A 57,671-nucleotide genomic window follows, 5' to 3' on the forward strand; every position below is an offset into this window, starting at 1 on the left:
GTCGGCTACGCGACCGGCCTGCCCTTCGTCGTCTTCCTGGTGGCCGAGAGATTGAGGAAGCTCGGCCGCTACACGGTGGCCGACGTCCTCGCGACGCGCCTGTCGGAAACGCCGATCCGCATCTTTACTGCCATCGCCACCCTCGTCATCGTGATGTTTTACCTCATCGCCCAGATGGTCGGGGCGGGACAGTTGATCCGGCTGCTTTTCGGGCTGGACTATCTCTACGCGCAGATCCTCGTGGGCGCGCTGATGATCTGCTACGTGATGTTCGGCGGCATGGTGGCGACGACTTGGGTGCAGATCGTCAAGGCGACGCTGCTGCTCGCCGCCGGCGTCGCGATCGCGCTGCTCATCCTGGCGCGCTTCGGATTCGACTACGACAGCCTCATCGCCCAGGCCATTGCGGTGCATCCGAAGCACGCGGCGATGATGATGCCCCAGGTCTATTCAGGCAGCGTGTGGCAGTCGATCTCCCTTGGCATGACCCTGATGCTCGGGGCGGCAGGCCTGCCGCATGTCCTGATGCGCTTCTTCACCGTCCCGGATACCCGTGCCGCCCGCGTGTCGGTGTTCTGGGCGGTGATGTGCCAGAGCGGCTTCTTCGCCCTCATCTTCGTCATCGGCTTCGGAGCGCTGGCCATCATAGGCGGGGACCCGGCCTATCTCGACGCCAAGGGCGCCATCCGCGGCGGCGGCAACATGGCCACCGTCCATCTGTCGCACGCCTTGGGTGGCGACACGCTCATGGGCCTCGTCTCCGCCGTGGCGTTCGCCACGATCCTGGCGGTGGTCGCAGGACTGACGCTGACGGGAGCCTCGGCGGTTTCGCACGATCTCTACGCCCGCATCATCGGCCGGGGCCGGGCAACGGAGCGCAGCGAGATCCGCGCCTCGCGGCTCGCCACGGTCGGCCTCGGCATCATCTCGGTACTGCTCGGCATCGCCTTCCAGACCCAGAACGTCGCCTACATGATCAGCCTCGCCTACGCGGTCAGCTGCAGTTCGACCCTGCCGCTGCTGATCCTGGCGCTGTACTGGAGCGGCCTGACGACCCGGGGCGCCATCGCGGGAGGGGTGACCGGGCTCGTCGGCGCGACCGTCCTGACGGTTCTCGGCCCGCCGGTCTGGGTGAAGGTGCTCGGAAACGCCGCACCGATCTTCCCGATCGATCCGCCCACGATCGTGACGATGCCATTGGCATTCCTCACGGCGTTCGTGGTCTCGGCGATGGACCGCAAGTCCGCGCCCGCGGCGGCGATGTCGCCCGCGACCTAGCGCTACTCCTGCGGGGCCTCGCGATCTCGACCGTTGCGAGCCCCCCCTTGACGGTTCCGCCATGGGCACGCGCCGGTCAGGCATGGAAGCAATCCATCGCGGAACGATGAAAGGTCCGCGTCCCAAGTATAAGGTTCACAAAGCGGGGATTCTGCTTCCGGCCATGACCGCCGGATCGGGGGCGCTTCAGAATGACTGGGTTGGGTGCTTTCCTGCCCATCGGCTTTCGGCGGCCGAATCCGTAAGTTCGCCCGTTCGCCCGGATCGTGTCGGTCGACGGATGCGCGCCCATTTGGGTCGTCCAAGTCCCCCAAGGCAGTGCCCGAAAGCGGCACGCGACATGACGGCGTGCGCCGGCTTGCGCGCATGACAACGGCAGCCAACCGAGACCAGCCAATATGCCCCACGGATCGTTGCGGGCGGGCACCTCTGCGCAACGCGAACCTGCCCCATGGTGACGCTTGTCGCCCCAGGGCAGGACGGCAGCGTCGAAGATCGAGCAGAATGGCTTTGAGCCGCGCGGTCACACGACGATGGCGTGCACGGTCCGGTCCGTCGGGGCCAAGGTCGAGACTGGTCACGCTTGCTGCCAGGGCCAAAATCCAAGTGCCGGCTCTTCGGCAGCAGCCTCAAGGTGCTTCTGGACCAGCCGAACAGAACTGCACTGGAGACGGGCGAATATTTAGGGATCTCGAAACCAGGAAACATGGACATCGTTCCAGGTCGAGGGTCGTGCGCTTCACCGGCCGGACCGGTAGCGCGCTGAACGCGCCGCGATCGAAAAATGGCGGCTCAAGCGAGGATCTGCGCCCCCGACGCAACGCCGCTCGCCGACGAAGCAAGTCACACGAATAACATTCCAACCGGCCGACCCTCGCCCCCAGTGCGTCCGGTGCGCAGATCCGAGGCGCTGCAGGCCAATCGAAGAGTCCTTCCACCCGCCCTCGACGAAGCGGAATCTTAGCCTCGTCGCCTCAAGTAAAATGGTATTCTGTTTTCTTGAACGACGATATCGTTTGCGCATAAGTTATTTGCCTGAGGGAACACAAGCGATCGTTTCCCGAAAAATATAAACAATATGATTCTTTACTGGGGCATCACTTCGGATGTCCTTGCTATACCGAGACGACTCGCCGATGCAGTTTGCACCTTCCGCCATCTCTCGCAGAGTCTCATCCCGGCTCGGGGTTCGGCGAGGCTGTCTCGCACTTCTTGCCCCTCTCTCCGCCGAGGCCCTGTCGCCGAGCGCCGTCGAGACCGTCACGGGCGAGGCGGGCCCGCAGACGGATGCCGGCGCGATCGGCGGCGCCCCCCATGGCGGCGTCAAATGGCATGGGCCGCGGGCGCCCGACACGGCCTCGCTGGCTGCGGCGGGGTTGTCAGGCCAACCTGATCTCAGGAGGCACCGGCAGCGCCTGTTCTCGCGACAAGCTCGTCTTCGAGGTCCACGCTCATCTTGCCGTAGGGAACGGTATCTTCTTCGAGCCGGTGGTCCAGTACGTCGTGAACGGTGATCCGTACTGGAATCCGCACACGGATAATCGCTCGAAAGACGGCGTTGACGTTGACGCCACGCGGATCGTCCCGCTGGCGGCGATCTTCGGCCTCGCTCCGGGCTGAACCGCCCGACCTTCCCGCCCTCACCACACCGACTGCGACGCGCTGCCATGCCCGGCCAGACCATTCGCTTCAACGCCTTCGACATGAATTGCGTCGGCCATCAATCGCCCGGCCTCTGGGCCCACCCGCGAGACCGTTCGTGGCGATACAAGGACTTGGAATACTGGCAGGATCTCGCTCGGACTTTGGAGCGCGGCATCTTCGACGGTATCTTCATCGCGGATGTCGTCGGATACTACGATGTCTACAAGGGCTCCAACTGGCACGCCCTCGAGCAGGCGGCCCAGATCCCCGTGAACGATCCGCTGCAGCTGGCCGCGCCGATCGCCCTCGCCACGGACCATCTCGGGATCGGCATCACTGCATCCACGTCCTTCGAGCACCCCTACACCTTTGCAAGGCGCCTCTCGACGGCGGATCACCACACCAAGGGCAGGATCGGATGGAACATCGTCACGTCCTACCTGGAGAGCGGAGCCAGGAATGTCGGCCAGAGCGGCCTGCAGCGCCATGACAACCGCTACGAGGTCGCGTCGGAATACGTCGAAGTTCTCTACAAGCTCTTCGAGGGGAGTTGGGAGGATGGGGCGGTCCTGCGGGACCGGGATAGGCGGATCTTCACGGACCCGTCGAAGGTCCATGAGATCGGCCACCGCGGGCGGCACTTCACGGTCCCCGGCTATCATCTCAGCGAGCCCTCACCGCAGCGCACACCCGTGCTCTACCAAGCCGGCGCGTCGGGCCCCGGCAAGGCCTTCGCGGCAACGCATGCCGAATGCGTCTTCGTGGCCGCGCCCCTCAAGGCGATGCTCAGGGCCTATGTCTCCGATGTCCGCGCCAAGGCCGTCGCCGCGGGGCGGTCGGCCGAGGACATCCTGATCTACAACCTCACGACCGTGATCGTCGCCGAGACCGACGAAGCCGCGCAGAGGACGTTCGAGGACTATCAAAACTACGCATCCTACGACGGCGCGCTCGTCTTCATGTCGGGCTGGAGCGGGATCGACTTCGGGCAATACGCACCGACCGATCTCGTGAAGAAGGTCGAGACCAACGCCATTGTCTCGATGGTCGAGACCTTCACGGCGGACGAGAAACCCTGGTCGATCGCCGAGTTGGCCCGGTGGGGCGGCATCGGCGGAATCGGGCCGGTCTTCGTCGGCTCGCCGACGACCGTCGCCGACATTCTGCAGGAATGGGTCGAGGAGACCGGGGTCGACGGCTTCAACCTCGCCTATGCGGTCACGCCCGAGACCTTCGAGGATACGGTCAACCTGCTGGTGCCGGAACTGCAGCGTCGCGGTGTCTATCCGAAGGCGTACAGGCCCGGGACCCTGCGCGAGAAACTGTTCGGACGCGGCGCCTACTTGCCCGAGTCCCATCCGGCTCACGGCTACCGGGACATCGAAGCCGTGAAGGCGCGCGAGACCGCGGGCCTTGCGGCGGCCGAGTGAGGGCGGCGATGCCCGAACCTCTTCTCGACGTCTTGGACGTCTCACTCTCCTTCAGAGGCCTGAAGGCGCTCGACGCGTTGAGCTTCTCGGTGACGCGCGGCGAGATCTGCGCCCTGATCGGTCCGAACGGCGCGGGAAAGAGTTCGGTCCTCAACATCCTCAACGGCGTCTATCGCGCCGATGGCGGGGCGATCGTGTTCGACGGCGGCCGCCTGGGACAGATCCGTCCGGTCACGGCCGCGCGGCGGGGCATCGGGCGGACCTTCCAGCACGCGGCCCTGTTCGGCGGCCTGAGCGTGCGCGACAACGTTCTCGCCGGCCTGTCGCGCAAGAGCCGGACGACGCTCCTCGACGATGCCCTGGGCCTGCCGCGCGCGCGCGCGGAGACGCGCGGATGTCTCGCTGCAGCCGACGAGATCCTCGGCTTCCTCGATCTCGCTCCCCACCGCGACCGCCTCGTCTCGACCCTTCCCTACGGCCTTCAGAAGCGCGTCGATCTCGGGCGGGCGCTGATCGCGAAACCCAAGCTCCTGCTTCTCGACGAGCCCATGGCCGGGATGAACGGCGAGGAGAAGCGGGCCATGGCGCGTTTCATCAGGTCCGCGCGCGACACCCTCGGGACGACGATCGTCCTGATCGAGCACGATATCGGCGTGGTCCTCGGTCTCTCCGACCACGTCGTCGTCCTCGATTACGGGCGCAAGGTCGGGGACGGCCCACCGTCCCAGGTCCGCAGCGATCCGGCCGTCATCGCCGCCTATCTCGGCAAGCCGCAGTGAGGACCGCGCGATGAGCTTCTTCCTGGAGACGCTCGTGGGCGGAGTGCTCGCGGGCGTGATGTATGCCCTCGTCGCGATCGGCTTCGTGCTGATCTACAAGGCGTCCGGCGTGTTCAACTTCGCGCAGGGCTCGATGGTGCTCTGCGCTGCGCTGACCTTCGTGACCCTGACGGAGAAGGGACTTCCGTTCTGGCTCGCCGGTCTCGTCACCTTGGCGATCATGGTGACGCTCGCGGTGGCGGTCGAGCGGGTGGTGCTGCGCCCGCTGGTCAACCGCTCGCAGGTCACCCTGTTCATGGCGACGCTCGGCCTGTCCTACATCATCGAGGGCGGCTCGCAGTTTCTCATGGACGCGCGCGTCCACGAACTCGACCTCGGGATCGCCGACCTTCCGGTCGCGCTCGGACCGATCCAGGTCAGCTCGTTCGATCTGGTGGCCGCCGCCAGTGCCGGCGCGCTGGTCCTGGGTCTCGCCCTGTTCTTCGAACGCACCCGGGTCGGCAAATCCCTGCGCGCCGTCGCGGACGACCCGCAGGCCGCGCTGTCCGTGGGAATCCGGCTTCCGGCACTCTGGGCGGCCGTCTGGGCCGTGGCCGGGTTCGTCGCGCTGGTGGCGGGACTGCTCTGGGGCGCACGGCAGGGCGTCCAGTTCTCTCTGACCTTCGTGGTGCTGAAGGCGCTGCCGGTGCTCATCATCGGCGGATTCACCTCGATCACCGGCGCCATCGCCGGCGGCCTCATCGTCGGGGCGGGCGACGCCCTGGCCGAGATCTATCTCGGGCCGCTCCTCGGCGGATCCGTCTCCACGTGGTTCGCCTACGGGCTTGCGGTCGCCTTCCTGCTGGTACGGCCGGCCGGATTGTTCGGCGAGCGGCCGATCGAAAGGGTCTGACGCGATGCCTCCCGCTGCCGCGGCCCTCGACGGCCGCGCCCTCGCCGCGACGTCCACGCCGGCCGGTTCACCGATCCGGGCAGCGGGCATTCTCGCCGCCCTCGCCATCGCCGCCGTGGCGGTGCCGGTCGTCGCGGACGACTACTGGTACAACGCGATCCTGATTCCGTTCCTGATCATGGCGCTGGCGGGCCTCGGCCTGAACCTGACCATGGGCTTCGCGGGCCAAGCGTCCCTCGGCACGGGCGCCTTCATGGCGGTCGGCGCGTACGCAACCTACAACCTCCTGCTCAGGGTGCCGGTGCTCCCGCTGCCCTTCAGCCTGCTCGGTGGAGGGCTGATCGCCGGCCTCGTCGGCCTCGTCGTCGGCCTGCCGAGCCTGCGGATCAGGGGGTTCTACCTCGTGGCGCCGACTTTGGCGGCGCAGTTCCTGATCGCGTGGACCTTCAATCAGGTCGGCTGGTTCTCGAACTACGCCACGTCGAGCGCGATCTCGGCCCCCCATCTGGCCTTGCTCGGCCGCGATCTGTCGAGCCCGGCCGGGCGTTACGCCTTGACGCTCGCGAGCGTCGTCGTCGTCACGGCCGTGGCGTGGCGGCTCGTGCGGAGTCGGACCGGCCGCGACTGGCGCGCCGTACGCGACGGCGAGACGGCTGCCGCGATCATCGGCGTCCCGGTGTCCCGAGCGAAGCTGTCGGCCTTCTTCGTCGGGGCTGCCGTGAGCGGCGTGGCCGGCGCACTCTGGGCCTTCGCCTATCTCGGCACGGTCGATGCCCGAAGCTTCGATCTCGATCGCTCGTTCCAGGCGATGTTCATCATCATCGTCGGCGGTCTGGGCAGCCTGTCGGGAAGCTTCCTCGGCGCAGCGTTCATCGTGCTCACGCCGATCCTGCTCTCGCACCTGTCCGGCACGATCCTGGGAACGGGCCTCGACGGCGGGCAGATCGCCAATCTCCAGCGCGTCGTCTTCGGCGCCCTCATCATCGGCTTCCTGATCAAGGAGCCGAACGGCCTCGCCGCGCTCCTCGGGAGCCTCGTCGACCGCCTGCGCCGTCTGGCCCACCGACCTGACCCTCTCGGAGAAGACTGATGACCCGCCTCGCACGGACCATGCGCATCGTTGCGCTGGCCGCCCTTCTCGGAACCGGCACGGTCGCCACGGCCCCGGCCGGAGACGCGGCCCGGCAATACTTCCCGCTCCCAACATTCCGCGTGGGCGCCTACGCCTCGTCCGGCATTCCCGTCTGGGCCGGGACCATCGATTACCTTCGCTACATCAACGAGGTCGAAGGCGGCATCAACGGCGTCAAGCTGTTCTGGGACGAGTGCGAGACCGAATGGGCGGTCGAGAAGGGCGTGGAGTGCTACGAGCGGGTGAAAGGCGGCCGTGACGGCTCGCCCGTGCCCCTCTTCCTGCCCCACGGCGATCCGGTCTCGAAGGCGCTTACCGAGAAGTCGGTGGCCGACAAGATCCCCCTCGTGACCACCGGCTACGGCCGAACGGAGGCCATCGACGGCCGCGTGTTTCCCTACAGCTTCACGGTTCTGTTCAGCTTCTGGAGCGAGGCCTCCTCGGCAATCAACTATATCGCCGAGCAAGTGGGCGGGAAGGACAGGCTCAAGGGCCTGAAGATCGCCACCGTCTACCACGACAGCCCGTATGGGAAGGAGACGCAGATCCCCCTCGACCTTCTGGCCAAGACCTACGGCTTCGAGAATATCCAGATCGCGGTGCCGCATCCCGGCAACGACCAGTCCGCGCAATGGGCGCGGATCCGGCAGATCAAGCCGGATTGGGTGTTCCTGCGGGGATGGGGCGTGATGACGCCGGTGGCGATCAAGACCGCCGCCAAGACGGGTTTCCCCGTCGATCACATCATCGGCGGGATCTGGTCGGGCTCCGAGGAAGACGTGCGCCCGGCCGGCAGCGTCGGGAAGGGATATCGCGCCATCACACCGTTCCCGGCGGGGCAGGACTTCGAGATCCTCAAGAAGATCAAGGCCGCCATCGTCGACAAGGGCCTGAGCGACCTGAAGGACCCGAAGAGCTTCGGATCGGTCTACTACAATTCCGGCGTGATCGAAGCGATCATCGCCGTCGAGGCCATCCGGACGGCGCAGGGGCGCTTTGGCCGCAAGCCGATCGACGGCGCACAAGGGCAATGGGGCCTGGAGCACCTCGTCCTCGACGAGCCCCGCCTGAAGGCGCTGGGCGCGGAAGGGCTGGTGCAGCCCCTCCGTCTCTCGGTGAAGGACCATGAGGGAGGCGGCGCCGGCAAGGTGCTGCAGTGGGACGGCACGCAATGGGCGGCGGTCAGCCACGGCTGGGTGAAGTCCGACCGGGACCTGCTCCTTCCGCGCATCTACGAGCGCGCCGCGGCCTATGCCCGGGAGAAGGGCATCACGCCCCGCGGCGAGGAGACCGCCGAGGCGATCGCGCGATGACGGCGCCGGCTGCCTTTCTCGAGGTGGACGGCATCGAGGCCGTCTACGGGAACGCCATCCTGGCGCTGAGGGACGTCTCCCTTTCCCTCGGTGCGGGAGAGATCGTGGCGTTGCTCGGCGCGAACGGCGCCGGGAAGACCACGACGCTCAGGGCGATCTCGAGCCTGCTCGGTGCGCAGCGCGGCTCACTTCGCCGCGGCCACGTCCGCTGGCAGGGGGAAGCGACCGCGCGGCTCGATCCGGCCAGCCTCGTCCGAAGGGGCTTGGTGCAGGTGCTCGAAGGCCGGCACGTCTTCGGCCAGCTCACGGTCGAGACGAACCTGGAGATCGGCGGCTATCTCCGCCGACCGAGCCGAGCGCAACTCGCCCGCGATCTGGAGCGGATCTACGCGTGGTTCCCACGCCTCAGGGAGCGCCGGCATACGCGGGCGGGACTGACCTCGGGAGGCGAGCAGCAGATGGTGGCCATCGGCCGCGCCCTGATGACGCGTCCGAAGCTGCTCCTGCTGGACGAGCCCTCCATGGGCCTCGCCCCCCGCGTCGTCGCCGAGATCTTCGAGAGCCTCGCTCGCCTGAACCGCGAAGAGGGGCTGAGCCTCCTCATCGCCGAGCAGAGCGCTCACCTCGTCCTGGAGCACGCCCACCGCGCGGTCGTGCTCGAGAACGGGCGCGTCGTCGCGACCGGGAATGGCCGCGATCTCTCGGCCAGCGGCCGGCTCGACGCTCTCTACCTCGGTGAGCCGGGCGCCACGCCGACACGCCACTGACCCGCGCCCGGCTTCCATCGCATCCGGAGGACACGAGACCGCCATGACTGCTTCGGAACGACAGGGATCTGCCCATTGGGGGGTCGCGCCGAGCCCGCGCTACGAGGCCCTCGCGGGGCGATTTCGGCCGCTCTTTGCCCAAATCCGCGAGGGCGCCATCGAACGGGAACGGAACCGAGACCTTCCCTATCCGGCCTTCGCCGCGTTGCGGGACGCGAAATTCGGTGCCCTTCGGGTCCCCGAGGCCGAGGGGGGGGTCGGGGCGAGCCTGCCGGACCTGTTCGCGCTCCTCGCCGAGTTGGCCGAGGCCGATTCCAACCTGCCTCAGGCGTTGCGAAATCATTTCGGCTTCGCGGAGGACACCGTCGGCAGCCCGAAAGACGAGCGCCGCGCGCGGTGGATCCAGCGTCTGACGGCGGGCGACCTGTTCGGGGGAGCGTGGTCCGAGACCGGCCCGGCCAAAGTCGGCGTGTTCGAAACCCGCATCCATCGCAGCGGTGCGGGGTGGGGCGTGACGGGTCGGAAATTCTACACGACCGGCTCTCTCTTCGCGGACTGGATCGACGTGGTCGGCACTGGTCCTGATGGCGAAGAGACCTCCGCCATCGTCGCGGCGAAAGGACCGGGCCTCGAGATCGTCGACGATTGGGACGGCTTCGGCCAGCGGCTCACGGCCAGCGGTTCGACCGTCTTCGACGATGCCGACGTTCTAGGGGATCCGCTTCCGACCGCCTCGCGGTTCTCCTACGGGCCGGCCTTCTTTCAGGCTGTCCATCTCGCCACCCTCACCGGCATCGCCCGGGCCGCGGCCACGGAGGTGACGAGCGCCGTCCGCGACCGCAACCGGACCTATTCCCATGCGGCGGGGGCCCGGCCGAGTTCCGATCCGCAGGTGCTCCAGGTGGTCGGGCGGGTCCACGGCCTCGCCTATGCCGCCGGCGCCATCACCCTGCGGGCTGCGGAGGCCGTCCAGCGCGCCTACGACGCCCGCATCGGTGCTGTGCGGGAGGAGGAAGCCCATGCGATCAACGTGAGGGCGGAGATCGAGTTGGCGCAGGCCCAGAGCGTTCTCACCGGACTCGTCCTGGACGCAGGAACGATCCTGTTCGACGCCCTGGGCGCGTCGGCCACCCGGTCCGGTCTCGCGCTGGACCGACACTGGCGCAACGCCCGGACGATCGCGTCCCACAATCCGCGGATCTACAAGGACCGCATCGTCGGGGATTTCGCCGTGAACGGCACCGAGCCCCCGTTCCAGTGGAAGATCGGTCAATCGCCCGCTCTGTCCGGCGGCACGTAATGGGCGAGTACGATGCCCGCGGGCACGGCCAGGTCGGACAGGCGGCGCAGGCCGCGGTCGCCCGGCCGCCCCTGCAGTCCTGCAGCGATGTCAGCCCCGACGAGGCGGCGCACGGCCGACCGGAGCGGAAGCGCTCCAGCGCCAATGCCTGCGTCGCAAAGCTCTGATGCGAAGCAAAGGTCTGACGCGGAGATCAGACCGGCTTGAACGCCGGCACAGCTGTCATCCGCAGGGCCTTACCCACCGATCGCCGGTGCAGCGAATGGGCCAGTGTCTCCGCCGATGCGCAAACGCGGCATCGTACCCGTGCGATGGGCTTGGCCGCATGATCCGGTCCCGAGCGTGCGGACAGGGGCAGCTTCTCGCCGAGCCGCAAGCATGTCACTCCGCACGATGGACAGCGCGGTCGCGCGTGGGACGTAGGGCACGATGGAGCGCGTGGACTTCCTGGGGCTCCAGGCCTTTCTCAGCATCGCCAACTGGGGAAGCTTCAACCGAGCGGCGGCCAGTCTCAACCTGTCCCAGGCCGCCTTGAGCCATCGCCTCAAGAAGCTGGAGGACGAACTCGGGGTGAAGCTCGTCGCCCGCACGACGCGCCAGGTCACCTTGACCCCCGCCGGTGTCGACCTGCTGCCGAGCGCTCAGCGCATCGTCGAGGAGCTGTCCCAGATCTTCGGAAAGCTGCGCGCGCAGGGGCGCGAGAGCCAGGACCTCGTCCGCATCGGGTGCCTGCCAACCATCGCGAGTTCTCACCTGCCCCTCATCCTGCAGCGCTTCGGCCAGCGCGACCCAGGGGTGCTCGTACGCATTCTGGACCATTCGGCGACTGCCATCGTGGAGCGCGTGCGGGCGGGCGAGGCGGAGTTCGGCGTTACCATCATGTCCGCCCAGCACTACGACCTCGACATCGCTCCGATCCATCAGGAGCCCTTCGTGCTCGTCTGTCGTGCCGGTCATCGGTTCGCGGGGGAAAAAGCGGTTACATGGAGCGATCTGCGCGACGAGCGCTTGGTCAAGATCGGCGAGCAGACCGGCAACAACCTGCTCATCGCGGCCGGGCTCGGCGGGCGCTATGCCGAGATGGGCTGGACATACGAGGTTCACCGCGTCGCCACGGCGATCGGCCTCGTGCTCGGCGGCCTCGGCATCACCGTGGTCCCGCGCCTTGCCTTCCAGACGGCACCCGGCAGCGACCTCGTCGCCGTGCCGCTGCGAGGGCCCAGCATCTCGCGCACGATCGGCATCGTCACTCGCCGCGGCCACACGCTGTCGTCGCCGGCCGAACGTCTGGCGCGGATCTTCCGCGAGTATTTTCAGACGGTTTGAGCGGGGACGACGGGCCGTGGGATCGCACCCATCTATCGATTTTATGCAATAAAAACCGCAATCATTTCATTTGTCTCATACATGGGCGTTGACTAGTCATCGATCCTGAAGACAGCGCGCAGGTCCTGCCTCGCCGCTGGAATGAGGGAGGACACCGACGGCCATGACTTCAGTTCCCAAGTCAGGTCTCGTGGTGACCGCCCACCCCGGCGATTTCGTCTGGCGGGCAGGCGGGGCCATCGCGCTCCACGCAGCGAAGGGCTACCGCCTCAAGATCGTTTGCCTCTCTTACGGTGAGCGCGGCGAGAGCCAGTGGGCCTGGAAGTCGGCCGGCGTGCGCCTGGAGGATGTGAAGGCGCAGCGGCGTGCCGAGGCGGAGGAGGCCGCCGCGATCCTCGGCGCCGAAATCGAGTTCTTCGACGTCGGCGATTATCCCCTGCGCGTGGGCGAGGCCGAGCTCGACCGCTTGGTTGATGTCTACCGCGAGTTGAATCCGGCCTTCGTGCTGACGCACGCGCTGGAGGATCCCTACAACTTCGACCATCCGGTCGCCGCCCATCTCGCCCAGGAAGCGCGGGTCATCGCACAGGCCGCCGGCCATAAGCCGGACCACGAGCGCCGCTACAGCGCGCCGCCGGTCTTCCTGTTCGAGCCGCACCAGCCCGAGCAGTGCAACTTCAAGCCCCAGGTGATCCTCAACATCGATTCCGTCTGGGCGACGAAGCAGCGGGCCTTCCGGGTGCTCGCCGCCCAGCGCCACCTCTGGGATTATTACGAGCGCGTCGCCCTCAACCGCGGCGTCCAGGGCGGCCGGAACTCCGGCACGGCGATGACGTACGGCGAGGCCTACCAGCGGCTCTTCCCGATGGCGGCGGAGGTGCTGTCATGAGGAACGTCGTCGTCCGCAACATTCCGCGCCTCGCGCCCGAGGTGGCGCAGCGGCTCGCCGGGCATGGCGTCTCCACCGTGCACGAGGCCCAGGGACGCACGGGCCTGCTGAAGCCGTACATGCGTCCGATCTGGGAAGGTGCTGCCATCGCCGGCAGGGCCGTCACGGTGCTCGCCCAGCCCGGCGACAACTGGATGCTGCACGTCGCCATCGAGCAGTGCCGGCCGGGGGATGTCCTCGTCGTCGCCTGCACCACCGACAACACCGACGGCATGTTCGGCGATCTCCTCGCCACCTCGCTGAAGGCCCGCGGCGGGATCGGCCTCGTCATCGACGCCGGCTGCCGCGACGTGCGGATCCTCAAGCAGATGGGCTTCCCGGTCTGGTCGCGCGCGATCTCGGCCAGGGGCACCGTGAAGGCGACCCTCGGCAGCGTGAACGTCCCGGTGGTCTGCGCCGGCGCCCTGGTCCGGCCGGGCGATGCGATCGTGGCGGACGACGACGGCGTCGTGGTCGTGCCTTGCGCCGACGCGGCCGCGGTGGCGGCGAAGGCCGACGCCCGGACCGCCAACGAGGAGGCGAAGCGCGCCCGCCTCGCCGCGGGCGAACTCGGCCTCGACCTCTACCGGATGCGCGAGACCCTCGCGGCCGCCGGCCTGGAATACGTCGACGATCCGCAGGACTGACGCCCCCGTACCCGGGCGCCCGGCAGACCGCCCGAAAGAGGCGGCGCAGGGCACGATCCGTCGTGCCAGGAGGAAACGCACCATGATGAAGCTCGGCTGGTACCACGACCTCGACGATACGGAGCGGCGAACCTACTGGGCCTGCTTCGCGGGCTTCGGCCTCGATGCCATGGACACGACGATCTACGCGCTCGTCATTCCGGCCCTCATCGCAACGCTCGGCCTCACGCAGGCCGAGGCCGGCTACCTCGCCACTGCCTCCCTCGCGGGCGCCGCGGTCGGCGGCTGGGCCGCCGGCATCCTGGCCGACCGAATCGGCCGGGTCCGGATTCTCCAGCTCACCATCCTGATGGTAGCCGGCTTCACCTGCCTCGCCGCGTTCATGAGCGATTTCTGGTCGCTCGCCGCCGTCCGGTTCCTGCAGGGCGTCGGCTATGGCGGCGAGGCGGCCGTTGGCGGGGTGCTGATCAGTGAGGTCATCAGGCCGGGCCTTCGGGGCCGGGTCGCGGCCTCTGTCCAGAGCAGCTACGCGGTCGGCTACGCGATCTCGGTCAGCCTTCTGCCGGTCATCGCCGCGCTCTTCTCGGAGGAGATGGGCTGGAGGGTGTTCTTCGCCCTCGGCATCGTGCCGGCCGGCCTCGTCTTCTTCATCCGCCGGCTCGTGCCGGAATCCGGCATCTACATGCAGGCAAAGGCCGCGCAATCCGACGGCGCGGTGTCGCCGCCGGTCTGGACGATCTTCACGGGCCGGCATCTGCGCCGCACCTTCGCGGCAGCGGTGATGTCCACCGGCATCTTCGGGGGCGCCTACGTGATGATCACGTGGCTGCCGACCTATCTGCGGACGGCCCTCGGCCTCTCGATCAAGTCGAGCACCGGCTATCTCGCGATGAACATCCTGGGCTCCCTCGTCGGCCCGCTGCTCTACGGCTGGCTGTCGGACCGGATCGGCCGCCGTCCCGCCTTCATGACGTTCCTCGTCCTGCAATCGGGCAACGTCGCGATCCTCCTGCTCGCGCCGATCGGCCTCGGCACCACGATCGTGCTGAGCTTCTTCCTGGGCGCGTTCCAGGGCGCCCTGGCCGCCGGCATGCTGCCGACCTTCGCGGAGCTGTTCCCCACGTCGATCCGGGCGAGCGGCCAGGGCTTTTGCCTCGGTGGCGGACGCGGGTTCGGCTCGGTGGTGCCCGCCACGGTCGGCATCCTGGCGGCCAGCCTGCCGCTCGGCACCGCGATGGGCGCCTGCGCCCTGTGCGCCTACGGCGTCGCCTTCTGCGCGACCCTTCTTCTCCCGGAGACCGCCGGCGCGGATCTGCACGGTGACCCGGGCGCCCGGGACCCGCGCCCCGTTGCGCCCGGCCGGGCAGACGGTCACGCCGTGACGCCCCATCTCGCTCGAACCGACGCATGAGGGCCACGCTGCCCACGGCAGGGCTCAGGGAGCAGCACGGCATGGCCCAGGACACCACGGCACGCGGAACGAGCCGGAGAAGGATTCTGCAGGCGGCGGGCGGCCTCCTCGCCACCGCCGCCGTGCCGGCCCGGGCGGCCCCGGCCGGGGCCGAGATCACCGGACGGCTCGCCCGCTACATGGTCGAGGCACGCGACAGGCCGCTTCCGCCGGATGTCGTGCTGGCCTGCAAGCACCGCATCCTCGACACGTTCGGCGCCATGATCTCCGGCGCTCGCATGCGGCCAGGCGAGATGGCGACGGCCTATGTCCGCAGCCTCGGCAGCTTCGATCAGGCCACCGTCGTGGCCTCGGATCTGCGCACCACCGCGATCAACGCCGCCCTCGCCAACGCCATGTGCGCCCATGCCGACGAGACGGACGATTTCGAGCCTGTCACCAAAGCGCATCCCGGCTCGGCCACCGTGCCGGCGGCTCTCGCGATGGCTGAGAAGGAGGGCCGCTCGGGTCAGGACATGATCCGCGCCGTCGTTCTCGGCTACGATCTGTGCTGCCGTCTCCTCCTGGCGCTCGGGCCGGATCTCGTCCGGGGCTCCCACCGGAGCGCCGAGGGAACGAGTTCCACCTTCGGGGCCCTGGGCGCAGCGGCCGCGCTCGCCCGCCTCGACGAGCGGCGCACGCGCTTCGCGCTCTCCTATGCGGCCCAGCAGGTCTCTGGGCTCTGGAGCTGGGTCAAGGACGAGGACCATATCGAGAAGGCCTTCGACTTCGCCGGGATGGGCGCCCGCAACGGCGTCACCGCGGTCACGATGGTCCAGGCCGGCCTGACTGGCGTCGCCGACGTCCTCGACGGCACGCACAATCTGTTCATCGCGCTCTCGACCGACCCCAAGCCCGAAGCAATGCTGGATGGGCTCGGAAGCCGGTATTTCATCTCGGAAACCGCGATCAAGACCTTCTCGGTCGGGTATCCGATCCAGTCGCCCCTCGATGCAATCTTGACCTTGCGCGAGCGCCACGGCCTGCGCGCCGCAGATGTGCAGCGGATCGTCGTGCACCTGCCGACCGACGCGGTTGGCATCGTCGGGCACAGCGCCATGCCGGATGTGAACTGCCAGCATCTCGTCGCCCTGGCACTCGTGAAAGGAGCCGTCTCCTTCTCGGACAGCCATGATGCGAGCCTGATGCAGAATCCTGCGATTCGGTCCGCACGCGAGAAGGTTGATGTGGTGGGCGATCCCGGCCTGATGACGCGGGAGGCCCCGCGCAGCGCGCGGGTCGAGGTGACCCTCACCGACGGGAGGAGGCTGGAACATTTCACGAAGTTTCCGCCCGGGACCAAGGAGCCCCCCCTGAATACGGAGCGGGTGAACGCGAAGGTGCGCGACCTCATCACGCCGGTGCTCGGTGTGCCGCGCGCCGACGCGCTGATCACGCGTCTCAACGACCTTGAAAACCTCACCGACGTTCGAGGGCTGCGGAGTTTGATCGCTTCCTGATGGGGGACCTTGCCCCCTGTTTGCCCTCGTTCATAACCGGAGCCCGTTCCGGTTCTGGTCGTGCTCGGACCGGGTTGCAGATGCGTTCGGGGTTGAGCCCGCCGAAGCTCGTGTGAGGGCGGCAGGTGTTGCAGTCTGCCCGCCACACCTCGGCCATGGTCCGAGCCGCCGGCAGGCTCCGGAACAGCTGCTCGTTCAAGCACTCGTCGCGCAAGCGGCCATTGAGGGTCTCGACGAAGCCGTTCTGCTGCATGCACTGGACGTCAGAAGGTCTTCCCCAGAGCCTCGCGCAGCGTGGCCACGTCGAGCCTCGCCTCGACCAAGAGCGTCTTGCGCTTACGGCTCTCCTCGTCGAGCGCCTTCAGCCGGCGCGCATCCGAGACCTCCGTGCCGCCCCAGCGCGAGCACCACGTGTAGAACGTCGCGTCGCCGATGCCGCGACGGCGGCAGACCTCAACAACCGGCAATCCGGCCTGCTGCTCCTTCAGGATCCGATGCTCTGCGCTTCGCTGAACCGGCTCTTCTTCATCGTCCGTCCCCTGATCGACGGACTCTCGCTTCAGAACGAGGGCAAGCCAGCGGCCAAAGGAGGAGTCGCATTTCGCGATCTCCCTGGCATCCACGCCCGCCCGCTACGGTCGGAGGTGTGGCGAGGCGAGCGTGGAAGGTCAGTGGGGGCTTAGGCCACCGACAAGCTCGGCAGTAGCAAGCGAGCTTTGCCGGATCATGTCCCGACGTCACGAACGCTGATCGCGCATCCGGTGCAGGCGTCAGCCGTTACCGCGTGGTTCCGCTGTTACCCACAGCGTTAACCCGGTGCGTTCGGGAATGCCTTGAAATCTGGCTAAGTGATGGCGCGCCAGCTCGAACAAAAATGCGAACACGTATGTGATTAAAATCTTGAGGTAAATTCAAGCACACATTGTGCGCCCGGCAAGGGCACCCAATTGCGATTGTTGCGCTCCGATTGTGGGCGAAAATCTGCCTGGGACGTTTGAAGCCGATAAATTGTCCCCGCACCGAGGGTTCGAATCCCTCCGTCTCCGCCATTTAAATAATTGATTAAAATAGCCTTTTTTGACCCGAAAAGCGTCGTCCTTGTCACAGCGCCCCGTCACAGTCTGGGCCTGCGCCCAGGCTCCGATTCGGGGTGGGCATGTACGTCGTCAGACGCGGCGACCGTTGGTGGTTTCGAAAGGCCGTTCCCGTAGACCTCGTTGACGTGCTCGGCATCGCCGTGGTTCGTCGGTCGCTGCACACTGACCTGACCGGTATTTTGGACCGAGCCGAGTAGGAGGCTACTGCATGGCCGCTGCCATGGGTAGCCGGAAGGCCAGATCCGGGTAGCTGACAGGCGCGGGCGGCCGATAGTTCAGGGACGAGTGCGGCCGGACGCGGTTGTAGGTAGTTTGCCAAAGACCTATCACGATCTGTGCCTCCTTCAGCGAGTAGAAGATCTCCTGTCTCAGGCACTCATCCTGAAGCTTGTCATTGAAGCTCTCGCAGTACCCGTTCTCCCACGGCGAGCCCGGCGCGATGTACTGGATCTGTGCTCCGGCTTTGGCGACCCACTTGCGCAGCGCCTTCGAGATCATCTCAGGGCCGTTATCGCAGCGGATGTGCTCGGGGATCCGGCAGGCTGACGTTCCGAGAGGTCGTACTTCTCCCGGATGCCATCGACCGCCTGCCGGCGCCGCTCGGGGGCTAGAAGTTTCCCGAGGCGACGTCCACCAGCACCTGCTTCTCCAAGGATAGATCGGCTACTAGCCGCCGCAGCCGCGCGTTCTCGCGCTCCAAATCCTTCATTTTCCTGGCCTAGTCGACTTGGAGGCCGCCGTACTCCTTGCGCCAGCGGTAATAGCTCTGCTCAGAGATCTCCGCCTCCTTGCACGCCAGCGCTAAACTCTTGCCCTGGGCTGTCTGCACCTCGATCTGGCGCAGCTTCAGTACCACCTGCTCCGCGCTCGTCTTCTGACCTCGCCGCATGTCCGACTCCTTCGGTCCTGGCTGATCCTCTCAATCAGCCCGGTCCAAAGCCAGCCGGTCAGGTCAGAGAAGAAGGGCCAGACTATCGAGCAAGTCCTGAATTGGCTCTTGGCCCTGAATGGTTGCTTGTCATCCCGGACCGGCGGCGAGGTCCGGCATGGGGTCGACCTTAAGAGTGGCATCTCCATCGATGCCGACGAAGTCCGGCTCAACTGCAACCTGGCCCGCAGCTACGTGACCTTCCTCGTAGCCGAGGATGATCGATGAGCCGAATCAGCCAGTAGGCGCGCCCATGAACGGTCCGACCGGCGGCGGTGGGATGAGGGCGCGCAGACGTGCGATGATCGATGTCGTCGGCAGCATCAGATCGACCGTCGCGAACCGAATATCGTGCCCTTGGATGCGGACGGTCTCGTCGACCTCGGCGTCGATGCCGGGATGCAGAAACATTCCCGCCGCATGGCTGGAAAGCGGATCATCGGGCCGTTCCTGCGTCCGCAGATAGGCGTACATCTGGTAGATGTAGCCGCTCTTCAGGATCGCCGCGCGATGTTGCGATCTCCCGAAAACAGACGTGAACTTCGTGTCGATGACGATCCGTTGCGCTGAAAACCCGTGCTCGAGAATGATGTCCGAGATCATTCCCGGCATTATGGCAGCGATGCCTGGTGTAGCACGCTCGATCTGCCACTTGAGGCCCTTTCCCAGTTGCACCTTCCACCCTAGAGGCGACAGCTCTGCAGCGTAGAACATCCCGACCGCCTTCTCGAACAGGTGGCGAACGAGGATGATATCCTTCTCAACGCCTGCGAGCGTATGTCCGCCTGCCTCCTCCGTCGGCAGGACTAGATCGAAGACGAAGTGCGCGAGCGTCACCATCAGCATGTCGTTAGCGTCATGACGGCCGACGCGGTCGACACTGAGCTCAGCCCGCGACGGTTTGAGCCCGCCAACACCATGGCGGCCGAGATCTCCGGCGAGCCGCAAGCAATCATGCGCGAGGACGCGATCGTCAACCCAGGAGGAGAGAGCGTCCAGGGCAGCTCGGACCAGCCGGTTCCGCGGCGTGTCGAAAGTGAACTCTTCGAAACGGCAGGCGATCATGCCCTTGCTGAGAAGATCCCCCGCGTACGTCTCCAGCAGGTCGATGCGACCGCGGACTCGCGTGAGCGCCGCCTCTTTCTGAATGTATCCTCGACTAAGATTGCGCCGTAGCCGGCGGTCGACGGCGTAGCAAAGGATGCGGGCGATCAGTGAAGGAAAGTCAGGGGAGGCTTCGGCCGCGGCACCGTATTGCCCTTGGAACCGTGCGAGGTTGTGAGCATAGAGAAACAACAGCCAGATATTACGGACCGGGATGCGGCCGATGTGGCGGCTGCCCAAGGCACCCGGTTCCAAAGCCGGTGCGGCGAGCATCAGAAACCTTCCAGGAGCTTTTGCCGGGCGGCCGTCACTTTCTCGGGCGCATCGAACCAGTACTCCTCCAGGAGCGGCACGATTTCCGTTCGTACGACGTCGCCGAACCAGCTCCGCCCGTCTACGGTGGTGCTCCCCGCCGGCGGTGTCACGTAGCTGTGCCCGATCCGATATTGAGGACCGAGGGACCGGTCCTGCCCTATCTCTTCGTTGAGCGCGTTCATGCGCTGCTCGACCAGGCTGACGTCGTCGTCATGAAGGCCGCAACGGGTGGTGCACCAGGCGCGCCACAGTCCGTTGAGCTGCGGGCAGAGCCCGAAGAAGGCGAAACGCCGCCGCAACGCCAGATCGACGAGCGCGAGCGACCGGTCGGCGATGTTCATCGTGCCGATCACATACAGGTTGCGGGGCACATGGACGCGCTCTCCAGGCTCGCGCCGATAGGCAAGCTCCATCGCTTCCTCAGGGCCGCGTTTGGTATCCTCGAGCAGCGTCAGCAACTCTCCGAATATCTGTGCAGGATTCCCCCGGTTGATCTCCTCGATTACGAGAACGAACGGCCTGTCGGGCTCTGCGTTGGCCGCCTCTACGATCTGAAGAAACAGCCCATCGACAAGTTCGAGTTTGCCGACCCCGGACGGGCGCCAGCCCCGGACGAAATCCTCGTATGACAGCGAAGGATGGAACTGGACGACATGGAGCCTGTCACGTGTGACTTTCGGGTCACGCGATCCGATGAGCGCAAAGGCCAACCGCTTCGCGAGCCAGGTCTTCCCAGTACCGGGCGGCCCCTGTAGGATGAGGTTCTTCTTAAGCCTCGCCCGGGACAAGATCAGCGCCAGCTCGTTTTTCGGTAAGAAGCAGCCTTCTTCGGTGATCTGGGCGATCGTATAGGACGGCGCGGCAGCTTCCTCTTCGGTTTCGATCGGGTCGGGTTCAAAAAACTCCTCAAGCGTCGCAATCTTCTGCTCCGGACCGTACTTCTTGGCGAAATACGGCCGCTGCAGCCAATAATCAAAATCCTGCTTCGCGCCGGCAAACGTGAATACAATCAGCTTGCGCGCCGGCTCGTCGTGCGGGTTCGCCTCCACCACTGTCACGCGGTAGGTGTAGAGATACCAATCCCGTGGCGGATTGAGCACCTCCCAATCCACCTTGACCGTCTTCCCGTCCTTCAGGTTCTCTGTAATCGTTCCGATCGCCTTGATCCGCATACACGACACCGGCTTGCTGCGGTTGTCGAATGGCAGGTTGTGCTTACGTACGAACGAGGCCTTGATGGCAATCCGATCGCCGGCCTTCATGCGCAGGACGTCCTCACTTATCTCGTCGTTGTCCGTCTGCCAGATACCGTCATCGAAGAAGCGCTTGCTCTGATCGTTCGAGCCTCCCCAGGCCGCGCCGACGAACCAGAAGCGCCGCTCCGGATCATCGAACAGCTCCTGCCCGGTCACCGTCTCCGGAGCCGCCTCTTCCTCATCATCAGCGATCTTGAATTGGGCCTTGATCTGCTGGAACAGCGAAAATGCCTCTGTGTGCGTAAGCGAGGTGTTCTTTCCTTCCGAAGTGAGTGTCCACACGCCCCTTTTGGTGGCGTCGATCAGCCCTGCCTTGGCGAGATAGAAGCGCGCCCAAGCGACCTTGTTCTCGAATTTGGAGTGGCCGTTATTGTGCGTGCCGTTCAGCTCGTCGACCGGCACCTCCTCATGATCCCTGATCCAGGCGAAGACCTTCTCAGGCGTCGCTGCCCCGCCCTGCTCGCGCAGCGCCTCAAGCACGGGGTCGAGGTAATGGACGAAACGTGGCCGGCCGGGCCCGCTCGGGGAGCCGTCGGCCGGGATGCCGAGCTCAGCGGGTGCTATCTTCGACCAGGCGAAGGTGGCCTTCTGCTGCTCGCGGAGGAAGGCTTGCGGGTCTTCCGCCTGAATGCCCAGCTTTCTGGCTGCTGCTAAGAAGCCCGAAAGCGAATCGCCCTCAAGGGCACCTGACTCGATGTTCTCACGATTGACGACAATTGAAGAAATGAGCGGCCATCCGCGATCATGGGAAATTTTCACCAGCTGGTCGAGATGAGATGATATCGGACGGCGCGCTTTCTTCCATTCTACACCGCTCGCCTCTGCCACCTCACCGTAAGTCATAAACCGATCATCACGGGCTGCGCCAAGAATTGCTTTGTAGCTCTTATTCAGATCAAGACCCATTTGTTACCCCACGTGACTCTCATAGTGCGTCGGCCACCGGTTCGTGAGCAAGAGCTGACTTCAGTTTGCATATCCTCAGCTTCCAAAGCGACTTACAATACCTAATAGGGTCATGTTTTCCGCGATCGCATCATGCGGGATCAAGGCGTAGCGCCACGGTTTGCCGCCGTGACTTGCCGCATGATTGCTCGCATGCCGACACCATTCCAGAGCTGAATCGCGCTTCGCCAGCACCTCAGACTCGGTCATCTGGTTTGAGGCCTTCGGCTCAAGCATCAGGATGCTGTTATCAGTCTCTGCTACGAAGTCGGGCTGGTACTCCTGCAGGTCTGTCCCGCTGCGGTAGTACAACTGAAACTGCCCGCGCGCGGGCTTGAACCATTTTTGGGCTTCGCGATCGAGAATGACCGCGAGCTTCCGCTCGGCATCCGACTGGAACTTTTGTGTTGGATAAAGGCACTTCTGAAACCTGCCGAACAGGTAACGCGCCATATTCGCCTTATCGGAGGGGGACTCGCGGAAATCGAGAGGTGCCTCGCCGGCCGCCGCCGTGTACGCGCTCTTTCGTAGTTCAGTGAAGCCCCGCGTGACGACGACCTCGTATTCGACCACCGTGTCCTGCCAGAAGTGCGTCTGCATCTGCGCATGCACGAAGCGGGCGATTTCCTTCTGGTGGAGGCGCAGGATTTTGCGAACGCCGTCTTCCGGGTGCGTCGCCAAAAGATGGTTCGCCACCTGTGACGCGAGGTCGTAGAGCAGATCGGCGTGCTCGTCGTAGGCCACGTCATCAAAGTCGATAAGGCCGCTGACGATGTAGTCCTCCAGCCGCTGTTCATCGATATTGCCGGCGCCGAGACCGATCCGATCGACCTGCCCGGTTCTGAGGTGAGCAGCCCATAGCGTTTCGTTCGGCACCTCGTAGCGCATTCGCGACAGATCGAGCGTGAAGTGATGGAAGCCCGACTTCACCTCCCCCTTCGGGGTGACAAGGATACGGGGAATGTCGATCGTCTGCTGGACGACAAGGTCGACGGTCTTGGCAACGATGGCTGTCAGATCGGGTTGCTTGGCAATCCCGTCCAGCCCCAGCTGGGAAGCCCGATACTGGCTTTGGACCTCCCGCAGAACTGCAGCCTGTACCTCCGGCTTCTGCAGATGCGCGACGCTGGGCAGGCGCGACGGCTCGGTCTCCATCTTGCGGATCACGTCATAGGCGATCCGAACAACATGCTGCTCCTCGTGCGTGAACTCAGCCTGCGCCTCCTCGAAGCCCGACGTTCCGTTTACCGGTGTGTCGGAGCGTAGTCCCAGCTTGGCGGCAAGTTGAGGACGGCACTCGACCGTGACCGTCTTCTGCTGCAACTGCCCTTCTGTGAGGATCACCTGCTGGAGGCGGATGGCGGAGTCCGGCTTCCGGGCTTCGTCGACGATCTCCTGGAAGCGGTCATGCGCCACGATGTTCAGGCGGTCGACGGCTATGACCCCTGTCCGCCTGCCATAGGGAAGCCGCAGGCCACGCCCGATCGATTGCTCGATCAACGTCCGCGCATTAGCAGCGCGCAAGGGCACGATCGTATAGAGGTTGGTAACGTCCCAACCCTCTTTCAGCATGTTGACATGGATGACGATCTCGGTCGGCTCCTCCGGGCTTTCGACCTTCAGCAGCCTTTCGATTGTCTCCTCTTCCTTCACGCTGGAATCGACCTGGATGACCTTGTCCGTATAGCGTCCCTCGAAGAAGGCGGCGGACTTCACCAGCGTCATTAGTTCAGTAGCGTGGGTCGTGTCGCGTGCGATCACCAGCATGAACGGTTTGACGATTCGATCGCCGACCTGGCGCGCATAGGTCTCCAATTCGACCTTGACGCTTTCGTGCAGGCGCACGCCGTCTTCTAGCTTGATCTGCTGGAGCTGCTCGGGCGATTTTCCGGCCGCGACGAAGTTCTCGCGCGTTACGACGGCGGGTTCTTTCACGAAGCCATCGGCCATTGCGCGGCCGAGCGGATAGTCGAAGATCACGTTTTGGAACGGCGTCGGGCCGCGCGTCGTCTCGACGAATGGGGTCGCGGTTAGCTCCAGCCCCATAACTGGCTTCAACTCGTTGATTGCCCGCACGCCCGCCGTCGCGCGGTAGCGGTGAGATTCGTCCATGATCAGGACGAGGTCTTTCTGGGCCGCGAGATAGTCGAAATAGCTGTCCCCGATCTCCTCTTTGAAGCTGCGGATGCGCGGGCTACGGCCACCGCGAACCTCGGAATTGATCTTGGAGATGTTAAAGATGTTGATTGTGACGGGGAATAGGTTGCCGCCACTCGCTATTTGCCGTTCGAAATTGTCGCCCGTGGTGATGACAGGCGGCGAAATCGCGAACTCCGCGATGCCCTTCAGGACATATTTCGGCGTGTTGGGCGTGAAATCAGCGATCAGCTTGTTGTAGATCGTCAGGTTTGGCGCGAGAACGAAGAAGTTATTCAGGCCGTGCGCCAGGTGCAGATAGGCGATGAACGCGCCCATGAGCCGGGTCTTGCCGACGCCCGTTGCTAGCGCGAAACACAGGCTTGGGAAGTCGCGCTCGAAATCCGTGACGCTCGGAAATTCGGCTCGGATCGCCGCAAGCGCGGCTTCAAGATCGGCATCCTTTCGCGGCGGAACCAGCTCGGTGACGCGATCGAGAATCTCGAGAGATTGCCGCTGCGGAGCGCGGAGGCTGAGACGGCCAGAGATGGCGTTGACGTGACGGTTCATTGGTCGTCTACCGCGAGATCGAACAGGCCCGGCTGGGAGGCGGAACGAGGTGTTGCCTTGTCGATAGCCTTCGTCGCGGGCGGCGCTTTCGGGAGATTTTCGACGTTGAGGCTGTAATCGTCATGGCCCCATTCGCAGCGCTCGCGAATGTGGTTGGGGATCTTCTTCACCGTCAGATTGGGCCAGGCGGAGGTATTGCCGCGGAAGGCGGCGCAGAGCACCAGCAATGTTCGTCCTTCGCCGACCTCCTCACTCAGGACGTCCAGTTGCTCAGGCGACAGTATCTGCGTCGTCACATAGATGAAGTCGCGCTCGGTCGAGGTGCCGTGCTGCCAGTAGACGCTATCGCTCGGGGCATAGGTGAAGCTCTCAATCTTACACAACGCCTCGGCCAGCATCTCGGCATTGTAGGTCTTGCTGATGACCTCGCGGCCCCACTTGTCCTTTTCGAGGAGCGAAGGCGCGAGCTTGAAGTAGCGGAACCCGCCGCCGCCCTGCCAGCCGGTTGCCTCGGTCACCCCGCCCTTGTCCTCGCCGTCGATGACTTGTCTCAGGCGAGGAATGATGTGAGTGTGGCAATGCTCGCCCAACTCGACCATAATCCAGCGGCGGCCCATCTTGTGCGCGACTGCGCCGGTCGTGCCAGACCCAGCAAATGAGTCGAGGACCAGATCACCATCTACAGTAGCGATTTCTAGCACACGCTTCAGAAGTCGCTCAGGCTTTGGCGTTCCGAACCATTCTGACTTTTCCCAATCGGGAAAGAGGCGCTTCTGCTCAAACTTCGCCTGGCGATTGTGTCCAGTCTCCTCAAGATCAATCCAAAGTGTCGAAGGGGGAAGCCCTCCTTGCTCGCGCAAGTATGTCCGCCGGCGGATGCCTTTGCCATCTGCCGTGAAACGGATCTCACCGGTCGCAATCTTTTCCTGCAAGGTCTCTTTCGACCATCGCCACCCGTTTGTAGGAGGCTTGATCTTATGCCCCTGCGGAGAAATGAGATCGAAAATTAGGTTTTCGCGATAGGCCGGCGAACCAAGGGGATTGCCGTCGAACCAGGGTCCACGGGGATCATTATCTGGATTTTTGAAATGTTTGTATTTCTCGTCGCTGCCTCGCGTTTTAATAGTCAGCCAGTTTTCATTCTTTGAATAGACAAGCACGTGATTGTGATCGAGCGAAAATTGCTTGGCATCGTTGTTGCTGTTGTCCGACGATTTCCAAATCACATCAGCTACAAAGCACTTCCGACCGAAAACCTCGTCACACATTACCTTAAAGTAATGAGCTTCGTTGTCGTCCAAGGTCACCCAAAGCGAACCATCATCCGACAGAAGTCGCCGGATGATCTCCAGCCGGTCTCGCATCAAGCCGAGCCAGATCGAGTGCTCCAGCCCATCATCATAATGATCGAACGCGCTGCCCGTGTTGTAGGGCGGGTCGATGAAGACGCACTTCACCTTGCCGGCGAACTCCTGCTCCAGCGCCCTCAGCGCCAGCAGGTTGTCGCCGAAGATCAGCCGGTTGTCGAAAATGTCGTCGTCGCTGACGCGATGCTTGGCGTGATAGGACTTCTCCATGTCATCCAGCAGAATGCGTGGCTCCAGCCTCGGCCTGTTCTCTTTACCGACCCATGTGAGTTCGAGTTTCTGTTTTCTGGTCATGTGACATTTCCAATCTGCGGCGCCTTTACCGACAGATAGTCGAACAGGGCTTTTTGGGGGTATGGGTCGGTTGAAACGACCTTGGCTCGAAGCGGCGCAATCGCCGGATCGGCGTCGAGACCGTAGTGGGCGATCATCGCGTCCCGGAGGAGCGGAATGGCGTCTGTCTGGTTGCGGAAAATCCCCAACGGCCCCTTCAGCAAAGTCTTGGGCTGGACCGCGCCCCAGAGCGTCTGGCGAGCAGCATCGAAGGGAGCACCCAGCTCGGCGCGAAGCTTGGTTTCATCCATCAGTCTTGCGCCCACGATGACCTGCTTGACTCGCTTTGCCAGAATAAAGCCGAGGACGTAGACGCCATGCTTGTAGGTTAAACGCTCAAGTCCGTTGGCGACGATTGATTCGGTTACCATGCGCTGCTGGATGTAGCGGAGCACACGTACAGAATTTGCTAGCTGTATACCTGTCAGGCCGCCGCCGAAAAGGTTCTGATATGCTACGGACTCTGTATCAAGGAGTTGGGCTGGCTCCTTCTTCAGCCAAACGACATACCTCGGGTCGGACTGAGAGAGCGCCAACGCCTGAGCAGCCTCGTCGATGCGGATGCGTGATGCATCTTGTGCATTTTCTGGGCCATCGGCCTTGTATGCGTAATGAATGTTCAGATAGGCGAGCTCTCGCCGAAGCCGTTCTTGCTGATCGTCAAGCGCAGCGAAGTTCGCGAGTAGGACCGGATTTTGGTGGTTGCGCGCCCGCGTAACCGCCTTCCCGAAGGCCTGCTCGGCGTCAGCCTTGATGAGTGTTACCATCACCGAAGCTGCTGAGATGTCAGCGCCAGTGTTCTCTGCAAGGTAGCGCGCCGAGGATGCAATGGTCTGCGCTCCATTGATCACGGAAACTCCGGTTACTTTGAACCGCTTATCAGCTCTTGTGCCGTTCTTCGCTTCAATCTGCTCGCAGAGAGCCGTAACCCCATTGTTGAGGTACAGAAAGTCGGCGGGCCTATTAGCAAGCGTTTCTCGGATCGAGCGATTTACCTCGGTCGTCTGCCCAAGGAAGGTTCGAATATTCTTTGCATAAAGCGCCTTGCCGTGCATGTCGTGAAGGTGAATGAGGTCGGCTACTTTCACCATTCCAAAATAGGTTTTCCGCGGCGCCATCGAGGAAGCCCAATCGCGCAGTGTCAGGGTTGCGTCCACCCGGGGATAGGCTTGGCCATCCTGTAGACCAATGACGACGCGAGAAGCATCGTAGTCGATGACTGCCTTCTTTAAACGTTCTTCGCCGTGGTCATCATCATTCAACAGATCATTGATCGCCGTCGCCGCGTGATTGCTAATGCCAGAACCGGTATGCGCGATAACAAGTTGAATGTGAGAGCATGCCTCCAAAGCCCCTTCAATGTCGGCTTGTCGGCTCAGAACGTGGGCGTTGAACCCGGTGAAGTCCTGCTTGATCAGTCTTCGGACGCCCTGGCAGAACGCATTGGCTTCATCCTGGCTGAATGTTTCGGAAGCTTTCAACTTTCCCTGAATGATGTAAAGTGTTTCGGAGCTACCGTGGTAGAATATGGCGTCGATGCCAAAATCATCAAAGTCGTCGACCACTGCGGTTGCAGCGTCAACAGGAGTAATTTCGCACAGGTTTTGAATTGCATACGCGCTGAACGCGCGGGATAAATTCTTCTTGGTCTGCTGATCCGCCGGCTTGGTCACATCAAGCAAAGGAGGCAGATTTGGTACAAGATCTCGTCCGAGAACGATTTCTAGAAGAGACATATTGTGTGCGCTGAGAGGAGCCATTTCGAATCTCTAACTCAACGAAGCTGCCAACGGATGGTAAACAGAGGCGCGTCCTCGACCTTTTGTTCGAGCTTGGACTCGATCTGGGCGATCAGTTCAGCCCGCTGTCTGTCAATCTGGTCTTGTGCATCGAAAAGCGAACGACGCTTCTGATTGCGCGTCGCCTCGAGCGTCTTGATCTGCTTTTGACCTGCGAGCTTCTCTTCCAGCGTCAGGGCGGTCGTGGCCGCGCGTCGCGCCTCCTTAATGAGCCTGTCGATTTCCTTGATTTCACGCTCCAGCCCGACCTTGAGGTCATCCGCCCAGCCATCGAGCTTGTCGGCTTCGGCCTCGAAGAACCGCGCGTTGCGCTCCGATACACCACGACGGATCAGCGCCTGGGCTTCGCTCGAGGACTTTTCGATGCGGCCCACGGCGTCGGGGTTCGGCGTGACGTCTTGCCGACGTGTGCCGTGGATCGTCATCAAGCGATCGCAGATCTCCCGCGTCAGCAAATGCCCTTCATCGGTGATCCCCGACAGAAGGATGTGATCCTCGGCCTCATCCAGAGCCTCGACCGTCATCAAGGTCGCGACCAGCCAGCCAGCCTTCCCGACGAACGGTTCCAGAATGCTGATCTTGCCGGGGTGATTGGCATAGTCGAAATGCACCTCGGCCGGGGTGAGTTCGCGCGCCTTCGCGCGGGCGACAACGGCCTCGCCGAGGGGATGATTGAGCCGGTAGGTGTGCGCCTCGCCAGAACGTCGCGGCAACTCGTAGAGCCCGGGCGGGATCGCCGCGCCGTTCGCCCATCGCGGCCGAGCCGGCAAGGTGAAGGACGAGCTGTTGTGAAACGTTGCCTGCCCATCCAGTTCGTGGCGGGTTAGGCGCATCAAGCATTGCTCATAGCGATCGAGATGCACCTTCGCGTCCTCATCTCGAACGCGCAGCTTCTCCCGCACTTCGTCGTCGAACTTTTCGAGCAGCTTCTGGCGCGTCTGGCTCATCGCCGAATCGATTTCGAGGCTGAGCTCCAGCTGTAGTTGATCGAAGGCTGCCCGGATTTGTTCTGGTTGGCGGCACTCCTGATAGATGCCTGCGATCCGCTTCTCAAAATCGACGCCGGACTCGATCGCGCCCAAGACTTCGTCGCTGGCACCGAAGACGCCTTCGAAGAGGCGAAACTTCTCGGAAAGAAGCTGGTAGACCCGCTGGTCCGCCTCGTTCTTGCGATTGATGAAATTGACAACAACCACGTCGTGCTTCTGGCCGTAGCGATGGCAGCGGCCGATGCGCTGTTCCACCCTTTGCGGGTTCCATGGCAGATCATAATTCACGACGAGCGAGCAGAATTGCAGGTTGATGCCCTCGGCACCTGCTTCCGTCGCAATCATGATCTGACCTTCGTCACGGAAATAGTCGACCAGCGCGGATCTCATGTCCGCAGTCCGCGACCCGGTGACGCGATCGGATCCCGCGTGCCTTTCGATCCAGCGCGCATAGACTTCGCGGGACAGAGGGTCGGTGTTCGTTCCGTTGAACAAAACGACGCCACCAGCGTATGGGCTGCTGGACAGAATCCTTTGGAGATACTCTTGAGTTCGCCGTGACTCGGTGAAGATGATTGCCTTCTCAGCACCGCCCAGCTCGCGCGCTTTCGCGAAGGCTACGTCCAATGCCTTGAGCAGCGCCTTGCCCTTGGCGTTGTGCTCGATCGAAGTCGCCAGCTTCGCGAATGACTCGAGATCGGCGATTTCAGCCTCGATCGCTTTGCGGTCTGCGCCGGTAAGCGGCTCTTCACTCACATCCTCGGGCCACTCATCCGCGGTTGCATCAAGCGCTTCGAAGTCCTCCGAGAGCTCCTCCAGAGGCGTTGCAACGGCATGTGCAGCGAGCTTTGCTGTCAGCCTTTTCGAGATCGAGTTCAAGGCGCCTGCAATCGCGAATGTTGATGACGCCAGTAGCTTGCGGAGAACCAGCGTCATCAGCGACCGTTGCCCGGGGGGCAGCGCCTGCAGATTGTCACGCTGCAGATAGTCGGAGACGAGCTGATAAAGGCGGTCTTCGCCGTCCGCAGGAGTAAACTCCTCCACCAAAGGCAGGCGACGCGTATAGGGGATGTAGGCCGTCACTTGGCGCCGCAGTGTGCGGTGGCAGATTGGTTTCAGCCGCTGCTTCAGCGCCTCAAAACCCCGCTTATCGCCAGGATTCGCAAACTGGTCGCGGAAGCTTTTCACGTCGCCAAAGGCATGCTCGTCGATGAAACTGACAAGGCCATACAACTCAAGCAACGAATTCTGTAGCGGCGTCGCCGTCAGAAGAATCTTGTTCTTCTGAGCGAGAGCATTCTTGAGTGTGTTGGCAATGACATTCGATGGTTTATAGACGTTCCTCAGCCGGTGAGCCTCGTCTATCACAATCAGATCCCACGGAACCCGGTGCACATCGGATGCCTTGGAGCGTGCAAACTGATACGAACAGATCACGATTGCGTTCTCGACCTCGAACGGCTGGAAAAGACCATCGCGGATCGACTGATTGTATGACTTTGATTCAAGAATTACGCCGGGGAGCAGGAACTTCTCATTGAGTTCCTGGTGCCACTGTTTACGCAGATTCGATGGCGCAATAACCAAGATGCGACGCTTCCTCTCGGCCCATCGCTGCGAAATTACTAATCCGGCTTCAATTGTCTTTCCTAGGCCAACTTCATCCGCGAGCAGCGCGCCCTTTGAAAGGGGCGAGGCGAACGCAAACAGCGCGGCCTCAACCTGATGAGGATTCAGATCGACTTGGGCTCCAGCCACAGCGCCTGTGAGGCGCTCAGAGCTATCTGGCGCACACCGCTTTGTCAGCTCATGGGCCAGGAATTTCGCCTGGAAATCAGTGATCATTCTGCTGGTGCTGCCCTCGGGGCCACTCACCCGACCGCCTCCCCCGCCACTGCGGACCTGTATCATACCCGTGGCACACTCAGAATGAGAAACACCGCGGTTGGTCTGCGGGTAGGCCCCAGTTCCCTTGCCGTTCCCAGCATACCTTCTCGGTCGTACCGCCAAATGCGTGCACAACTGGAACGCCGTGGAAGCAAGGCATTGGTCACTGCAGGCATCGTAGCGCAACCGAAGGTGCACAGGTGTGCATGATTTTTGAATCGTTTCGAAGCATCCCGAAGCATTTCGAACGGCTTCGGGATGCTTCGGATTTTCACGATCGAAGGAACGCGAGTGTAAGTCGCGGGGCCTACGATCCCATTCATGGATCCCGAACGCCTCCAAGCCGGCCTGGCCCGGTTCGCCGCCGATCTGACCCTAGCGGGTGAACCCATCGCGTTCGATGTTGTCGTCGCGAGACATATCGATTTCCTGATCGAGGTCCGCGCGACGGGGTTACGGTGGCCTGCCATCGCCCGCATGCTCGCCGCGGCCGGCGCGCACCGGTCCGGCGGAGCCGCGTTCTCGGCCGACCAGATCCGCGCCAGCACCTCACGGGTGCGACGGCGGCGCACGAGCGTGGCTGCCTACCGCGTCCCCGAGCCGCCCCGTTCGGATCATCGCCTCTTGGCCCCACCGGAGCCGGTCCATCGGACGTCGGAGCGCACGCCCGGTCCTGATCCGTCACCACTGAGGATGACACGGGCGCGCGATCTTGCCGGACCCGACCTGTCCGACGCCGAGATCCTCGCGGCCCGGCGGCGCCTGCTCGGGTTCTGAGCGTCGCGCCATCGTCGGCGACCCGTCCCTCACCACCGGAGAAATCCATGCCCCTGGAAGATCTGCCACGCCACGTTGAAACCGACGACAACCGGGACGACGATCCCGGCGCGCCGATAGACGATGGCTTGGCAGAATGGCCCGCCAGCGACCTCGACTACATCGTGTACTACGATCCCGGCCACGAGTCCGCCCTGGACTTCGCGGCGATCGAACGGGAGCTTCTGGCCGAGATCGCTCCGCGCCATCGCGTCGTTCGCTTCGAGCGCCTGCACGCGGCGACCTTGCGCACCTGGTCGCCCTTCCCGACTCGCACCGTCGAGGAGGACTTCCTCCGACGGAGCTTCGGACGCGGGCCGGTGGCAGGTCTGACCGAGGCGCTGGGTCCGGCGGCGCTGCGGCGGCGTCAGGACTATCTCACCCATCATCAGGCCCGGGCCGAGAGCCTCGTGGCGATGCGCTGCCTCGCCTATATCGGACGTTCCGTCATCACCAGCGTCAAGACGCTCGTGCCGCTCGCAGAGCGCCCGCGCTGGCTGCGCCGCCCAGTCGACGAGATCCTGGCGCCCGTGTGTGGGCGGGCGTCGGGCACGGCGGGCGACGATCTGGAATCCCCCGAGCGTCCGATCACCAACCGGGATGGCCTCCTTCTGGCCTGCGATGCCTTTAGCGTCCGTCGGATCGTGCATCCGGCAGTGTCTACCACCCCCGATACAGTCGATCGCATGGGCCGGCGCGACCTTCGAGGGTGGTGCGGGCTCGATCACGAGGCCGTCCGCGCGCGGATCCAGTACGAGCTGGGTGAGGCCGAAGCCTGTTTCGGGCGACCCTTCAATCCGAGTGCCGCGGCTCTCTAGATCGCGCAACTCGTGATGGAATTGAGGATCGCCCTGGCGGAGATCGACCGGGCCCTCAAGGCCAACGATCCGACCTCGGGCGGCTCGGCCGCCGTAGCCGCGAACGAGGACGACGAACTGCAAATCCGCCTGCTCGAGCAATACGGTCCGGTTCGCCTCAGGGCCTGGCGGAAGAAGCGACTGCGGGACCACGTCCGCTTCGCTGCCCCCGCCGAGAGAGATAGTGAGGAGTATCAGGAGCCCGTCATACAACCAGCTCCCTCGCCCCTGCGCCGGCGCCTGCTGACGGCGTTCTACGGCGGTATGAGCCTGCCTTACGATCCGTTCTTCGCGCATGAATACGCCGCCGTGGAGGATCTGGCGCGCTGGATCGGACGGCTGCGCCGGGAGGGGCACGCGACCTTGGACCGGCGCATCGCCTGGGACCTGCGGGACATCGTCGACAAGAACCTGCTCGCTCTCGACCGCATGCTGGACGAGCCCGACGCGGCGGGCGCCGAGGCGCTGCTCGTCGAGTTGTTGCCGGTGGCCGGATGGGAGGCGTTGATCGAAGCCGCCGATCGGATCGCGGCGGGTGAGCGCGAGGCCTTCCCGGTAAGCTACCACCTGGTGCAAGCGGGCGACATCGGGCCGGGCGGAGGGATCGATGGCGCAGCAGGATCCGTCACGATCCGCGGCCCGTTCCTGATGCTGCCGCTGCGTGCGGCGGGTCGCTGGCGCGACCGGGCTCGGCAAATCCCGCCGCAGGGCCTCTACATCGATTGACCTCCGGGACGATCGGCGATGGTCCCTTGGTCATCGGCGGCCAGTCGGCCTGCAGGCGGCGTAGGCCGCCCGCGGGCTGTCGTCCTCAGAGCCCGCGCTGCTCGAGCAGGAACGTGACGAGCTCTAGCGCCGCGTGGGCCGCCCGCACGATCGGGATCAGCGCCCTGATCTCCTCATCGGTCATCGATTGTATGTTGCACGGGACCCTGCCGAAGGCCCGAAGGCAGGCGGCCTCGGCGAACTCCTGGGCTTCGGGTCCGTCGAGCCCGCTCAGCCCCTTGACCCGCTGCAGGAACGCGTTGCCAGCGAGGTTGAGGCGCATCGCGTTTGTCTGATCGTTACACATCGTCAGGTTCCTTCTTGGTGGATCGCGGGATCGGCCGCGCCGATCCCGGGCGAGTGAGGACACCGTGGGGGTGGCCTCTCGATCTCGCCCGGTGACCCTAGGATCGCCCGGGCGGCGGACATCGGAATCCGGGGCCGCCTTCGCGGCTGAGGGGCGGTATTCTTTGGAATCCGGGCGGCGTCCCCCGCCGCCCGGAGGATGGGTCGGAGCGGCCGCTCAGGCAGGTCGCGCCGGGCCGGTCGCCTCGGACGGTGCCGGCGCCCGCCGTCGTCCGGCGCTCAGCCACGCCGCCGGAACGAAGCCCTCCCGCCGCTTCGGCCAGACGGTGAGAGGCCAATCGAACTGGTAGACGTCACCGAGCCCGGCGATGACAGCGCGCACGACCTTGTGCCCGGGGTTCTTCGGGTCGGACCCGACCTGGTGCACGCCGAGATCGCGCTCCAGGGTCGTGGCCGAGACCAGCGGCAGCTCACCCCGCTCGGTCTTGAACCGGCCCTTCTTGTCGAGGTCCGTGTTGATCTCCCACCACACCAGGGTCCGCCGCTTCATCAGCGCCTCGGCCTGGTCCGCCGAGGTCCCGGCCGCCAGCGCCGAGAAGATCCGGATCCGGAACAGATCCCGCACCACCTGTCCCAAAACGGGACCGTAGACGAGCGGCACCTGGTTGAGGCTCTGCAGGGCGCCGATCACCACCAGGCCCTTCTCCCGTCCGGTCGCCAGGGCGGTCTCCAAGCGATCGATCCGCCCCAGGGCATGGAACTCGTCGAGCACCAGGGTCACGCGCCGCTGCGGGTCGACCGGCAGGCTGGGATCGCTCACCCCCACCGCCACGCACCGAAGCAGCGAGCCGGCGACCAGGGTCGAGAGTTCCTGGTATTCCGGTGCGGTCTGCACGATGACCGTCCCGGGGCCTTCGCCCCGCAGCCAGCGCCGGACCGAGAATTGCCGCTCGGGCGGCATGCGCCCCCAGGCCAGCGCCAGCGGCCGGACACCGTTCAGCGTCCCCGCCCACAGGGTGGCCATCACGCCGAAGGTGGTGTTGGTTAGCCCCTCCTCGCCCTCCTCGATCAGCGGACTGGCGCTGAGGTCGAGCCGCTCCACCCGCGCCTTGATCGCGGCGGGATCGTCGAGCAACCGTTCGGCGAGATCGCGGAAGGTCCAGGTCGTGCGCCCGGGCTCGCTCGCGAGTTCGCTGAGCACGTCGACGAACACCGCCCGCGCGCTTTGGGCCCAGAAGGCGCTCGAGCCCGAGATCGGGATGACGGCGGCGGCCAGATCGAGGTAGGCCGCCTCGCCGTGCAGGTCGGCCGCGGCGTCCCAGGCCCAGCCGTGGGCATGGTGGGCCGCGATCAGCGCGGCCTCGCCCGGCCGGAAGGATTGGGAGACGTCGCCCTTGACGCAGTGTAGCAGCACCCGATCGCCGCGGGCGATCGCCTGGCTCGCCAGGGCGCGGGCGATGTTGGACTTGCCGGAGCCCTTGTCGCCGACGATGAGCAGGTACTGGCCCTCTGCCTCGCGCGGCAGCCGCACGCCGGGCGCGAGCCAGAGCCCGGTCGCATCGGGATGACCGAAGCCCTGCCGCAGGCGCTCCGCGAGGGCGAGGCGGGCATACTCGTCGCGATGGAGCCGCGGCTGGCTCGGGTGCGGCATGGCCACAGCACAGTCCGACAGCGGCGTCCGATGCCAGCTGGCCAAGCCCGCGGCCAGACCGCCCACCGCGGCGCAGGCGAGCGCGAGGCCCACCCGCACCCACAGGCAATGATCGACCCAGGTGTCGCCGAGATACCGGGGCAGGTCCGACAGCGCGATCCGATGGGCGTCGGGCCAGCCGTTGGTGTAGGGCGGAGTCAGGGCGACGAAGGCGATCGCCGCGGCGATCGCGACCATGAGGCCGGTCGCGAGGGCGGCGATCACGGCGGGCTCGCGTGCCCGGCACGGTGCGGTGCCCAGGCGGGTGTCGAAGAACGTGGTCACGGTGAAGCTCCCGATGCGTTGAGAGAGGAAGTCGAGGGTGGGGGAGCGGGGGCGATCGATCGCCCCCGCGCAGGCGCGAGCGGGGTCGCGCGTCAGTGCCGGGTCAGCACCAGCCAGGCGAGGCCGGCGAGGATGGAGACGAGGCCGGCGACGAGGCCCCAGCGCCGCCCGAGCGCCTCGAACCCGGCTCGCCCGGTCCTCTCGGACCGCCACCACCCGGCGAAGTCCGCCCGGCGCACCGCGGGCGCCGGCGGACGCGCCGCAGGGACAGGGCGGGCCGCAGGCGCAGGGCGAGCCGCACGAACAGGGCGAGCCGCAGGCGCAGGACGGGCCGCAGGCGCAGGACGGGCCGCCCCCGCCGTCGCACGTGGCGCCGCCGCCCGCGCAGTGGGCGAGGGAGGGGACGCGGGCGGCGTCCCTGTGCCGAGCGTGAAGCCACGCAACTCGGCGACAAACCGCGCCAGGCCGTCTGGGCCAAGACGGCTCAGGCGCCGTGCGTCGAGGATGCCGGGATCACCCAGCGCCTCCCGGGCGGTCCGACTGGCCAGGGCGAGGCGCGCAGCCTCGCCCTCGCGCAGGATCCGCTCTTCCGCCGCCTCGCGCGCGTTCGCGCGCTCCGTCGAGGAAGACGCAGCGGGTCCTGTACCGATCGCCGGGGGGCCCTTCGCCCCCGCGATCGGCTCGGCCGCGCCGGCCGGACGCCCCGGGCTGGGGTGGCGATCCTCGGCCATCACGCCTCTCCCCGGGTGACGAGACTGGGCAGGACCCGGGCGAGTTCGACGCGCATGGCGCGCACGAACGCCGTCACCGCCGAGCGCATGATCTTGGCCTCGGAGATCTCCTCGCCGAGGAGCTGCGCCGCCTCGCTCGGGGCCATGCTCATCGCCTTGATGAACCGCAGCCCGTGATCCTCGTAGGCCGCCCAGGCGTCGGCCTCGATCAGCGGCATCACGAGGTGGTGCCGTCCCGGCTCGGCCAGGAACGGCGCGAGCCCCTCGCGCCAGACGAGGGCGGCCTCGGAGCGCGGCTTGAGGTCGGCGAGCCGACCGTCGCGCTGGTTCTCGACGAAGACCAGGCTCGCTCCCGGCAGCGCCTCGCCGAAGGTCCGCAGCGCGACCGTGGCTTGGCGCATGGCCTCCGCCTCGACGGTCGACGGCACCATCACGACCGGGCGCACCCCCCAGGCGGTGAGGTCCTCCTGCAACTCGGTCTTGCGCATCCACAGCGCCGTGAGCTCGACCCGGTTGGCGCCGGCTTCGAGCAGCACGTGGCCGCCAGTGCGCGCCGCATCGCCGAGCGCGGTGTAGACCGGCGCGAACGGACTGGTCAGGGCCCGTGGCTGGCGCATCGCCGCCTCGAAGTCCGGCACGATCGTGCCGACCTGCGCGCCCAGCATCGCCTCCAGGCGGCGCTGGTCGTCGACCTGGAAAGCCCGGTAGGACTGACCGGTCATCGTCCAGAGATCGGCGATGAGCGTGGCCAGCAACGTCTTGCCGACGCCGCCCTTGGCGTTGCCGAGCGTGAGGAAGTCGGACGCGGGCGTGCTCGACAGGGCCGTCGTGGCGGCGAGTTCGGCCGCCAGCTCGGGCGACGATGTACGGGGGGACTTGATCCTCATGGTCGGCTCTCCTGCCTGTAACCGCGGGTCGTGCCCGTCGGCGGTGCAGGTCTCGCCCAAGACGCATCCCGGTCGTCGGAATCCGGGACAAGCGCAGGCTCGTGTCCGCCGATCGTTCGGATTCCGAATGCGCGCGGCCCCGCAACCCTAGTCGGACGCCTCCCTCCCGGAGGCGAACATGGTCGCGACCATCTCGGCCGGAACCTCGGCCCGTTATTATCTAGCTCAGGTCGAATACTATCTTGGCGGCCGCGAGCCCGAGGGCCGCTGGCTCCTCACCGAGCCCGCCCTCGGCGTCATCGCTGGCACACCCGTCGCCCGCACCGCCTTCGAGAACCTGCATGCCGGCCGCCACGCCGACGGTCGAGCCCTTCTGCAGGGCGGGCACATGAAGACCACGGACGGGGGAGCACGCACCGGCGGCTACGACATCACCTTCTCTGCGCCGAAATCCGTCTCGGTCCTGGCCGCGCTCGGGGACGACGCCCTGCGCGACGCGATCGAGGCGGCCCAGGAACAGGCCGTGGCTGAAGCGATGCGCTTCCTCGACTGTGAGGCCGCCTTCTGCCGGCGCGGCAAGGCCGGCGCCATCCGGGAGCCCGTCCGCCTCACCGTCGCGCTGTTCCGGCACGGGGAGGCGAGGCCGGCCGAACACGTCGACGGAACGACCTTCGCCGACCCGGCGACCCATCACCATGCCGTCGTGGTGAACGCTTCCTTGCGTTCGGACGGAAGTTTTGGGGCTCTGGACGGTAAGGCTTTCTTCACCATGAAGATGGCCGCGGGGGCGCGCTACCACCTAGAGCTCGCCTCGCGCCTCCAGACCCTCGGCCTGGCGATCGAGGCTACCGGCGGCAACGGCCTGTTCGAGGTCGCCGGGGTCGATCCCGGTCTGTGCGCGTACTTCTCGGCGCGCCGGCACGAGATCGCCGACGAACTCGCCGCCGCCGGCATCGCACACAGCGCCGACGCCCCGGCGCTGGCCGCGGCCAAAGCCCGCGCCACCCGCGGGGTCAAGCGCGAGGATGAGTTCGAGGCCCACGGCGGCGATCGGCGGGCCGCGTGGCGTGCCCGTGCCGCCGCCCGTGGGTTCGATCCCGCCGCTCTGACCGCGGGCGCCTTGCAGGCCGGCCGGGAGCGCGCGCCGGCGCGCAAGCTGGATCGGGTAGAGGCGCTGATCCGCGCGCGGGTCGACGCCGTCCCGCGCGCGCTCACCGAGACGCAGTCGCTGGTCGAGCACCGCCACCTCGTCGCCGGCGTTGCCGCCGCGCTGGTCGAGACCGGCGTCAAGGCCGCGCGCGCCGACGCCGAGCTCGCCCGTCTCGTAGCGGAAGGAGCGGTCGTCGCCCTCCGCCGGGATCGCCGCTGGCCGCATCCGATCTACTCCACCCCCGAGGTGATCGCGCTGGAGCGAGACCTGCGCCGCATGGCCCGTGCCCTCGCAGGCGTCTCGCTCGCCGGCATCCCCGATCCCAGCCGCGTCGCCGACCTCGTGCGACAGGACGGACTTAACCCGGAACAGGCCGAGGCGGCGCGGCTGGCGACCGGGCCGGCCGCCCTCTGCATCGCCGAAGGCTCTCCCGGCAGCGGAAAGTCGACGTTGCTCCGGCCGGTCTCGTCCGCGTGGACGGAATCCGGTTGGCGGGTCATTGGCGCGGCCACCGCCTGGAAGGTCGCGCACGCCCTGCGCGACGACCTCTGCATCGAGGCGCGGGCGGTCGATTCCTGGCTCGAGGGCGCCGCGCACGGCCGTCCCTTCCTGACTGACCGGACCTGCCTGATCGTCGACGAGGCCGGTCTGCTGTCAAGCCGCCAGCTTCACCGCATACTCGCGGAGGTCGAGCGCGCCCGCGCTGCCGGGCTCAGGGTCGCCGTGCGGCTCGTCGGCGACCGCAAGCAGCTCCAGCCGATCGGCGGCCCGGGCCTGCGCATCGTCGCCGACGCAGTCGGGACCACCCGCGTCGACACCATCGTGCGCCAGCGCGAGGCCTGGACGCGCGAGGTGGTGACCCACCTCGGACAGGGACGGACCGCGGAGGCGCTGGCGCTCCTCGACGCACAGGGCGCCGTCACCGAATGCACGAGTTCGCAGGCCGTCGCCGCCGCGATGGTCGCGGCCTGGAGCGCGGCGCGGGCGGCAAACCCCGAGGCCCCCGCGCCGCTGCTGATCGCCCGCACCAACGTGCAGGTGCGGGCGCTGAACGCCGGCATCCGCGAGGTCCTGCGCCGCGAGGGCAGCCTTGCGCCGACGGACGCCGCCACGCTCACCGCGGTCACGTCCTCGGGCCGCCCCTATCTCCTGGGCTTGGCCGTCGGCGACCCGGTCAGGTTCCTCGCGCGGCTCGACGCGCTCGGCGTCGTCAACGGCACCGAGGCGGTGCTGACCGGTATCGAGGGAAGGGGAGACGGGCTCAGCCGGGATGCGGACCTGCGCCTGACCGCGCGGATCGGCGGCAGAGAGGTCTCTTTCCGCCCGCGCGATCTGGCTGACGAGCACCGCCGCATTCGCTTGGCGAGCGCCCACGCCACGACGATCTACGGCAGCCAGGGGCTCACGACCGAATCCGCGTTGGTATGGGGCGATGCCGGTCTCGACCGTCACGACGCCTTCGTCGCGATGAGCCGCGCCCGAGGGGTCACGCGGCTGTTCGTCGACCGAGCAGGCCTCGACGCCCGGGTTCGCGAGGAGCGCGCGCTGTCCGATCGCGCCCGGCCCGTCGAAGCGGACGAGCGACGCGCGACCCTCGCCCGGCTGATGGCACGCTCGGGCGAGAAGGCCTCGACCCTCGACCTCGCGGAGGAGATACCGGGCCAAGCCGGGCGGGCTCCCCCTTCGCCCGAGCCCGCGACCGTCCCGCCCCCGCAGGGCGGGCGTGGGGCACGGCCCCGCCACCGCGGGCGAGGGCTCGGCCGCGATGGCTGAGCTCGCCCAGGGCCGGCCCCTCACCGGCGCAGGGCCTCGATCCCCAGTTCCTGCTTCATCCAGCCGAGGCGTCACTCGCCATCGGATCGTCCGGCTGCGGCCGAACGGGGCACTCGCTCATCCCTCGCGATCACCCCGATTCTATCGCCGCGTGGTCGGGCTCAGATGCCGGCAACCCTTCGCTAATCTCCAGATCAGTCGAGTTCAGACCTGCGTAGTTCAGCTTCGAGCGGCCCCCTTGCCAAGCTCGATGCTTGGCCGGACCCTGGTCCTGCAGGCTGATCGCCGCCGCTTCGCTGAAGCGGCCCGGAGGTCCGGCCTGCCGCGCCGGGGAAGGTGAGGTATCCTTCCCACGCTGGCCGGCGGCCGGCCCCGGATGCGTAGGCCGCCGGTCGGCGTGGGACCTCACGTGACCCGTGGTGTCGAGCATCCCCGCCCCGCCGGTGGCTCGCGCGCCTCGCGCAAAAAAGCCGGCACGAACGAACGAGGGCGCGGTAGCCGGCGCCGACCCGACGCACTCTGCCCAGCCCGACACCAAAGCGGTGGGGACGGCGAGCGTGTGTACCCCGCAGCGGACGAGGCCGGTTGCCCCGGTGCCGTCGCGCCCGCTCGTGCGCCGGCAACCCCGGCCCGATCCCGCCTGCGCCTACACGGTCGTCGACGACTTGCCGCGTCCCGTACCGGTCAGCCGCGCCGAGTTGGAGGTGCTGGAGATGTATCTCGGCCCGGCCCTCGACGCCCTCCTGCGCGAGATGGCCCGGTGATCGGATCTCTCTGTCTCCCCCGGCGCGGGCTTCACTGTCGGGACAGTCGGGACAGTCGGAACCGCCCGGCCGACCGGCTCCTGTGGAGAGCCGTCCGGCGGGGCTTGCCGCCGAGTCGGCCGAGCCACAGCCTTTCCTCAACCTCGCCCTGAACGCCCCGCCGCAGAGCCGCGCCCGATGACCGTTTACACCCGAGCCCCGCACATGGCGAACCTCCCCGAGGGGGCGCTGAGGATCTGCGGCTATCTCCGCGTCTCGACGGGACGCCAGGCGGAAGGCGACCTTTCGATCCCGGATCAGCGCAAGCAGATCCACGCGTTCTGCGCCGCCAAGGGCTGGCAGGTGGTCGGCGAGTACGTCGAGCCGGGCGCCTCGGCCACAGACGACAACCGGCCCGAGTTCCAGAGGATGATCGAGCGCGCGGGCGACGACGATCACCCTTACGACGCCGTCGTCGTCCGTTCCTACTCGCGCTTCTTCCGCGACAGTTTTGGCCTGGAGATGTATATCCGCCGCCTCGGCAAGGCCAGGGTGCGCCTGATCTCGATCACGCAGGAACTCGGCGACGACCCGGCGCAGGCCATGATGCGCCAGGTCATCGCCCTGTTCGACGAGTACCAGTCGAAGGAGAACGCCAAGCACGTGCTGCGTGCGATGAAGGAGAACGCCCGGCAGGGCTTCTACAACGGCGCCCCGGTGCCGCTCGGCTATAGGGTGGAATAGGTCGAGAAGCGCGGGGCCCGGGTCAAGAAGCGGCTCGCAGTCGATCCGGTCGAGGAGGAGACCGTCAAGCTGATATTCCGCCTGTATCGCCACGGCGACGGGTCGAGCGGGCCGCTCGGGGTCAAGGCTATCACCTGCTACCTAAACGAGCGCGGCTATCGCACCCGGGCGGGGGCCAGGTTCGGGGTCGCCACCGTCCACGGCCTGCTGACCAACCGGGTGTATGTCGGCGAGTGGACCTTCAACAAACGCTGCTCGAAAACCCTGCGGGTGAAGCCGCAAGCCGAACATATTCCGATCAGCGTGCCGGCGATCATCGACCTGGCCGAGTTCGAGGCGGTGCAGGCGACGCTCAAGGCGCACAACCCCCGCACCACGCCGGCCCGGGTCGTGACCGGCCCGATCCTGCTGACAGGCCTGGCCACCTGCACGACCTGCAAGGGGCCGATGACGCTGCGCACCGGCACGTCGAAATCCGGCAAGGTCCATCGCTACTACAGCTGCTCGACGCACGGGCGGCAGGGCCGGACCGGCTGCACCGGCCGCAGCATTCCGATGGATATTTTGGATACCATGGTGACCGATCACCTCGTCGCCGAGTTGCTGCAGCCGGATCGGCTGCGGGCGACGCTCGCTTCGCTATGGACGCTGCGGGCAGAGAAGACGGCGCAGGTCGATGGGCGCGTCGCGGCCCTGCGTGGGGAGCTTGCCGGGGCGGAGGAGAAGCTGAAGCGGCTCTATCGGATGGTCGAGGAGGGGGTGACCGATCTCGACGACATCCTCAAGGCGCGGATCTCGGCGTTGAAGGAGGAGCGGGATCGGGTGCGGGCCACGCTCGACCGAATCCACATCGCCGAGCGCCCGCCGGCCGAGATCGCCCCGGAGCTCATCGAGAAGTTCGGACAGCTCATGCGGGCGAACGTGACGAGCGGCGAGATCCCGTTCCGGAAGGCGTGGCTGCAGGCGATTGTCGATCGGGTCGAGGTCGATGCCGACGTGATCCGCATCATCGGCGACAAGGCCAGCCTGGAAGCCGCCATCGTCGGCGCTGCCTCATCAGCTGCGCCCGGTATTCGCAGATCTGTACGGAAGTGGCGCGCCCGAAAGGATTCGAACCTCTGACCCCCAGATTCGTAGTCTGGTGCTCTATCCAGCTGAGCTACGGGCGCCTGACACGGCGGCGGGGTCTTGGCCCGCCGGTGTGAAGGGGCTTCTAGAGGCTCGGATCCGGCTTGGCAAGACACTTTGGACAACGACTTGCGCGGCCCATGCGTCCCACCTCGCTCCCCCGGACCTACGGAGTCCGCGCGCTCGCCCGCACGCGCTCCTCGGCGGCCCGGATCGCCTCGGGCGTTCCGACATGCAGCCACTGGCCGTCGAGCCGCATCCCGAAAAGCCGCCCCGCCGCGATCGCCCGGTCGAACAGCAGGTTGAGGGAGAAGGCGCCCGTCGGCGTGTCCGCGAACAGGCTCGGCGTGAGGATCGCCACGCCCGCGTAGATGAAGGGCGCCACCTCACGCTCGCCGCGCCGCTCCAGGCGCCCGTCCGGGTCCATCACGAAGTCACCGGCCCCTTCGTAGCCGAGGCTGGTGGCGGTGGGGGCCACCAGCAACAGGCCATCCATGCGGTCCCCATCCCAGCTCTCGATCAACCGGCGCAGGTTGGAGGCCGGCCCCTCGAGCCAGAACGAATCCGAGTTCAGCACCACGAACGGCCCCGCGCCCAGCAGCGGCAAGGCCTTGCGGATGCCACCGCCCGTCTCCAGCAACGCTCCACGCTCGTCGGACACGAGCGTGGCCGGCCCCTCGGTCCGGCCCGCAAGATGCCCCTCGATCAGGTCGGCGAGATAGTGGACGTTGACGACCGCGGTCCCGATTCCGGCCTCGGCGACCCGGTCCAGGGCGTGATCGAGCAGAGCCTTGCCGGCGACCTCCACCAGGGGCTTCGGCACCGTGGCGGTCACCGGCCGCATGCGCTTGCCCAGGCCCGCGGCCAGGACGAAGGCGCGGCTGACGGCGGGGGCGGGCTCGCTCATGCGGTCGGGAATCCGATGGTCAGGGTTCGGGAGCCGGAGCGACGAGGCCCGGCAGATGATCCGCGTGCCACGCCCGCAGTCCGGCGAGCGCCGGATGGGCGAGGTTGCGGGCGAGATAACCCTCGATCCGCGGCAGATGGGCGAGATAACCGGGCTTGCCGTCGCGCCGGTCCAGGCGCGCGAAGATGCCGAGGATCTTCGTGGCCCGCTGGGCCGCAAGCAGCGCGTAGGCGGTGGCGAAGGCCCCGACATCGAAGGCCGGGTCCCGGCCGCGGCGCTCGCGGGCGTAGAGGCCGAGCAGCCGCAGCTCGAACTCGGCGCTGGAATCGACCCGGGCATCCTGCAGCAGGGAGGCGACGTCGTAGGCCGGGTGGCCCATGACGGCGTCCTGAAAGTCGATCAGCCCGACCCGCTCCAGCCCGTCGCGCTCGGGCAGCCAGATCAGGTTCGGGGAGTGGTAGTCGCGCAGGGTCCAGGTCGGCCGGTCCGGTATCGCGCCCTGAAGCGCCTCCCGCCACAGGTCGACGAACGCCGCCCGCGCCTCCGCCGTCAGGCGGACGTTCCGGATCGCCGGCGCGTACCATTCGGGCATCAGTTCCGCCTCGAACAGCAGCGCCTCCATGTCATAGGGCGGCAGCACGTGCTCGATCCCGTCCTCCACCGGCAGGGCCGAGGGGAGCGGGTTGGCGTGGAGCTTGGCGAGCACGCGCACAGCCTCGGCGTAGCGCTCGGGCCGCGGGGCGCCCCCCTCGATCACCGGCTCGCTGCCGAGATCCTCAAGGATCAGCAGGCCCTCGGCGAGGTCCTCGCCGTAGATTTTGGGCGCCGAGAGGCCGAGCGCCCGCAGGCCGCGGTCCAGGGCCACGAAGGCGTGGACGCTCTCGGCGAGGTGCACGATCGCGCTGTAGGGCTTGCCGTCCCGCACCGGGGGCCCGTCCGGCCGAGGCGGCGCGATCATCAGCACGGCGCTGGTGCCGTCGGGCTTGGTCAGGCGCTCGTAGGCGCGGGAGGAGGCGTCTCCCTGCATCAGCGTCCGCTCGGCGATGTCCCACCCGCTGCGGTCGAGGAGGCGGCGCACCGCCCGGGCCCGATCGAGGCGGGCGCGCATGCCGCCGGTGCCGTCGATCCGGGCGAGCCGCGCCTCGGGGCCGAACTCCGCCCGCAGGGACAGGTCGACGGTCAGCACCGGACCGTCGCGGGGCGGCATCCGGTCCGGCCACTCGACCAGGGTGATCGCGCCCTCGGCCATCTCGTCGAAGCCGAGTTCCACCAATTCGTCGGGGTCGCGCAGCCGGTAGAGGTCGGCATGGATGATCGGCCGACCGTCCCGGGCCGCATAGGGCTGGATCAGCGTGAAGGTCGGGCTCGGAACCTCCAGCTGCGCGTCGCCGGCGAGTTCGCGGATCACCGCGCGGGCGAGCGTGGTCTTGCCGCCGCCGAGGCCACCCGACAGGGCGACGACGTCGCCGGGGAGCAGAAACTCGGAGAGGAACAGGCCGAGATCCTCCGTGGCCGTCTCGTCCGGCAGCACGAATTCCCAGGGCACCGGCCGCGCGGATGCGCCTGCCGCCCCATCGGCCATCTGCCCGTCCCGCTCGTCTCCGCCCAAAGCCCGCCTCCGAGACCCGAAGACGCATGGTCCGAAAACACGCACCGGATGCAAGCGTTTCCGCCCGGAGCCGCGCGCTTCCCGCCGGCCCGGTGCATCGAAACCACGCTCGCGGAGGCGGCAAACGTCGCCGCCGAGGCCCGGACTCCCTCAGATCCGGGCGCCGTGGCCCCCCTGCCGCCCGGAATCGGCCAATTCGGCCGGCCCGCACCGCCAGCGCAGGGCATCCCAGGCAGCCGCCGCCGCAAGGGCATCGGCCTGCGGCATCGGGCGGCCGAAATGGTAGCCCTGGCCCAGGGCGCAGCCCATCGCCGCCAGGGCCTCCGCCTCGGCGCGGCCCTCGATGCCCTCCGCGACCGCCGCGACCCCGATCTCCTCGGCGAGCCGCAGGATGGTCTGGACGATCCGGCGATCGCGCGGCTCCGCCAGCATCGCCCGGACGAAGGCCCGGTCGACCTTCAGCGTGGTGATCGGCAGGGCGCTGAGATGACTGAGCGAGGAATAGCCCGTGCCGAAATCGTCCACCGCGATGCCGAGGCCGGCCGCGCGGCAGCGCGCGAGGGCGGCGGCGGCGCCGGCCGGATCCTGCATCAGCGTGCTCTCGGTGATCTCGAGCTTGAGGGCCCCGGGGGCGATACCGGTCCGGCGCAGCATCGCGTCGATCAGGCCCGGAATGTCCGACCGGGCGAGGTCCTGGGCGGTGACGTTGAAGCTGACGAACAGGGAGGCTTCGACGGAGGCGGGGGCCTGCAGACCGGCCTGCAGGATCGGGGGCACGATCCGGCCGATCTCGCCGATCACCCAGGCAGTGATGGCGACGATCAGGCCGCTCGCCTCGGCGGCCGGGATGAAGGCCGCGGGCGGCACGAGCCCGCGCTCGGGATCGTGCCAGCGGATCAGGGCCTCGAAGCCGGCGAGCCGCCCGGTGGCGAGCCGCACGATCGGCTGCAGGAACAGCGCGAACTCGTCCTGGGCTAGGGCCCGCCGCAAGGCGCGCTCCTGCGCGAGGGCGGCGACCGTCGCGTCGAAATCGGCTCGGGCGGCCGGCGAAAGCGCCGCCGGCCGGCTCCCCGCCACCGCCGGTCCGAGGCGCGGCAGGGTCTCCCGGAACCGGGCGATGAGCCCCTCGAGGCAGAGGCGCAGGATCGGATCGGCGCCGGCGAGCCGCTGGCGGATCTGCGCCGCCCCCACGGGCACGAGCACGCAGTCCTCCTCGGCGCGGACGCCGGCGGAGCGCGGGAGGGCGTCGAGGATGGCCATCTCGCCGAAGAGCTCGCCGGCCCCGCGCCGGCCGAGCACCGACTCGCCGCCGTCGCGCCGCCGGAAGATCGCGATGCGCCCGCTCAGGATCAGGTAGGCACAGTGCCCGATCGCCCCCTCCTCGAACAGGACGGCGCCGGCCGGGAGGGTGACGGGCTCGGAGAGATCCTGCATCGGCCGGGGCGCTGCGACGTCGACGGGGAAGGCCGGAGCGACCCCTGGCACAGCGATCTTAAGATCGGATCAAGGACCTGCCGGATCAGCCGCGCGGGATCCCGTGGGCCTTGATCCGCGAGGCGAGCGTCGTCGGGCGCAGGCCGAGCAGCTCGGCCGCGCCGCCCGGCCCGGAGACCCGGCCGCCCGCCAGGGACAGGGCGGCGACGATCTCGGCGCGATCCCGGGCCCGGCGCTCGGCTTCCGTGGCCGGCCGCCCGCCGGGCGCCGCGGCCGGTGCGGCCGGGTCCGTGGGCCCGGTCGCCTCGCCGTCGGGCAGATCGAGGCGGAGCCGGCCCCCGGCGGAGAGGATCACCGCCCGCTCGATCACGTTCTCCAGCTCGCGGACGTTGCCGGGCCAGGGATAGCGGCAGAGGCGGCGGACATCGCCCTCCGAGAGCCGCGGCTCCGGGACGGTGAGGCGGCGCGCGGCGACCCGGAGCAGGTGCAGGGCGATCGGCGGGATGTCCTCGGGCCGCTCGCGCAGGGGCCGCGCCTGGATCGGGAAGACGTTGAGGCGGAAGTAGAGATCCTCCCGGAAGCGGCCCGCCCGGACCTCGGCGCGCAGGTCCCGATTGGTGGCCGCGACCACGCGCACGTCCACCGCGCGGGTGCGGGCCTCGCCGACCCGCTCGAAGGAGCGCTCCTGCAGGACGCGCAGCAGCTTGCCCTGGAGGTCGAGGGGGATCTCGCCGACCTCGTCGAGGAACAGCGTGCCGCCATCGGCGAGTTCGAACCGCCCGATCCGGTCGCGCAGCGCCCCGGTGAAGCTACCCCTGACATGGCCGAAGAACTCGCTCTCGAACAGCTCGCGGGGGATCGCCGCGCAGTTCACCCGGATCATCGGGCGGGCGCTGCGGCGGCTCGCCTCGTGGATCGCCCGGGCGATGAGTTCCTTGCCGGTGCCGGATTCGCCGGTGATCAGCACCGTGGCGTCGGTTCCGGCCACGAGGTCGACTTGGCGCAGCGTGGCCGCGATGGCGGGGGAGCGGCCGATGATACCCTGGTGCTGGCGCTCGGCCCGGATTTCCTCCTTGAGATAGGCGTTCTCCAGCTCGAGGCGCTCCCGGAGGGAGTCGACCTCGGCGAGCGCGCTCGTCAGCCGGGCCTCGGCCTCCCGGCGCTGGCTGATGTCGCGAAACACGATGACGGCGCCGAGCAGGCGTCCCCGGTCGCGGATCGGCGTCGAGGTGTACTCGACCGGGAAGGACGTCCCGTCGGCGCGCCAGAAGACCTCGTGATCGACCTGATGCACGATCCCGTCGCGGAATGCCGCGTAGATCGGGCAGTCGCGATGGGGGTAGTGGCTGCCGTCGGCGCGGGTGTGGTGCACGGCGGCATGCATGTCCCGGCCGACGAGGTCGGCGGCCTCGCAGCCGAGCATGCGCGCGGCAGCCGGATTGACGAAGGTGGTCACGCCCTCCGCGTTGACGCCGTAGATCCCCTCCCCGGCCGCGCGCAGGATCAGCTGGTTGCCCCGCTCGATGTCGCGGAAGATCCGCTCCATCCGCTGCCACTCGGAGAGGCCCGCGCGCATATGGGCCTCGGCCTCGCCGTCGACCTGACGGCGGTGGAGGGCGTCCGGATCCGCGAGCGCCACGACGAGGCGCATCTGTTCGCCCGGAAGCGGGAAGGCCACGGTCTCGACCCGCAGGTCGCGGCCCGCCGCGTCGCGGGGCGCCAGGGTCCGCGTCCACCAATGCCCTTTCGCCAGGACGGCCTGGGTGAACGCCGTGAGGGCCGCGAGCTGGCCCGGAAACAGCGCGCTGGCCCGGGCCCGCCGCAGCGCCGGACGCCCGTGACCGAGGAGACGCGCCGCCGCCGCGTTGGCGTCGGCGATCCGGTCCTCCTCGGGCAGGAGCACCAGCATGGGATCCGGGCTCGCCTCGAAGACTGCTCCAAATGCGCCCATCTCGCCGGTGTCACGATATGTCGTCATGGTCTGACGATATCTCGTTTCCAACGAGATGTCGTGATTCTCGCACTGGCCGGCCAACCTCCTGCCGGCGCTGGCGATTCCGGAATTTCCGCGGCTGGCATACCGCTTGCGCAGCGGAGGGGTCCGCCCGTCGTCCGGCGCCGCTCCCGATAGCGGCCAGGCCGATGATCGGCGGATGTCCGCGTCCGGTCGCGACCGTATCCCCTCACCGGTCGCGATCCGGACGCGCACCCCGCATCGGGGTGGGTGGGGCCGCGGACGACGCGGCCTCACCGAACCCATCGCAGATTGAAACCCAGGAGCCGACCATGAAGCGCGAGGACCTCACCGAGAAGCTTCTCGACATCAAGCGCGAGAAGGGCTGGACCTGGAAGCACATCCACGAGGCGATCGGCGGCCTGTCGCCGTTCCTGATCACCGCCGCGTGCCTCGGCCAGATGAAGCTGCCGAAGGCCCAGGCCAAGCGGGCGGCCGAACTCTTCGGCCTCACCGAGGCGGAGGAGCGGATGCTCAACGAGCCGCCCTACCGCGGCTCGATCCCGTCGCTGCCGCCCACCGACCCGCTGATCTACCGGTTCTACGAGCTGGTGATGGTCTACGGCACGACCTTCAAGGAGCTGATCCAGGAGGAGTTCGGCGACGGCATCATGTCGGCGATCGACTTCAACATGGACATGGCCCGCGAGGCCAACAACAAGGGCGACCGGGTGAAGCTCACCATGTCGGGCAAGTTCCTGCCGTACAAGTATTACGGCAACGACGACGACACGCCGGAATACGGCTTCAAGGAGGGCTGAGGACATTCGTGCGGTCCGCACGGCCCAGCGGTGTCCGGGCGTGGCGGTTCCGAACCGACGCCCGCCGCCCCTCTCCCCCTGCGGGCCTCAGGATCCACACCGCTCGGTCTGACACCCCGTTCCGACAGGGCAGCGCGCATCCCCTCCCCTGCCGGGAGGGGTCACGGGTGGGGCGGTGCAGAAGGCACCGCACCGCCTCATCCTGTGCCCCCACCTCCAACTCCACCCCGCAAGGGGGCGGAGCGCGGCTCCGGCAAGCGATGGCGTGGATCTCGTCGCCCCGGAGGCCGCAGGGCGCGCGCGGCGTCCGTCAGGGCCTGAACCCGATCGATCCCGTCAATCCGCCGGACGCCTCCGATCCGCGACGATCCCGGCTGCGCTGTCGCGCCATGGCGTGCGCCGCATTCCGTTCGGATTGTCTCCGTCGATCAAGCAGCGCACGAAAAATCCGCAAGACTGCGAGGGTCGGTCCTGACGGCAACGACCAAGCGAGGGAGAGGGCGATGTCGCATCTGAAGTTGGCGGGGTTTTCCGTCGCCGCAGCCCTCGCGCTCGGCCTGGGAAGCGGCGCGATGGCAGCGCCCTTCGGCACATCTCGGCCTGCGGTCGAGGCGGCCGGCGTCGCAGACGGGTTGATCCTCAAGGCGCAGACCCTCGGCATGGAGCGTCGGCACGATCGCAGGATGGATCGACACGAGCGACGCATGGACCGGCAGGTCAACCGGCAGGACCGGAGGATGGATCGGCACGAGCGACGGATGGAGCGGCGCTACTGATCGGATAGGCACCGCACGACGCCACCACGCCGGGCCGAGGCTGTTCCTGCCGTAGAGGTATCACGGCAACGCCGACGACACGCCGGAATGCGGGTTCAAGGAGAGGTGAGCCGTTTCCCCTCCTCCTTATGGGGTGGGGCTCGGGAAGGTGCAGGATCGAGCGTCCCGGCGCCGCCTGCCCCCCACCTCCGACGCCTCCCCACGCGGGGGAGGCGAGAGCCGCGCGTCCGGCGCTCAGGCCGCCGCCGGTCGCCCCTCCGGCTCCAGGTAATCCTGCACCGGCCGGGCCGGACCGCCGCGCATCAGCACGTAGAGGAACGGCACCAGCAGCAGGGTCGCGGGCGTCGCGAAGGCGATGCCGCCCATGACGGCGCGGGCCAGCGCCGCGTTCTGCTCGCCGCCCTCGCCGGTGCCCAGCGCCATCGGGATCAGGCCCAAAAACATCGCCGAGGCGGTCATCAGCACCGGCCGGAGCCGGGTCTCGCCCGCGGTGATCGCCGCCTCCAGGGCGCTGCAGCCCGTCGCCTCCCGGTGCTCCTTGGCGAAGGTGACGAGCAGGATCGAGTTCGCCGAGGCGATGCCCACCGACATGATCGCCCCGAAGATCGACGGGATCGAGAAGGTCGTGCCGGTGACGAACAGCGCGAAGGTGATGCCGCAGAACGCCATCGGCAGGGCCGCGATCACCACGAACGGGTCGCCCCAGCTCTGATAGTTCACCGCCATCAAGAGGTAGACGGCGATCAGCGCGATGCCGAGGCCGATCTCCAGGCGGAAGAAGGCCGAGCGCATGTTCTCGATCTGGCCGCGCACCACGATCTTGTCGGGCGCCTCCAGGTTCTTCTGCTCGTCCTGGACGATGGCGTCGATCGCGCGGGCCACCGTGCCGAGATCCCGGTCCTGCACCGAGGCGAAGATGTCGAAGGTCGGCTGGATGTTGACGTGGCTGATCATGGTCTGCGTCGGCGTCCGACGGATGTCGGCGAGGCTCGAGAGCAGGGTGAGCACGCCGGGGCCCGCGCCGGAGGTGGCGGCCGCGCGCACGAATATCGGCGTGTTGCGCAGGTCGGTGAGTGAGCTGTTGCGGTATTCGGGCGTCTGCACCCAGAGCTGATAGGGGATGCCGGTCTTCGGGTCGGGCCAGAAGTTCGGCGTCACCTGGTAGCTGCCCGACAGCGAGATGTTCATGTTCTGCGCCACCTGCTGCTCGGTGAGCCCGAGTTCGGAGGCGAGGCGCCGGTCGACGTCGACGTAGAATTGCGGCGCGTTGACGATCTGCTGCAGGTGGACGTCGACGAGGCCCTTCGTGTGCTTCAGCCGCTGGACGATGCGCTGGGCGACCTCCAGATCCTTCTCCTTGTGCCGGCCTGAGACCTGCACGTCGATCGGCGTGAGGACGCCGAAATTCAGGATCTGGGTGATCATGTCGGCGGGCTGGAAATAGACGGTCACGTCGGGGAAGCGCTTCATCAGCACGTCGCGCAGGCGCTTCATGTAGCCGGCCACCGGGCCGTGCCCCTCCTTCAGGCTGATGAGCATCTGCCCGTCATTGTAGGAGACGAACGAGCCGTCCGAGAACGCGAAGTTGTAGTTGTTCGACGGCAGGCCGAGATTCTGCAGGATCTGATCGATCTCATCCGCCGGGATCACCTCGCGGACGGTACCCTCGACCTCGGCGAAGACCTGCCGGGCGGTCTCGATGCGCATGCCGGTGCGGGTGCGCAGATGCAGGGTCATCTGGCTCGCCTCGATCTGCGGGAAGTAATCCTGGCCCACGAAGGCGAACAGCACGCCGGTCAGGCCGAGCACGCCGCCGACGACGCCGACGGTGACGATCCGGTGGCGCAGCACCGCGTGGAGCAGGCCGACATAGCCCCGGTGGAACCGCGCGAAGCCGCGCTCGAAGTGGCCATGGATCCAGCCGGCGAGCCGCATCACGGGGGCGCCGACGAGACCGGCGGCCCGGGCGATCCGGCCCCGGCGGGGGGCCTCGTGCTCCGCCCGGTCCTTGGCGTGCTTCTGCCGGTATTCCGGCGCCACGATCACGTCGATCAGCAGCGGCACCAGGGTGCGCGAGAGCAGGTAGGAGGTCAGCATCGCGAACACGACCGCGAGCGCCTGCGGGGTGAACAGGTATTTCGGCGTGTCGGTCAGCGCGAACACCGCCGTGAAGGCCGCGCAGATCGCGAGCGTCGAGATCAGCGCCGGCTTGGCGATGCCGGCGGCGCCGTGGACCACGCTCTCGCGGAACTCCTCGCCCTCCTCGAACAGCCGGTAGGTGTTCTCGATCGCCACCGTGGCGTCGTCCACCAGGATGCCCACCGCCAGGGCGAGGCCGCCCAGCGTCATCACGTTGATGGTCTCCCCGAGCGCCGCCAGCACCGCGAGCGAGGTCATCACGCAGAGCGGGATCGAGATCAGCACGATGATGGTCGAGCGCCAGGAGCCGAGGAACAGCAGGATCGCCAGCCCCGTCAGGGCCGCGGCGGTCAGCGCCTCGTGCAGCACGCCCTCGATGGCGTTCGACACGAAGACCGACTGGTCGAACAGCGGCTTGATCGACAGGCCGTCGGGGGCGGCGGCGCGGATCGTCGGCATCGCCGCCTTGACGTTGTTGACGACGTTCAGCGTCGAGGCGTTGCCGTTCTTGATGATCTGCATCAGCACGGCCTGCTGGCCGTCGGCGCTGACCACGTTAACCTGCGGCGGGCCGCCGTCGCGGACATAGGCGACGTCGCGCATCAGCACGGGCTGGCCGGCCACAACCTTGATCGGCGCGAGGTTCAGGGTCTCGATCGAGGGCGGGGTGCCGTTGAGCTGGACCGGGTATTGCTGCTCGCCGATCTTGGCGAGACCGGACGGCACCGTCAGGTTCTGGGCCGTCATGGCGTTGGTGACGTCGAGCGGCGTCAGGCCGAGCGCCTGGAGGGCGTTGAGGTCGAGATCGACCATGATCTGCCGGGGCGCACCGCCGAACGGCGACGGCAGGGTCGAGCCCGGGACCTGCGCGAGGGTCTGGCGGATCCGGTACTGGGCGTAGTCGTAGACCTCGTTGAGGCTCTGCTTGGCCGAGGTCAGGGCGAGCTGGATCACCGGCACCGAGGAGGCGGAGTAGCGCACGATCACCGGCGGCTGCGTGCCGGTGGGCATCACGGCGCGGATCGAGTTGGTGGAGGAGACCACCTGGGCGATGGCGAGATCCAGGCTGACGGACGGGTCGAAGTAGATCCGCTGAACCGCCGTGCCCTGGAGCGTCGTCGACTCCATCCGTCGGATGCTGTTGACGTTATTGGAGATCCCGTATTCGGCGTAGGTCGTGATGCGCTGTTCCATCTCCGGCGCCGACAGGCCGGTATAGGTCCAGACCACCACGACGACCGGGATGTCGACGACCGGCAGCACGTCCTTGGGCGTGACGAGGATCGCGCCGACGCCGCCGAGCATCATCAGCACGGCGAGCACGTAGGTCGTGATCCGGAACTTGAGGGCGTAGAGGACGAGGCCCATGCGGTCTCCGCCGGCCGGCCGCGGGCCGGCAATTCCGCGCTGTGTACCGGCTCACCGGCTAGACCCGGATTGTTTCGCGATCACGTCCGGTCAAGCAAGGGCCGGACCGCATCGCCGCAGGGTTGCGGTCGCCCCCCCTCTCATGCCCCGCATCCCGCTGCGCCGTCATCCTGCGGTGCCCGCGTCGCGGGACTCGAAGGCGGGCGCCAGGGATCGCGGCGCCGACTGGCGGTCTGCTTCGAGGCCTCCGCGGCGCTCCGGCCCTTCAGGATGAGGGGGCGGGTTGGCGAGACATCTCGGCGCAGCGTCCCCGCGCCTGCCGGGCGCTGCGCCCTCTGGATCACCGCAGCAGCGCGGACTTGTCGACCTGCAGCGCGGCGGCGATCTCGTCGAGCGCCTTGTGCTCGACCGCGCTGATCCCGTCGATATCGGCCACGTCGGCGCCGATCAGGAACACGTCCTGGCGCTGCTCGATCGGCCGCTCCGCGATGGCGCCGACGTGGCGCAGGTTCTCAATGCGCCCGGCCCGGGTCTTGGCTCGGGCGATCGCCTCATAGAGCTCCTGCTCGACGCGCAGCGTGTCGTACGACTTCTCGAGGATCGGGTTGGCGCGAATGCCGGTGATGGCCGACTCGATCTCCTCCTCGCCCACGTCCCCATCCGCCACGATGACGTTGGCGGCGGACGAAACCGCAGCCTGCAGGAAGACCGCGTCGCCCGCATACGACATGATCGTGCGGCCAAACCGAAGGATGGCGTCCTGGAAAATGCTCATGCCGACCTCCCGTCGGGCCTGAGATGGCGGATATTGTGGCCGCCGAGTCAAGATGCGGCCGAGCTTAAGCCCGGGATCGTGGAGGACGAGCGCTCAGGTGGCGGGCTCGTGGCCCGGCCAGTCCCGCCCGAGATGGGCCGCCACGCGGGCCGGATCGTCGCCGACCGCCGCCACGGCGGCCTCGACCTGCTCCACCGGAACCATGAACCGGCGCGCCCAGTAGGCCCGCTCCCAGGCATGGGCGATGTTGACGGCCCGGGGCTCGATCGGGGCCTGCACGCTCTCGTCGGTCATCGGTGCTCCGCGTCTCGCGAGGGCGGGGCGGCCCTCCGGCCTGGAGAACGCCGGCCGGGCCGCATCGGGTCCGCGCTCAGCAGCAGCGGAAGCCCGCGGTGTTGCCGACGCCGAAGCGGGCGTTCTCCCGGTTGCGGAAGAACTCCACCTCGGTCATCGGCGCCTGGTCCGGATGGGTGCGGCGGACATGCTCGGCATAGGCCGCGTAGTCCCCCTGCCCCACCATCAGACGGGCGCCGTCGCAGACGCATTTGGACAGCGTCCGGAGGCGATCCCGCAGGTTCGACGGCTGCCGCATGGCCCTCCCCCTACTCCGCCGGGACCATGTGGGGCTCGGTCTCCAGGGCGGTCCAGCGATCCGCGCGCCACGCCTTCAGGCAGGCGGCGATGCCGAAGCCCGCGATGGCGACGACGAGGCCGATGAACAGGGCCGCCAGCACCGCGTCGATCCGGTCGTTGAGGATGATCTGGCTCATCTGGTCGGCGTTCTTGGCCGGGGCCAGGATCTTGCCCTCCGCGGCGGCGGCCGCGTAGCGCTGGGCGTGCGCCAGGAAGCCGATCTTCGGATCGGCGGAGAAGATCTTCTGCCAGCCGGCCGTGAGGGTGCAGATGCACAGCCACGCGGTCGGGATGATGGTCACGAACGCGTAGCGCTCGCGCTTCATCTTGAAGATCACCACCGTGCAGAGCGTCAGCGCCACCGCGGCCAGCATCTGGTTCGAGATGCCGAAGAGCGGCCACAGGGTGTTGATGCCGCCGAGCGGGTCGGTCACCCCCTGGTAGAGGAAGTAGCCCCAGGCCCCCACCGAGATGGCGGTGGCCGCGATGCTCGGCCCCCACGACGTGGTGTTCTTGAACGACGGCACCGCCAGCGCGACCAGATCCTGCACCATGAACCGGCAGGCGCGGGTGCCCGCGTCCACGGCCGTGAGGATGAACAGCGCCTCGAACAGGATCGCGAAATGGTACCAGAAGGCCATCATCGCCTTGCCGCCGATGGCCGACGAGATGATGTGGGCCATGCCCACCGCGAGCGTCGGGGCGCCGCCGGCGCGGGAGATGATCGTGTGCTCGCCGACATCGGCGGCGGTCTGGGTGATCACCTCCGGGGTGGTGGCGAAGCCGAGCTTGGTCACCGCGGCGGCGGCGGTCTCGGGCGTGGTGCCGAGCAGGGCGGCGGGCGAGTTCATGGTGAAGTAGACGCCGGGGTCGATCACGCAGGCCGAGACCAGCGCCATGATCGCCACGAAGGATTCCATCAGCATGCCGCCGTAGCCGATGAAGCGGGCATCGGCCTCGCTGGCGATCAGCTTCGGGGTGGTGCCCGACGAGATCAGGGCGTGGAAGCCCGAGACCGCGCCGCACGCGATGGTGATGAACAGGAACGGGAACAGGCTGCCCGCCCAGACCGGACCGGTGCCGTCGACGAACTTGGTGACCGCCGGCATCTGCATGTGCGGCGCCACGACGGCGATGCCGAGGGCGAGGCCCACGATGGTGCCGATCTTGAGGAAGGTCGACAGGTAGTCGCGCGGGGCGAGCAGCAGCCAGACCGGCAGGATCGAGGCGACGAAGCCGTAGCCGATCAGCATCCAGCAGAGCTGCGGGCCCGTGAAGGTGAAGGCCGGGCCCCAGACCGGGCTCGCCGCCACCGAGCCGCCGGCCACGATCGCCAGCATCAGCAGGACGAAGCCCAGGATCGAGACCTCGCCGATCTTGCCGGGCCGGATATAGCGGGAATAGACGCCCATCAGCATGGCGATCGGGATCGTCGACATCACCGTGAAGGTGCCCCAGGGGCTCTCGGCGAGCGCCTTGACCACGATGAGGGCCAGCACGGCCAGCAGGATCACCATGATCAGGAAGGTGCCGAACAGGGCGATGATGCCGGGAATCGTCCCGAGCTCGGCCCGGATCAGCTCGCCGAGCGACCGGCCGTCCCGGCGCATCGACACGAACAGGACCATGAAGTCCTGCACGGCGCCGGCGAGGACCACGCCGGCCAGGATCCAGAGCATGCCGGGCAGGTAGCCCATCTGGGCGGCGAGCACCGGGCCGACCAGCGGGCCCGCGCCCGCGATCGCCGCGAAGTGGTGGCCGAACAGGACGCCGCGGTTGGTGGGGACGTAATCGAGACCGTCATTGTGCCGCACGGCCGGCGTCATGCGCTTCGGGTCGAGGCGCATCACCTTGTCGGCGATGAACTGGGAATAGTAGCGGTAGGCGATCAGGTAGACGCAGACCGCCGCGACCACGACCCAGAGGGCGTTGATGGTCTCGCCCCGCTGGCTCGCCACGATCGCCAGCGCCGCGGCGCCGAGGGCGCCCACGAGGGCCCATGGCCCATGCCTGCCGAGCGCCGTACCCATGTCCCACTCCCTGACCGACCGCCTCGCGCACGGGGCCACGCGCGGGGGCTCCGGCTGGGACTTCGTGGTCCCGGGCTACACGGGCGGGTTATCCTATTGGTCCGCCGTTGACGCAAGCGATCCGAGCTGTGATGCAGCGTCGGCGGCGGCACGACGCCCAATGTGTCACATCGGGTCTCCGGCACGGCCCCGACCCCCTTCACGGCCAGGCTGCCGAGCTCCGTCGCCGCCCGCCGTCGGAGAAGGAAGGGCGCCGGCGCGGTCCGGGCCTGCGAGGA

General features: G+C 67.0%; 45 protein-coding genes, 1 tRNA gene and 3 pseudogenes (1 of these 49 cut by a window edge). 27 read left to right on the top strand and 22 right to left on the bottom strand.

What is annotated here, in order from left to right; genetic code table 11:
• The 15 genes from GGQ91_RS04295 to GGQ91_RS04365 all read left to right on the top strand — a co-directional run.
• Window positions 1–1,278: the 3' portion of a sodium:solute symporter family transporter gene (locus tag GGQ91_RS04295; protein WP_111473522.1), read on the top strand. The gene continues 309 nt to the left of window position 1, outside the view; 1,278 of the gene's 1,587 nt are visible here — the last part of the coding sequence; its start codon lies off the left edge, out of view; it ends in the stop codon at window positions 1,276–1,278.
• Window positions 1,279–2,592: 1,314 nt separating this feature from the next.
• Window positions 2,593–2,898 (top strand): hypothetical protein, encoded by a 306-nt coding sequence (locus GGQ91_RS04300; RefSeq protein WP_148311265.1) that lies wholly within the window; start codon window positions 2,593–2,595, stop codon window positions 2,896–2,898.
• Window positions 2,899–2,945: 47 nt separating this feature from the next.
• Entirely contained in the window at window positions 2,946–4,352 is a 1,407-nt protein-coding gene (locus tag GGQ91_RS04305) for an LLM class flavin-dependent oxidoreductase (protein WP_182591431.1), read from the top strand.
• An 8-nt stretch (window positions 4,353–4,360) separates the two neighbouring features.
• A complete protein-coding gene (locus GGQ91_RS04310) occupies window positions 4,361–5,131 on the top strand; it encodes an ABC transporter ATP-binding protein (protein WP_043759779.1) in 771 nt (256 codons plus the stop codon).
• 10 nt (window positions 5,132–5,141) lie between these two features.
• The gene (locus tag GGQ91_RS04315; protein WP_179697500.1) at window positions 5,142–6,023 is read left to right on the top strand and encodes a branched-chain amino acid ABC transporter permease; all 882 of its coding nucleotides are present in this window, start codon (window positions 5,142–5,144) and stop codon (window positions 6,021–6,023) included.
• A 4-nt stretch (window positions 6,024–6,027) separates the two neighbouring features.
• Window positions 6,028–7,113 (top strand): branched-chain amino acid ABC transporter permease, encoded by a 1,086-nt coding sequence (locus GGQ91_RS04320; protein ID WP_182591432.1) that lies wholly within the window; start codon window positions 6,028–6,030, stop codon window positions 7,111–7,113.
• On the top strand, window positions 7,113–8,468 hold the full coding sequence (locus tag GGQ91_RS04325) for an ABC transporter substrate-binding protein (protein WP_182591433.1): 1,356 nt from the start codon (window positions 7,113–7,115) through the stop codon (window positions 8,466–8,468). Before GGQ91_RS04320 ends, GGQ91_RS04325 begins: the two co-directional genes overlap by 1 nt.
• Complete coding sequence (locus GGQ91_RS04330; RefSeq protein WP_053609350.1) at window positions 8,465–9,235, top strand: ABC transporter ATP-binding protein; 771 nt, start codon at window positions 8,465–8,467, stop codon at window positions 9,233–9,235. Before GGQ91_RS04325 ends, GGQ91_RS04330 begins: the two co-directional genes overlap by 4 nt.
• A gap of 43 nt (window positions 9,236–9,278) precedes the next feature.
• Window positions 9,279–10,535 (top strand): acyl-CoA dehydrogenase family protein, encoded by a 1,257-nt coding sequence (locus tag GGQ91_RS04335; RefSeq protein ID WP_182591434.1) that lies wholly within the window; start codon window positions 9,279–9,281, stop codon window positions 10,533–10,535.
• The gene (locus GGQ91_RS04340; RefSeq protein ID WP_159020355.1) at window positions 10,535–10,702 is read left to right on the top strand and encodes a hypothetical protein; all 168 of its coding nucleotides are present in this window, start codon (window positions 10,535–10,537) and stop codon (window positions 10,700–10,702) included. The genes GGQ91_RS04335 and GGQ91_RS04340 overlap by 1 nt, the downstream gene beginning before the upstream one ends.
• Before the next feature lie 262 nt (window positions 10,703–10,964).
• Window positions 10,965–11,861: a LysR family transcriptional regulator gene (locus GGQ91_RS04345; protein ID WP_043379259.1), complete on the top strand. Its 897-nt coding sequence runs from the start codon at window positions 10,965–10,967 to the stop codon at window positions 11,859–11,861.
• A 163-nt stretch (window positions 11,862–12,024) separates the two neighbouring features.
• A complete protein-coding gene (locus GGQ91_RS04350) occupies window positions 12,025–12,750 on the top strand; it encodes a PIG-L deacetylase family protein (RefSeq protein ID WP_075381099.1) in 726 nt (241 codons plus the stop codon).
• Entirely contained in the window at window positions 12,747–13,436 is a 690-nt protein-coding gene (locus GGQ91_RS04355) for a 4-carboxy-4-hydroxy-2-oxoadipate aldolase/oxaloacetate decarboxylase (RefSeq protein ID WP_182591435.1), read from the top strand. Before GGQ91_RS04350 ends, GGQ91_RS04355 begins: the two co-directional genes overlap by 4 nt.
• Before the next feature lie 82 nt (window positions 13,437–13,518).
• On the top strand, window positions 13,519–14,847 hold the full coding sequence (locus tag GGQ91_RS04360) for an MFS transporter (protein WP_236961874.1): 1,329 nt from the start codon (window positions 13,519–13,521) through the stop codon (window positions 14,845–14,847).
• Window positions 14,848–14,888: 41 nt separating this feature from the next.
• The gene (locus GGQ91_RS04365; protein WP_182591436.1) at window positions 14,889–16,346 is read left to right on the top strand and encodes an MmgE/PrpD family protein; all 1,458 of its coding nucleotides are present in this window, start codon (window positions 14,889–14,891) and stop codon (window positions 16,344–16,346) included.
• A 30-nt stretch (window positions 16,347–16,376) separates the two neighbouring features.
• On the opposite strand, the pseudogene GGQ91_RS28580 reads toward GGQ91_RS04365, so the two are convergent.
• Window positions 16,377–16,875 (bottom strand): annotated as a pseudogene (locus GGQ91_RS28580) (integrase core domain-containing protein).
• 627 nt (window positions 16,876–17,502) lie between these two features.
• Between GGQ91_RS28580 and GGQ91_RS28585 the strand changes: the two are divergent.
• Window positions 17,503–17,640, top strand: coding sequence for a DUF6538 domain-containing protein (locus tag GGQ91_RS28585; protein ID WP_403090787.1), 138 nt, complete (start codon window positions 17,503–17,505; stop codon window positions 17,638–17,640).
• A 4-nt stretch (window positions 17,641–17,644) separates the two neighbouring features.
• Here GGQ91_RS28585 and GGQ91_RS04375 read toward each other — a convergent pair.
• Window positions 17,645–18,332: pseudogene (locus tag GGQ91_RS04375) on the bottom strand (integrase core domain-containing protein).
• Between the two features lie 126 nt (window positions 18,333–18,458).
• Here GGQ91_RS04375 and GGQ91_RS04380 point away from each other — a divergent pair.
• A complete protein-coding gene (locus tag GGQ91_RS04380; protein WP_182591437.1) occupies window positions 18,459–18,599 on the top strand; it encodes a hypothetical protein in 141 nt (46 codons plus the stop codon).
• A gap of 6 nt (window positions 18,600–18,605) precedes the next feature.
• Here GGQ91_RS04380 and mcrC read toward each other — a convergent pair whose 3' ends face one another.
• The 6 genes from mcrC to GGQ91_RS04410 all read right to left on the bottom strand — a co-directional run bounded on the left by mcrC (window position 18,606) and on the right by GGQ91_RS04410 (window position 31,060).
• Window positions 18,606–19,748 carry a 5-methylcytosine-specific restriction endonuclease system specificity protein McrC gene (gene mcrC / locus GGQ91_RS04385; RefSeq protein WP_182591438.1) on the bottom strand — a complete coding sequence of 381 codons (1,143 nt, stop codon included), beginning with the start codon at window positions 19,746–19,748 and terminating at the stop codon, window positions 18,606–18,608.
• The gene (locus tag GGQ91_RS04390; protein WP_210281096.1) at window positions 19,748–21,952 is read right to left on the bottom strand and encodes an AAA family ATPase; all 2,205 of its coding nucleotides are present in this window, start codon (window positions 21,950–21,952) and stop codon (window positions 19,748–19,750) included. The genes mcrC and GGQ91_RS04390 overlap by 1 nt, the downstream gene beginning before the upstream one ends.
• Window positions 21,953–22,027: 75 nt before the next feature.
• Window positions 22,028–24,697, bottom strand: a complete 2,670-nt coding sequence (locus tag GGQ91_RS04395) for a DEAD/DEAH box helicase (RefSeq protein WP_182591439.1) — start codon at window positions 24,695–24,697, stop codon at window positions 22,028–22,030.
• Complete coding sequence (locus tag GGQ91_RS04400; protein WP_182591440.1) at window positions 24,694–26,358, bottom strand: site-specific DNA-methyltransferase; 1,665 nt, start codon at window positions 26,356–26,358, stop codon at window positions 24,694–24,696. The genes GGQ91_RS04395 and GGQ91_RS04400 overlap by 4 nt, the downstream gene beginning before the upstream one ends.
• A complete protein-coding gene (locus GGQ91_RS04405) occupies window positions 26,355–28,157 on the bottom strand; it encodes an AIPR family protein (protein WP_182591441.1) in 1,803 nt (600 codons plus the stop codon). Before GGQ91_RS04405 ends, GGQ91_RS04400 begins: the two co-directional genes overlap by 4 nt.
• Window positions 28,158–28,171: 14 nt before the next feature.
• On the bottom strand, window positions 28,172–31,060 hold the full coding sequence (locus GGQ91_RS04410; protein ID WP_343066751.1) for an SNF2-related protein: 2,889 nt from the start codon (window positions 31,058–31,060) through the stop codon (window positions 28,172–28,174).
• 333 nt (window positions 31,061–31,393) lie between these two features.
• Here GGQ91_RS04410 and GGQ91_RS04415 point away from each other — a divergent pair, with 333 nt between their 5' ends.
• From GGQ91_RS04415 to GGQ91_RS04425, 3 genes are read left to right on the top strand one after another with little or no spacing between them, the layout of a single operon-like run.
• Entirely contained in the window at window positions 31,394–31,849 is a 456-nt protein-coding gene (locus GGQ91_RS04415; RefSeq protein ID WP_182591442.1) for a hypothetical protein, read from the top strand.
• 47 nt (window positions 31,850–31,896) lie between these two features.
• Window positions 31,897–32,706 (top strand): hypothetical protein, encoded by an 810-nt coding sequence (locus tag GGQ91_RS04420; protein ID WP_182591443.1) that lies wholly within the window; start codon window positions 31,897–31,899, stop codon window positions 32,704–32,706.
• 15 nt (window positions 32,707–32,721) lie between these two features.
• Complete coding sequence (locus GGQ91_RS04425; protein WP_182591444.1) at window positions 32,722–33,471, top strand: hypothetical protein; 750 nt, start codon at window positions 32,722–32,724, stop codon at window positions 33,469–33,471.
• Between the two features lie 85 nt (window positions 33,472–33,556).
• On the opposite strand, the gene GGQ91_RS04430 is transcribed toward GGQ91_RS04425, so the two are convergent.
• The 4 genes from GGQ91_RS04430 to GGQ91_RS04445 all read right to left on the bottom strand — a co-directional run bounded on the left by GGQ91_RS04430 (window position 33,557) and on the right by GGQ91_RS04445 (window position 37,409).
• Window positions 33,557–33,793 (bottom strand): hypothetical protein, encoded by a 237-nt coding sequence (locus GGQ91_RS04430; RefSeq protein ID WP_182591445.1) that lies wholly within the window; start codon window positions 33,791–33,793, stop codon window positions 33,557–33,559.
• Between the two features lie 240 nt (window positions 33,794–34,033).
• Window positions 34,034–35,791, bottom strand: coding sequence for a type IV secretion system DNA-binding domain-containing protein (locus GGQ91_RS04435; RefSeq protein WP_182591446.1), 1,758 nt, complete (start codon window positions 35,789–35,791; stop codon window positions 34,034–34,036).
• 92 nt (window positions 35,792–35,883) lie between these two features.
• Window positions 35,884–36,030 carry a hypothetical protein gene (locus tag GGQ91_RS04440; protein ID WP_182591447.1) on the bottom strand — a complete coding sequence of 49 codons (147 nt, stop codon included), beginning with the start codon at window positions 36,028–36,030 and terminating at the stop codon, window positions 35,884–35,886.
• A gap of 491 nt (window positions 36,031–36,521) precedes the next feature.
• A complete protein-coding gene (locus GGQ91_RS04445; protein ID WP_182591448.1) occupies window positions 36,522–37,409 on the bottom strand; it encodes a hypothetical protein in 888 nt (295 codons plus the stop codon).
• A gap of 178 nt (window positions 37,410–37,587) precedes the next feature.
• Here GGQ91_RS04445 and mobF point away from each other — a divergent pair, with 178 nt between their 5' ends.
• From mobF to GGQ91_RS28050, 5 genes and pseudogenes are all read left to right on the top strand, one after another.
• On the top strand, window positions 37,588–40,332 hold the full coding sequence (gene mobF / locus GGQ91_RS04450) for a MobF family relaxase (RefSeq protein ID WP_182591449.1): 2,745 nt from the start codon (window positions 37,588–37,590) through the stop codon (window positions 40,330–40,332).
• Between the two features lie 593 nt (window positions 40,333–40,925).
• Window positions 40,926–41,096: a hypothetical protein gene (locus GGQ91_RS04455; protein ID WP_182591492.1), complete on the top strand. Its 171-nt coding sequence runs from the start codon at window positions 40,926–40,928 to the stop codon at window positions 41,094–41,096.
• Between the two features lie 204 nt (window positions 41,097–41,300).
• The gene (locus GGQ91_RS28045; RefSeq protein ID WP_246410543.1) at window positions 41,301–41,819 is read left to right on the top strand and encodes a recombinase family protein; all 519 of its coding nucleotides are present in this window, start codon (window positions 41,301–41,303) and stop codon (window positions 41,817–41,819) included.
• Between the two features lie 57 nt (window positions 41,820–41,876).
• A pseudogene (locus GGQ91_RS28355) lies at window positions 41,877–42,164 on the top strand (recombinase family protein); the annotation flags it as partial.
• Window positions 42,165–42,209: 45 nt separating this feature from the next.
• The gene (locus tag GGQ91_RS28050; protein WP_343066755.1) at window positions 42,210–42,941 is read left to right on the top strand and encodes a recombinase zinc ribbon domain-containing protein; all 732 of its coding nucleotides are present in this window, start codon (window positions 42,210–42,212) and stop codon (window positions 42,939–42,941) included.
• Here GGQ91_RS28050 and GGQ91_RS04465 read toward each other — a convergent pair.
• The 5 genes from GGQ91_RS04465 to GGQ91_RS04485 all read right to left on the bottom strand — a co-directional run bounded on the left by GGQ91_RS04465 (window position 42,912) and on the right by GGQ91_RS04485 (window position 48,848).
• Window positions 42,912–42,988 (bottom strand) — tRNA-Arg (locus tag GGQ91_RS04465). The genes GGQ91_RS28050 and GGQ91_RS04465 overlap by 30 nt on opposite strands.
• Before the next feature lie 125 nt (window positions 42,989–43,113).
• Window positions 43,114–43,854, bottom strand: coding sequence for a nucleotidyltransferase family protein (locus GGQ91_RS04470; protein ID WP_043379300.1), 741 nt, complete (start codon window positions 43,852–43,854; stop codon window positions 43,114–43,116).
• A 19-nt stretch (window positions 43,855–43,873) separates the two neighbouring features.
• Window positions 43,874–45,436, bottom strand: a complete 1,563-nt coding sequence (gene tsaE / locus GGQ91_RS04475; RefSeq protein ID WP_246410544.1) for a tRNA (adenosine(37)-N6)-threonylcarbamoyltransferase complex ATPase subunit type 1 TsaE — start codon at window positions 45,434–45,436, stop codon at window positions 43,874–43,876.
• Between the two features lie 177 nt (window positions 45,437–45,613).
• On the bottom strand, window positions 45,614–46,897 hold the full coding sequence (locus tag GGQ91_RS04480) for an EAL domain-containing protein (RefSeq protein ID WP_246410545.1): 1,284 nt from the start codon (window positions 46,895–46,897) through the stop codon (window positions 45,614–45,616).
• Between the two features lie 85 nt (window positions 46,898–46,982).
• A complete protein-coding gene (locus GGQ91_RS04485; protein WP_179698917.1) occupies window positions 46,983–48,848 on the bottom strand; it encodes a sigma-54 interaction domain-containing protein in 1,866 nt (621 codons plus the stop codon).
• Between the two features lie 335 nt (window positions 48,849–49,183).
• Between GGQ91_RS04485 and cynS the strand changes: the two genes are divergently transcribed.
• Window positions 49,184–49,672, top strand: a complete 489-nt coding sequence (gene cynS / locus GGQ91_RS04490) for a cyanase (RefSeq protein ID WP_051044981.1) — start codon at window positions 49,184–49,186, stop codon at window positions 49,670–49,672.
• Between the two features lie 503 nt (window positions 49,673–50,175).
• Window positions 50,176–50,448: a hypothetical protein gene (locus tag GGQ91_RS27940; protein WP_043354893.1), complete on the top strand. Its 273-nt coding sequence runs from the start codon at window positions 50,176–50,178 to the stop codon at window positions 50,446–50,448.
• 234 nt (window positions 50,449–50,682) lie between these two features.
• Here GGQ91_RS27940 and GGQ91_RS04500 read toward each other — a convergent pair whose 3' ends face one another.
• The 5 genes from GGQ91_RS04500 to GGQ91_RS04520 form a co-directional block, all read right to left on the bottom strand.
• Window positions 50,683–53,955 (bottom strand): efflux RND transporter permease subunit, encoded by a 3,273-nt coding sequence (locus GGQ91_RS04500; protein ID WP_182591451.1) that lies wholly within the window; start codon window positions 53,953–53,955, stop codon window positions 50,683–50,685.
• Between the two features lie 340 nt (window positions 53,956–54,295).
• Window positions 54,296–54,730, bottom strand: a complete 435-nt coding sequence (locus tag GGQ91_RS04505) for a tellurite resistance TerB family protein (RefSeq protein ID WP_043354888.1) — start codon at window positions 54,728–54,730, stop codon at window positions 54,296–54,298.
• A gap of 93 nt (window positions 54,731–54,823) precedes the next feature.
• Window positions 54,824–55,024 (bottom strand): DUF3606 domain-containing protein, encoded by a 201-nt coding sequence (locus GGQ91_RS04510; protein ID WP_043354886.1) that lies wholly within the window; start codon window positions 55,022–55,024, stop codon window positions 54,824–54,826.
• A 76-nt stretch (window positions 55,025–55,100) separates the two neighbouring features.
• On the bottom strand, window positions 55,101–55,322 hold the full coding sequence (locus GGQ91_RS04515) for a YbdD/YjiX family protein (protein ID WP_043354884.1): 222 nt from the start codon (window positions 55,320–55,322) through the stop codon (window positions 55,101–55,103).
• A 10-nt stretch (window positions 55,323–55,332) separates the two neighbouring features.
• Window positions 55,333–57,393 (bottom strand): carbon starvation CstA family protein, encoded by a 2,061-nt coding sequence (locus tag GGQ91_RS04520; RefSeq protein WP_043379307.1) that lies wholly within the window; start codon window positions 57,391–57,393, stop codon window positions 55,333–55,335.
• Window positions 57,394–57,671 lie beyond the last annotated feature (278 nt).

Source organism: Methylobacterium fujisawaense (assembly GCF_014138435.1).
GTDB lineage: Bacteria > Pseudomonadota > Alphaproteobacteria > Rhizobiales > Beijerinckiaceae > Methylobacterium > Methylobacterium fujisawaense.

Coding starts and splice junctions, on each gene's coding strand:
- GGQ91_RS04415 (WP_182591442.1), top strand. CDS start 31,394: ATGGATCCCGAACGCCTCCAAGCCGGCCTGGCCCGGTTCGCCGCCGAT.
- GGQ91_RS04470 (WP_043379300.1), bottom strand. CDS start 43,854: ATGAGCGAGCCCGCCCCCGCCGTCAGCCGCGCCTTCGTCCTGGCCGCG.
- GGQ91_RS04390 (WP_210281096.1), bottom strand. CDS start 21,952: ATGGGTCTTGATCTGAATAAGAGCTACAAAGCAATTCTTGGCGCAGCC.
- GGQ91_RS04315 (WP_179697500.1), top strand. CDS start 5,142: ATGAGCTTCTTCCTGGAGACGCTCGTGGGCGGAGTGCTCGCGGGCGTG.
- GGQ91_RS04305 (WP_182591431.1), top strand. CDS start 2,946: ATGCCCGGCCAGACCATTCGCTTCAACGCCTTCGACATGAATTGCGTC.
- GGQ91_RS04430 (WP_182591445.1), bottom strand. CDS start 33,793: ATGCGCCTCAACCTCGCTGGCAACGCGTTCCTGCAGCGGGTCAAGGGG.
- GGQ91_RS28585 (WP_403090787.1), top strand. CDS start 17,503: ATGTACGTCGTCAGACGCGGCGACCGTTGGTGGTTTCGAAAGGCCGTT.
- GGQ91_RS04515 (WP_043354884.1), bottom strand. CDS start 55,322: ATGCGGCAGCCGTCGAACCTGCGGGATCGCCTCCGGACGCTGTCCAAA.
- GGQ91_RS04485 (WP_179698917.1), bottom strand. CDS start 48,848: ATGGGCGCATTTGGAGCAGTCTTCGAGGCGAGCCCGGATCCCATGCTG.
- GGQ91_RS28045 (WP_246410543.1), top strand. CDS start 41,301: ATGGCGAACCTCCCCGAGGGGGCGCTGAGGATCTGCGGCTATCTCCGC.
- GGQ91_RS04355 (WP_182591435.1), top strand. CDS start 12,747: ATGAGGAACGTCGTCGTCCGCAACATTCCGCGCCTCGCGCCCGAGGTG.
- GGQ91_RS04520 (WP_043379307.1), bottom strand. CDS start 57,393: ATGGGTACGGCGCTCGGCAGGCATGGGCCATGGGCCCTCGTGGGCGCC.
- GGQ91_RS04365 (WP_182591436.1), top strand. CDS start 14,889: ATGGCCCAGGACACCACGGCACGCGGAACGAGCCGGAGAAGGATTCTG.
- GGQ91_RS04480 (WP_246410545.1), bottom strand. CDS start 46,897: ATGCAGGATCTCTCCGAGCCCGTCACCCTCCCGGCCGGCGCCGTCCTG.
- mobF (WP_182591449.1), top strand. CDS start 37,588: ATGGTCGCGACCATCTCGGCCGGAACCTCGGCCCGTTATTATCTAGCT.
- GGQ91_RS04360 (WP_236961874.1), top strand. CDS start 13,519: ATGATGAAGCTCGGCTGGTACCACGACCTCGACGATACGGAGCGGCGA.
- GGQ91_RS04325 (WP_182591433.1), top strand. CDS start 7,113: ATGACCCGCCTCGCACGGACCATGCGCATCGTTGCGCTGGCCGCCCTT.
- GGQ91_RS04400 (WP_182591440.1), bottom strand. CDS start 26,358: ATGACCAGAAAACAGAAACTCGAACTCACATGGGTCGGTAAAGAGAAC.
- GGQ91_RS04300 (WP_148311265.1), top strand. CDS start 2,593: ATGGCGGCGTCAAATGGCATGGGCCGCGGGCGCCCGACACGGCCTCGC.
- GGQ91_RS04500 (WP_182591451.1), bottom strand. CDS start 53,955: ATGGGCCTCGTCCTCTACGCCCTCAAGTTCCGGATCACGACCTACGTG.
- GGQ91_RS04505 (WP_043354888.1), bottom strand. CDS start 54,730: ATGAGCATTTTCCAGGACGCCATCCTTCGGTTTGGCCGCACGATCATG.
- GGQ91_RS04330 (WP_053609350.1), top strand. CDS start 8,465: ATGACGGCGCCGGCTGCCTTTCTCGAGGTGGACGGCATCGAGGCCGTC.
- tsaE (WP_246410544.1), bottom strand. CDS start 45,436: ATGGCCGATGGGGCGGCAGGCGCATCCGCGCGGCCGGTGCCCTGGGAA.
- GGQ91_RS04335 (WP_182591434.1), top strand. CDS start 9,279: ATGACTGCTTCGGAACGACAGGGATCTGCCCATTGGGGGGTCGCGCCG.
- GGQ91_RS04345 (WP_043379259.1), top strand. CDS start 10,965: ATGGAGCGCGTGGACTTCCTGGGGCTCCAGGCCTTTCTCAGCATCGCC.
- GGQ91_RS04420 (WP_182591443.1), top strand. CDS start 31,897: ATGCCCCTGGAAGATCTGCCACGCCACGTTGAAACCGACGACAACCGG.
- GGQ91_RS04445 (WP_182591448.1), bottom strand. CDS start 37,409: ATGAGGATCAAGTCCCCCCGTACATCGTCGCCCGAGCTGGCGGCCGAA.
- GGQ91_RS04340 (WP_159020355.1), top strand. CDS start 10,535: ATGGGCGAGTACGATGCCCGCGGGCACGGCCAGGTCGGACAGGCGGCG.
- GGQ91_RS04320 (WP_182591432.1), top strand. CDS start 6,028: ATGCCTCCCGCTGCCGCGGCCCTCGACGGCCGCGCCCTCGCCGCGACG.
- GGQ91_RS04510 (WP_043354886.1), bottom strand. CDS start 55,024: ATGACCGACGAGAGCGTGCAGGCCCCGATCGAGCCCCGGGCCGTCAAC.
- GGQ91_RS04310 (WP_043759779.1), top strand. CDS start 4,361: ATGCCCGAACCTCTTCTCGACGTCTTGGACGTCTCACTCTCCTTCAGA.
- GGQ91_RS04405 (WP_182591441.1), bottom strand. CDS start 28,157: ATGGCTCCTCTCAGCGCACACAATATGTCTCTTCTAGAAATCGTTCTC.
- GGQ91_RS04395 (WP_182591439.1), bottom strand. CDS start 24,697: ATGAACCGTCACGTCAACGCCATCTCTGGCCGTCTCAGCCTCCGCGCT.
- GGQ91_RS27940 (WP_043354893.1), top strand. CDS start 50,176: ATGTCGCATCTGAAGTTGGCGGGGTTTTCCGTCGCCGCAGCCCTCGCG.
- mcrC (WP_182591438.1), bottom strand. CDS start 19,748: ATGCTCGCCGCACCGGCTTTGGAACCGGGTGCCTTGGGCAGCCGCCAC.
- GGQ91_RS04425 (WP_182591444.1), top strand. CDS start 32,722: ATGGAATTGAGGATCGCCCTGGCGGAGATCGACCGGGCCCTCAAGGCC.
- cynS (WP_051044981.1), top strand. CDS start 49,184: ATGAAGCGCGAGGACCTCACCGAGAAGCTTCTCGACATCAAGCGCGAG.
- GGQ91_RS04350 (WP_075381099.1), top strand. CDS start 12,025: ATGACTTCAGTTCCCAAGTCAGGTCTCGTGGTGACCGCCCACCCCGGC.